General features: G+C 41.3%; 46 protein-coding genes, 1 tRNA gene and 3 pseudogenes. 10 read left to right on the forward strand and 40 right to left on the reverse strand.

Annotated elements, in window-relative coordinates; all coding sequences use genetic code 11:
• Nucleotides 1-169 (forward strand): annotated as a pseudogene (locus BFP75_RS00140) (IS1595 family transposase); the annotation flags it as partial.
• A gap of 4 nt (nt 170-173) precedes the next feature.
• Here the strand turns inward: BFP75_RS00140 and BFP75_RS00145 are convergent.
• From BFP75_RS00145 to BFP75_RS00280, 30 genes and pseudogenes are all read right to left on the reverse strand, one after another.
• Nucleotides 174-950 (reverse strand): di-heme oxidoredictase family protein, encoded by a 777-nt coding sequence (locus BFP75_RS00145; RefSeq protein ID WP_099542474.1) that lies wholly within the window; start codon nt 948-950, stop codon nt 174-176.
• 366 nt (nt 951-1316) lie between these two features.
• Nucleotides 1317-2159, reverse strand: coding sequence for a universal stress protein (locus tag BFP75_RS00150; RefSeq protein ID WP_099542476.1), 843 nt, complete (start codon nt 2157-2159; stop codon nt 1317-1319).
• A gap of 275 nt (nt 2160-2434) precedes the next feature.
• Nucleotides 2435-2611, reverse strand: a complete 177-nt coding sequence (locus BFP75_RS21615; RefSeq protein WP_162987829.1) for a hypothetical protein — start codon at nt 2609-2611, stop codon at nt 2435-2437.
• 14 nt (nt 2612-2625) lie between these two features.
• A complete protein-coding gene (locus BFP75_RS21620) occupies nt 2626-2769 on the reverse strand; it encodes a hypothetical protein (RefSeq protein WP_165357338.1) in 144 nt (47 codons plus the stop codon).
• 33 nt (nt 2770-2802) lie between these two features.
• Nucleotides 2803-3801, reverse strand: a complete 999-nt coding sequence (locus tag BFP75_RS00160) for a sodium:calcium antiporter (RefSeq protein WP_094998946.1) — start codon at nt 3799-3801, stop codon at nt 2803-2805.
• Nucleotides 3798-4709 carry a cation diffusion facilitator family transporter gene (locus BFP75_RS00165; protein WP_099542481.1) on the reverse strand — a complete coding sequence of 304 codons (912 nt, stop codon included), beginning with the start codon at nt 4707-4709 and terminating at the stop codon, nt 3798-3800. Before BFP75_RS00165 ends, BFP75_RS00160 begins: the two co-directional genes overlap by 4 nt.
• A 36-nt stretch (nt 4710-4745) precedes the next feature.
• Nucleotides 4746-5546, reverse strand: coding sequence for a cation transporter (locus BFP75_RS00170; protein WP_094998947.1), 801 nt, complete (start codon nt 5544-5546; stop codon nt 4746-4748).
• Between the two features lie 47 nt (nt 5547-5593).
• Nucleotides 5594-5800 carry a hypothetical protein gene (locus BFP75_RS00175; protein ID WP_094998948.1) on the reverse strand — a complete coding sequence of 69 codons (207 nt, stop codon included), beginning with the start codon at nt 5798-5800 and terminating at the stop codon, nt 5594-5596.
• Nucleotides 5801-5837: 37 nt separating this feature from the next.
• Nucleotides 5838-5966 (reverse strand): hypothetical protein, encoded by a 129-nt coding sequence (locus BFP75_RS22525; RefSeq protein WP_262497584.1) that lies wholly within the window; start codon nt 5964-5966, stop codon nt 5838-5840.
• Between the two features lie 125 nt (nt 5967-6091).
• The gene (locus BFP75_RS00180) at nt 6092-6526 is read right to left on the reverse strand and encodes a Fur family transcriptional regulator (RefSeq protein ID WP_094998949.1); all 435 of its coding nucleotides are present in this window, start codon (nt 6524-6526) and stop codon (nt 6092-6094) included.
• Nucleotides 6527-6563: 37 nt separating this feature from the next.
• Nucleotides 6564-8552 carry a heavy metal translocating P-type ATPase gene (locus BFP75_RS00185; protein ID WP_099542484.1) on the reverse strand — a complete coding sequence of 663 codons (1989 nt, stop codon included), beginning with the start codon at nt 8550-8552 and terminating at the stop codon, nt 6564-6566.
• Nucleotides 8553-8631: 79 nt separating this feature from the next.
• Complete coding sequence (locus tag BFP75_RS00190) at nt 8632-10566, reverse strand: heavy metal translocating P-type ATPase (protein WP_099542487.1); 1935 nt, start codon at nt 10564-10566, stop codon at nt 8632-8634.
• Complete coding sequence (locus BFP75_RS00195; RefSeq protein ID WP_099542489.1) at nt 10563-10925, reverse strand: STAS/SEC14 domain-containing protein; 363 nt, start codon at nt 10923-10925, stop codon at nt 10563-10565. Before BFP75_RS00195 ends, BFP75_RS00190 begins: the two co-directional genes overlap by 4 nt.
• A gap of 105 nt (nt 10926-11030) precedes the next feature.
• The gene (locus BFP75_RS00200; protein WP_027392785.1) at nt 11031-11477 is read right to left on the reverse strand and encodes an MgtC/SapB family protein; all 447 of its coding nucleotides are present in this window, start codon (nt 11475-11477) and stop codon (nt 11031-11033) included.
• Nucleotide 11478: 1 nt separating this feature from the next.
• Complete coding sequence (locus tag BFP75_RS00205) at nt 11479-12369, reverse strand: bestrophin family protein (protein ID WP_099542492.1); 891 nt, start codon at nt 12367-12369, stop codon at nt 11479-11481.
• Nucleotides 12370-12427: 58 nt separating this feature from the next.
• Nucleotides 12428-12754: a hypothetical protein gene (locus BFP75_RS00210; RefSeq protein WP_027392783.1), complete on the reverse strand. Its 327-nt coding sequence runs from the start codon at nt 12752-12754 to the stop codon at nt 12428-12430.
• A 14-nt stretch (nt 12755-12768) separates the two neighbouring features.
• A complete protein-coding gene (locus BFP75_RS00215) occupies nt 12769-13317 on the reverse strand; it encodes a hypothetical protein (protein ID WP_099542494.1) in 549 nt (182 codons plus the stop codon).
• A gap of 150 nt (nt 13318-13467) precedes the next feature.
• Nucleotides 13468-13740 carry a zinc ribbon domain-containing protein gene (locus tag BFP75_RS22660; protein WP_099542497.1) on the reverse strand — a complete coding sequence of 91 codons (273 nt, stop codon included), beginning with the start codon at nt 13738-13740 and terminating at the stop codon, nt 13468-13470.
• A gap of 50 nt (nt 13741-13790) precedes the next feature.
• Nucleotides 13791-14150 (reverse strand): STAS/SEC14 domain-containing protein, encoded by a 360-nt coding sequence (locus BFP75_RS00225; RefSeq protein ID WP_099542499.1) that lies wholly within the window; start codon nt 14148-14150, stop codon nt 13791-13793.
• Nucleotides 14151-14219: 69 nt separating this feature from the next.
• On the reverse strand, nt 14220-14990 hold the full coding sequence (locus BFP75_RS00230) for a helix-turn-helix domain-containing protein (RefSeq protein WP_099542502.1): 771 nt from the start codon (nt 14988-14990) through the stop codon (nt 14220-14222).
• Nucleotides 14991-15032: 42 nt separating this feature from the next.
• Complete coding sequence (locus BFP75_RS00235; protein WP_036383466.1) at nt 15033-15251, reverse strand: SHOCT domain-containing protein; 219 nt, start codon at nt 15249-15251, stop codon at nt 15033-15035.
• 27 nt (nt 15252-15278) lie between these two features.
• The gene (locus BFP75_RS00240) at nt 15279-15650 is read right to left on the reverse strand and encodes an STAS/SEC14 domain-containing protein (protein ID WP_099542505.1); all 372 of its coding nucleotides are present in this window, start codon (nt 15648-15650) and stop codon (nt 15279-15281) included.
• Nucleotides 15651-15684: 34 nt separating this feature from the next.
• Nucleotides 15685-16107, reverse strand: coding sequence for a Fur family transcriptional regulator (locus BFP75_RS00245; protein ID WP_036383462.1), 423 nt, complete (start codon nt 16105-16107; stop codon nt 15685-15687).
• Nucleotides 16108-16117: 10 nt separating this feature from the next.
• The gene (locus tag BFP75_RS00250) at nt 16118-16456 is read right to left on the reverse strand and encodes a P-II family nitrogen regulator (RefSeq protein ID WP_036383461.1); all 339 of its coding nucleotides are present in this window, start codon (nt 16454-16456) and stop codon (nt 16118-16120) included.
• Nucleotides 16457-16571: 115 nt separating this feature from the next.
• Entirely contained in the window at nt 16572-17834 is a 1263-nt protein-coding gene (locus BFP75_RS00255; protein ID WP_036383460.1) for an efflux RND transporter periplasmic adaptor subunit, read from the reverse strand.
• Nucleotides 17835-17852: 18 nt separating this feature from the next.
• On the reverse strand, nt 17853-22253 hold the full coding sequence (locus BFP75_RS00260) for a CusA/CzcA family heavy metal efflux RND transporter (protein ID WP_099542507.1): 4401 nt from the start codon (nt 22251-22253) through the stop codon (nt 17853-17855).
• A 119-nt stretch (nt 22254-22372) separates the two neighbouring features.
• The gene (locus BFP75_RS00265; RefSeq protein ID WP_240531646.1) at nt 22373-22768 is read right to left on the reverse strand and encodes a hypothetical protein; all 396 of its coding nucleotides are present in this window, start codon (nt 22766-22768) and stop codon (nt 22373-22375) included.
• A gap of 429 nt (nt 22769-23197) precedes the next feature.
• Nucleotides 23198-23371: pseudogene (locus tag BFP75_RS22665) on the reverse strand (DUF6035 family protein); the annotation flags it as partial.
• A 164-nt stretch (nt 23372-23535) separates the two neighbouring features.
• Nucleotides 23536-25023 (reverse strand): DUF6035 family protein, encoded by a 1488-nt coding sequence (locus BFP75_RS00275; RefSeq protein WP_099542515.1) that lies wholly within the window; start codon nt 25021-25023, stop codon nt 23536-23538.
• Between the two features lie 5 nt (nt 25024-25028).
• The gene (locus tag BFP75_RS00280) at nt 25029-25907 is read right to left on the reverse strand and encodes a HEPN domain-containing protein (RefSeq protein WP_099542517.1); all 879 of its coding nucleotides are present in this window, start codon (nt 25905-25907) and stop codon (nt 25029-25031) included.
• A gap of 281 nt (nt 25908-26188) precedes the next feature.
• Between BFP75_RS00280 and BFP75_RS00285 the strand changes: the two genes are divergently transcribed.
• A tRNA-Met gene (locus tag BFP75_RS00285) sits at nt 26189-26261 on the forward strand.
• 107 nt (nt 26262-26368) lie between these two features.
• Here the strand turns inward: BFP75_RS00285 and BFP75_RS00290 are convergent.
• Both BFP75_RS00290 and BFP75_RS00295 read right to left on the reverse strand, forming a co-directional pair.
• Nucleotides 26369-27100: an SOS response-associated peptidase gene (locus BFP75_RS00290; RefSeq protein ID WP_099542519.1), complete on the reverse strand. Its 732-nt coding sequence runs from the start codon at nt 27098-27100 to the stop codon at nt 26369-26371.
• An 11-nt stretch (nt 27101-27111) separates the two neighbouring features.
• Nucleotides 27112-30378, reverse strand: coding sequence for a WD40/YVTN/BNR-like repeat-containing protein (locus BFP75_RS00295; RefSeq protein ID WP_099542521.1), 3267 nt, complete (start codon nt 30376-30378; stop codon nt 27112-27114).
• A 241-nt stretch (nt 30379-30619) separates the two neighbouring features.
• On the opposite strand from BFP75_RS00295, the gene BFP75_RS00300 reads away from it, so the two are divergent.
• Together BFP75_RS00300 and BFP75_RS00305 are read left to right on the forward strand one after the other, a co-directional pair.
• Nucleotides 30620-31057 (forward strand): response regulator, encoded by a 438-nt coding sequence (locus BFP75_RS00300; RefSeq protein WP_165776509.1) that lies wholly within the window; start codon nt 30620-30622, stop codon nt 31055-31057.
• 109 nt (nt 31058-31166) lie between these two features.
• Complete coding sequence (locus BFP75_RS00305) at nt 31167-31661, forward strand: BLUF domain-containing protein (protein ID WP_123803277.1); 495 nt, start codon at nt 31167-31169, stop codon at nt 31659-31661.
• Nucleotides 31662-31682: 21 nt separating this feature from the next.
• On the opposite strand, the gene BFP75_RS00310 is transcribed toward BFP75_RS00305, so the two are convergent.
• The 5 genes from BFP75_RS00310 to BFP75_RS00330 all read right to left on the reverse strand — a co-directional run bounded on the left by BFP75_RS00310 (nt 31683) and on the right by BFP75_RS00330 (nt 35999).
• Complete coding sequence (locus BFP75_RS00310; protein ID WP_123803278.1) at nt 31683-32084, reverse strand: hypothetical protein; 402 nt, start codon at nt 32082-32084, stop codon at nt 31683-31685.
• 125 nt (nt 32085-32209) lie between these two features.
• A complete protein-coding gene (locus BFP75_RS00315) occupies nt 32210-33208 on the reverse strand; it encodes a helix-turn-helix domain-containing protein (protein ID WP_099542530.1) in 999 nt (332 codons plus the stop codon).
• Nucleotides 33209-33362: 154 nt separating this feature from the next.
• Entirely contained in the window at nt 33363-34916 is a 1554-nt protein-coding gene (locus BFP75_RS00320) for an ATP-binding protein (RefSeq protein WP_099542532.1), read from the reverse strand.
• An 80-nt stretch (nt 34917-34996) separates the two neighbouring features.
• A complete protein-coding gene (locus BFP75_RS00325) occupies nt 34997-35437 on the reverse strand; it encodes a response regulator (RefSeq protein WP_099542533.1) in 441 nt (146 codons plus the stop codon).
• Nucleotides 35438-35447: 10 nt separating this feature from the next.
• Nucleotides 35448-35999 carry a helix-turn-helix domain-containing protein gene (locus BFP75_RS00330; protein ID WP_099542535.1) on the reverse strand — a complete coding sequence of 184 codons (552 nt, stop codon included), beginning with the start codon at nt 35997-35999 and terminating at the stop codon, nt 35448-35450.
• A gap of 515 nt (nt 36000-36514) precedes the next feature.
• Here BFP75_RS00330 and BFP75_RS00335 point away from each other — a divergent pair.
• Nucleotides 36515-37228 (forward strand): VIT family protein, encoded by a 714-nt coding sequence (locus BFP75_RS00335; RefSeq protein ID WP_099542537.1) that lies wholly within the window; start codon nt 36515-36517, stop codon nt 37226-37228.
• A gap of 23 nt (nt 37229-37251) precedes the next feature.
• On the opposite strand, the gene BFP75_RS00340 is transcribed toward BFP75_RS00335, so the two are convergent.
• On the reverse strand, nt 37252-38028 hold the full coding sequence (locus BFP75_RS00340; RefSeq protein ID WP_099542540.1) for a sigma-70 family RNA polymerase sigma factor: 777 nt from the start codon (nt 38026-38028) through the stop codon (nt 37252-37254).
• 192 nt (nt 38029-38220) lie between these two features.
• Between BFP75_RS00340 and BFP75_RS22205 the strand changes: the two genes are divergently transcribed.
• From BFP75_RS22205 to BFP75_RS00350, 3 genes are all read left to right on the forward strand, one after another.
• Complete coding sequence (locus BFP75_RS22205) at nt 38221-38694, forward strand: universal stress protein (RefSeq protein WP_240531647.1); 474 nt, start codon at nt 38221-38223, stop codon at nt 38692-38694.
• A 15-nt stretch (nt 38695-38709) separates the two neighbouring features.
• Nucleotides 38710-39066 (forward strand): universal stress protein, encoded by a 357-nt coding sequence (locus tag BFP75_RS22210; protein WP_240531648.1) that lies wholly within the window; start codon nt 38710-38712, stop codon nt 39064-39066.
• Nucleotides 39067-39176: 110 nt separating this feature from the next.
• Entirely contained in the window at nt 39177-40022 is an 846-nt protein-coding gene (locus tag BFP75_RS00350) for a universal stress protein (protein WP_099542542.1), read from the forward strand.
• 23 nt (nt 40023-40045) lie between these two features.
• Here BFP75_RS00350 and trxA read toward each other — a convergent pair whose 3' ends face one another.
• Nucleotides 40046-40345 (reverse strand): thioredoxin, encoded by a 300-nt coding sequence (gene trxA, locus BFP75_RS00355; RefSeq protein WP_099542544.1) that lies wholly within the window; start codon nt 40343-40345, stop codon nt 40046-40048.
• Between the two features lie 404 nt (nt 40346-40749).
• Between trxA and BFP75_RS00360 the strand changes: the two genes are divergently transcribed.
• Nucleotides 40750-41586, forward strand: coding sequence for a universal stress protein (locus tag BFP75_RS00360; RefSeq protein WP_099542549.1), 837 nt, complete (start codon nt 40750-40752; stop codon nt 41584-41586).
• 4 nt (nt 41587-41590) lie between these two features.
• The gene (locus BFP75_RS00365) at nt 41591-42439 is read left to right on the forward strand and encodes a universal stress protein (protein WP_099542547.1); all 849 of its coding nucleotides are present in this window, start codon (nt 41591-41593) and stop codon (nt 42437-42439) included.
• Nucleotides 42440-42485: 46 nt separating this feature from the next.
• On the opposite strand, the pseudogene BFP75_RS00370 reads toward BFP75_RS00365, so the two are convergent.
• Nucleotides 42486-42657, reverse strand: a pseudogene (locus tag BFP75_RS00370) (IS66 family transposase); the annotation flags it as partial.

Genomic DNA, 42657 nt, shown 5'->3' on the forward strand with positions numbered 1-42657 from the left:
CAAGGCATGGCTTAGGGGGATGCACCACCACGTGGGGGACCTACAGGACTATCTCGACGAATATTGCTACAGGTTCAACCGCAGCTTCATGAAGGAGGGCATATTCGACAACCTGATGCTCAGGATGGTAAATACCCCGCCATGCTATATCAAAAATATTAGTGGTTAAATGCCTAAGTCAATAAGGTTTTAAGGTAGAAAACGACATCGTTCAAGGTTTGGGTACTAATTTCAGGATCCTCTTCAAGTCCACTGAACGGGTCAATGGGGTCATAAAGGGATGTAATCCCTATGTCCTGGTTATATGCGCTGACGCTTTGGTGCAACAAATCATAACTACCCGCTTTCTTTCCAAACCTGAAGATATAATTGTTTCCCTGGGGAACACTATTATTCCGAATCTTGGTGAATTCAGGAGGAATATTGTAGTGAGGTCTTCCACTAATACCGTCCTGATTTGCATCAGAAGGGTCTGCGAGAGCCAAAATATCCGCATCAGGGACAGCATCCAACAAACCCAATCCTGTTACCGCCGGAGCGACCAAAACTGAAAATGGGAAGCCGTCTGGCACGCTCTCCGGTTCAAAACCCGGGATGGCTTTATTTTGAATTTGGTTCCTGCCATCACCAAAAGATAACATCGAGGGTAAGTTCAAGTCATTGTTACCAAACCTGATAAGTTGATTGAAAGGATGACCCTTGCCATCCCCTGAATGGCAACTTGCACAGCTGGTGCCAACAAACAAGGGGCCAAGGCCTTTTTCAACGGTAAAAACATCATCGTTAAAAGCAATATCCCCGGCTAAAAAACGCTGTTGCTCACTTATGGTCAATCCGTCCAACGGCCCATCCAACAGCTCGAATTCCATAGGTTCTTCCGGACCCAAATTTTCACAGCCAAATAGAGCGATTAAGGACAGGCCAATAAAAAAATGAAAGATTTTAGACATTACTATAATAATATTTATGCTAATATAATTATATTTTTAGATAAGTCTAAATATAGATATAAAATTCTTCAATAAAGAAGTGGTTAAATCTTAAAGGCTTTGTTGATTTAATTATGCAAACCCCGTACTGTGGGAAATTATCGGTTGGCCAGAATGAAAATTTATATTTCGATATTTACTATGGGCTTATGCCCACTTCATCTTTTGCAATCGAACCGCATTGAATATTGCCAATAATGCTACCCCCACATCGGCAAATACCGCTTCCCACATCGTTGCAAGTCCACCTGCGCCGAGAATGAGCACGATAATTTCGCATAGTAAGCTATACCTAATATTTACTAGAGTATCACATAGGTAGAAAAGCTACTTAACTATCAGCAATGGGGCCTTGGAGGCATACAGCATTTTTTTTCTTAGCCCCTTTTTGAAAAGTGCCTCAAAAAATCCGTGTTCCCTGTAAAGCAAAACCAATAGGTCTATTGGGGTTTCAGTCAAAAATTCATCGATACCCTCTTCGGGTTTGTCTTCCTGGATAACTGTAAAGAACCATTGCTTAGGTACAAGAAGTTTGCCAAATCTTTCACGAATAAATGCTTTCTCCAGCACCCTTTCCTGTTTGTCCGCTATATGTACAAAGTGCAACTGTGCACTATAGTTTTCCAATAATCTGGACAACATTTCAAAATCTATTTTATTATCCGTACTATCCGTATCCACTGCGACCCCGATACGCCTATACGCAGTATAGCTGGCATCTTCAGGTACGGCCAGTACAGGACAAGGTGCCTTTTGTGTCACCTTTTCGGTAACGGTTCCAATAAAAATTTCATCAAATCCCGAAGCCGTACCCTTGGTACCCATAACGACAAGACTGGTATTCTTTTCCTTAGCCAGGCTAGAAATCACATCGACCGTTGCCCCGAAACCGACCATTGCTTGAAATTCCAACTTGTCCAGTTCAGGAAAGCCTCTTAGAAACTTATCCAATTTTTCTTTATTGATTTTTTCTTGTGATGCTGTGGTATCTGTTACATTGTGTGCCATAGTTGCCATCCCGATGGGCGTACCGGATGGATATGCCACTGAATAGGCGTGGACAAAAACCAGTTTTGATTTCAATTTTTGTGCTAGCCCAATTGCGTAGCTCACCGCATTTTTTGAAACCTGTGTAAAATCTACAGGTATTAAAATTCCGTCATCTTTCATATCATTTTGTTTTTATTGATTTGACTCCATTAATCTTTCTTTTTAGGTTTAATTATTCAATTGAAAAGTAGGTAAAAACCATATAGAATTGCATCTAGAAAGGCAATTGTCAGCACCGCAAGGAACATTGCCACAAAAACCAACAGGCAATACTCTTTCTCCTTTCTGGTTCTTACTTTCCTGTTTATTGAATTCCCCTTTTTTTCCTCTAGTCTCCGCTTTCTCCTTTCCCGTGACATATTATACTGTGCTTTACTAAAATCAACGCACCAATGCTATCCCCTAAGGTCATAAAACCATTCTTCTGCACGTTTGATTCCCTCCGTAATGGCCTTCTCACGAGAATACCCATTCTCCTTTACCAATTCTTGTGCAATTTTGAGGGCCTTCTTCCGAACTGACGGCTGTAGGCCATCAAGTTTTGTTTTGAAATCTTCAAATGTCCAGTCCATATTGTATACTTTTTTTAGAGCTTTCGCCCTTCCATCTCTGCTTTTACAATGCCGCGTTCAAGGGCTTCCTCCTTGGAGCATTGGTTTGTCGTATAGTATTCTTCAGCATACTTTACGGCCAATTTGTGGATGTTTTCATCCAGCATATTGAGCCTCATCGAGCAATCTTTAAAAAGTTCGTCTTTCATCTATCAAAAAAGTTTCAACACGTAAAAAACCATGACCAATAAATAAACTATATATGCCGCATCAAATACAAAAATCTGCCAACGAGAGAAACCGTGCAGTTCCTTGCTTTGGTGCACAAATAGTGTGTAAAGCAGCGGCATAAGCCCGACAAAGGCCATGTTGACCCAGAACAGTTCAAAGTCCTCAATGGGGGTGGTTACCAAAGCCAGCGGAAAAAATGCCACCGTCATCGTTACGGCATTGTCTGCAATAACACTGGTGGTGCCCGCTGTCACCTCGCCCCCTTTTACCACGCTCCAGGTCTTGAATATTTCCGGTGCCGTGGTCATTATGCCCGTGATGAAAAGGCCTCCCACGATTTCAGAAATATTTAGGGCAGAAACAATATTTTCGGTCGCCTTTACTATGAAAAAAGCGCCAACTGCTATCGCAAAGGCCCCGGCAATCGATAACCAGACCTGTTTTTTGTTCCATTCTACTTTTTTGCCCTTTTCCTTGCCTTTTATGATTGCGTGGGTCAAGAACGCAGCATAGGCCGCCAGCATAATCCACCCGTCCACATGTTGCAGGCCACGCCAGGGCTTTGGCAGAGTTAAAATGGCCACAAGGGCGATAATGCCCAGATAAGGAAGGGACAGTACGGAAACCGAACGTTTGTTCAACGCCAGAATGTTTTTATCAAGATGTTCTTGATGTTCCTTGTTGTTCTTGAATTGTTTCCTGGAAGCAAAATAAGCTATGGTCACCATCAAGGGAATGGAAATAATATTGGAACCCAATAAGTTGCCCAGGCCAATATCGGAAACGTCCCGTGCCGCACTGGTTATATTGATGGCAACTTCAGGACTGGCCGTTACAAGGGCAAGAAAAGCGGCTCCAGCGGATGCGGTAAGCCCCCATTGCTTGCGGAGCAACTTTAAAGGAGTCAACAATCGATCCGCCCCCCAGTGTGCTGCCCAGGCCGCTAGGCCCAAAACGAGTACCCATGGCCATATGTTCATAATTCTGTCATTTTAACATTTCTCTCTTTGCTAGGTTCGATATGGATGTGCACGTCAAGTATCTCGGAATATGACCTGAACAATCGCTCCTTCACTTTGTGGGCGATCGAGTGGCCCTCGGTCACAGTTAATTCCCCATCGATCCAAATATGCATATCGATATGAAAGGCCGTTCCCATCTTTCGGGAATGGCAGCGCTCTACCCTTACCACTTCAGGAACGGCTTCGGCCAGTCGGATAACCTCATTTCGAAATTCGGGCTCAACAGCTTCGTCCAGCAACTCCCTTACCGATGATCTAGCTATTTTATAGGCATTGAACAGAATAATGCCCGCTGCAATGAGTGCCGCGAAATCATCCGCTATCTCAAACCCTTCGCCACCGATCAATGCTATGGAAATACCTATAAAAGCGGCTATCGACGTAATGGCATCGCTCCTATGGTGCAATGCATCGGCCTTGACGGCCGAACTATTGATTTCATCACCTGTTTTCATGACATAGCGATACAACGCCTCTTTCGTGAGGACAACAAATACCAATATAAAGAGCGTGAAGGGTGCGGGAGTTTTGTGAGGTACCAGAATATGGTCGATGCTGTCCCTTATGATTATACCGCCTGCAATGGTTAAGGCTATGGCAATACCAACCGCCACCAGGGCCTCTATCTTACCGTGTCCGTAGGGATGGTTTTCATCCGGCGGCCTTGACGACCATCTCAACCCGGCCCACAATAGTGCGGATGTCAGCACGTCCGCCCCGGATTCGATCGCATCGGCAATAAGGGCATAAGAATGCCCGAACACCCCGCCCAAACCTTTAATCAATGCCAATAATGCACTGATCAAAATACCTACGAGGGTAGTTTTGAGTCCTATTCGGGATATGGCATTTGGATTCCTTTCCAAAATCTTTCTTTTGCTATTTCTTTTCTTCCCAATACGTTATTTGGACAATTTTAAAATTCTAATGGCTCCTCGCATCACAAAGGCAAATACAATACCGCCTATGACCAAATCGGGCCATTTACTGTCCAAAAAATAAACCAGCACCCCTGCCAGTATTACCCCGCCGTTCACAATAATGTCGTTTGAGGTAAAGATGGCACTTGCCTGCATATGCGCTTCCTTGCTTTTGGCCTTGTTTATCAACCATAGGGAAACGAGGTTGCCGATAAGGGCGAAAATGGAAACGATAATCATCCATTGGAACAAAGGGGTTTCGCTACTACTCAAAAACCTTCTCACGACTTCCGAAAATCCCAGAAGGGCCAACGCCATCTGAAAATAGCCACTGAACTTCGCCACTTTCTTTTTTCTAGAAATAGCGCCGCCTACGGCAAAAAGGCTCAATGCGTACACAATGGAATCGGCCAGCATATCCAGTGAATCGGCAATTAGACCCATCGAGGAAGAAATCCAACCCGTGGTCATTTCGATAACGAAAAACCCAAAATTGATGTACAAGACCCACCAGAGTATCTTCTTTTGTTTGGTCTCGTCCTCGGAAATAGGTGTTTCCGCCTTCTCCGTTCCCAAGAGTTTTTCTCCCAGCTTCAATTCGCCCAGTGCCTTGTTTACTTCTTGGGCATTCCCCTGATGGTACACTTCCAACCTTCTATTCGGAATGTCAAAGTCCAAATATTTGATTTGAGGGTTTGACTCCAGTTTCATCCTTATCATCTGTTCTTCGGAAGGGCAATCCATTTGACTTACCTTAAAAGTGCTTTTATTTATATCGGACATTTAAATAATCTGTATTAAATTCTACGGTTGGTGTTTTAAATCTTTACTTATTTGTGGGATTCCATATATTTTTCCAAAATCGATTTTAAGCTTTCCAAATAATCGACGAACGAATTATAAGTCGGTTTTGCTTCATCATCTACGGAAATCGTTATGGGATTCTCATCCAAATACCGATAGAGTTCGGGATATTCTTGTTCTATCCTTACTGTCAATTCGTTGATTTCTTGGGTTAGCTTCTGAATTTTCTTCATCATCTTATATTTTATATGGTATTACTTGCCCCAATATTTATATATGCAATGCCCTATCTTCGGTAGCGGCCAGAAAGGCTTCCTTAAAGGTTTCTGAAAATGTGGGATGCCCATGCGGCATCCGTGCGATATCCTCTGCCGCTGCCCTGAATTCCATTATCGCCAAAACACAAACCAATAATTGTTATATCATATTTTTCTATAGTTGTATTTTTTTTGGTTAAATAAGGTGGAAGAACCTTGAACTTGACTCTTAGGCGCAAGGGTTCAAAGTTCTGGAACTCCCACCTGTTATTTTTCCTTACATTTCACGCATATCCCTTTTAATACCAAGTTGACATCGTTTATTTTATAATCACTTGGTAAATTTTCTTCCGGTATTTTATTTGGCAAACAGATTGTTTTCTTACATTCGGTACAATGAAAATGCAGATGTAAATCCGTACCGTATTTACTTTTTGTATTTTCATCAGAAATCGCAAATTTTGCTACGCCCGTACCATCATTAATCTGATGAATTAGTCCTTTATCCTCAAAAATCTTAAGGTTGCGATAAAAGGTCGTTCTGTTTGCTGTTTTATTGGTTTCGCTCTTTTCGGCAAAGACCTTTTTTAAATCGGAAAAGGACACGGCACTTTGCTTCCTCCTCAGATACCTGTATATCTTGGACCTCATTTGAGTAGGGCGAATACCGTGATTTGACAATATTTTTTCCGTTTTGGTCATTTTAAGCTTGATTCAAAAGCAATCTCCTTTATTACATTTATTTCCTATAGGCGAGCAAGCTCAATGCATTGACCACCACTACCAACGTAGAGCCTTCGTGAACCGCCACGGCTATGCCGATACTTGCCCAGCTCATTATGGTCGCAGGGATTAAAAAGGCTACAACCCCCAAACTTACCCATAAGTTTTGCCTGATAATAGCTTTTGCTTTTCTGCTCAAACCAATGGCAAAGGGTAGGGTTTCCAGTTTATCGGCCATCAGCGCTATATCTGCTGTCTCTAAAGCCACGTCGCTTCCCGCTGCACCCATTGCAATACCAACGGTACTGTTTGCCATAGCAGGTGCATCATTAACACCATCGCCCACCATTGCCAGTTTATTTTCCTGTTCCGCAAGTTTTTTGATGGCCTCCACTTTTTCTTCGGGAAGCAGGCTTCCGCGTGCTTCGGTCAACCCGATTTCCTCGGCTACAGCGTCGGCCACTTTCTGGTTGTCGCCCGTAAGCATTATCATTTTCTTGATGCCTATTTCCTTTAGTTGGGCCAGGGTTTCCTTGGCTTTTTCCCGTGGGGTGTCCATCAGCCCGAGCATCCCTATAAATTCATCGCCCCTTTTTATTAGCATCGTGGTCTTTCCTTCCCCTTCAAGTGCTCTTACCTTTTCTGATACATCGCTGGGAACACCTTTATCAATATCCTCAAAAAGCTCAAGATTGCCTATGTAAATGGAATTCCCTTGATAGTTTGCCTTTATGCCCTTGCCCTGTACGGCCTCCAAATCATCGGCATCCGGAATCTTGGTGTCCTTCCCAAGCCGCTCCATCCCATCCCTTACAACTGCTTTTGCCAGGGGATGGTCGCTCAGTTCCTCAACCGCAATCGCGATTTCCAACAGTTCCTTTTTATCTATGTTGCCAAAACTTTCGACGTCGGTAAGCTTTGGTTTTCCTTCGGTAAGTGTTCCCGTTTTGTCAAAAGCGAGAGCGGTAAGTACCCCTAAGTCTTCCAAGGGGCGACCGCCTTTTATCAAAACGCCGCCACGCGCAGCCCTTGCAACGCCACTCAATACCGCAGAAGGTGTAGAGATGGCGAGCGCGCACGGACTTGCAGCCACAAGTACAGCCAAGGAACGATAGAGACTTTCGCTCCACGTTTCATCAATAACCAGAAAAGCAAAATTCAATAGTATGACCAATAAGATTACCGATGGCACGTAGTACCGCTCAAACTTGTCGGTCAATAATTGTGTGGGCGATTTTTGGTCCTGGGCCTCTTGAACCATAGTGACCAAGCGGTTGAGGGTAGAATCTTTTGCCTCTTTGATTACCTTTATTTCAAGGGTATTGTTGCCATTGATAGTTCCTGAAAATACACGGTTCTCGTCGGGAATATCGCTTTTTGCTGTATATTCCTTATCGGGATTTTCTATTGGTGTTTTGTCCACCGGAACGCTTTCCCCGGTAATGGGTGACTGGTCTATACTACTATTGCCCTTTACAATAACACCATCAGCAGATATTTTACTGTTGGGGCGTACCACGATAGTATCACCTATCTGTAACTCTTCTATACCGACTTCAACGGTATCGTCATCCTTCTTTAATAGTGCGGTTTTAGGCGCAAGGTCTGTTAATGCTGCAATGGATTTCTTGGCCTTGCCCATTGCATAGTTTTCCAGTGCGTGACCCAAACTAAACAAGAACAGCAATAAGGCACCTTCTGCCCATTCGCCCAAATAGGCGGCTCCTGCAGCTGCGACCAGCATCAGGAAATCGATTTCAAATCCGCCCTTGGAAATCTTGACGATGGCCTCCTTCAAGGTAAAATAGCCACCGAAAAAGTAGGCCGCAATATAGAGCCAAAAAGGAATGTTTTCTGAAACCCCGGTAAATTTCTCCAATAGGAAACCCGTAATTAGTGTGACCCCGCTTAAAATAGCAAAATAGAGTTCGGTGTTTTTGCCGAAGATGCCGCCGTGGTCGTGGTTGTGGCCATCGTCTTTGCTGTGTTTTTCCTTGTCTTTCATATTATTAATGGTTTTGTTATCGTTAATTAAGATTTAATCCAGTTTTGGGCTTGTAATTTGTTAAAGGTTAACATTTTTGCTATTTCCAATTCATTTTTTGCAAACGTATTGCATTGAGAATGGCAACGAACGAAACACCTACATCGGCAAACACAGCCTCCCACATCGTAGCCAAACCGATGGCACCCAAAATGAGAAAAATCCCTTTTACCCCAAAAGCAAGACCAATATTTTGCCATACGATACGGCGTGTTGAGCGTCCAATTTGGATTCCTCGGGCCATCCTGCTCGGCTGGTCGGTCTGGATGATAACGTCTGCGGTCTCTATGGCCACATCGCTGCCCAAACCACCCATTGCAATACCCACATCACTGGCTGCGAGCACGGGTGCATCGTTGATGCCGTCGCCCATAAATGCTACCGTGGATTCAGGTTGTTCCTTGAGCTTTTCGACCTCGTTGAGCTTATCTTCGGGTAGCAAGCCGCCTTTGGCCCAATCAATATTCAGTTCCTTGGCAACTTGTTGGGTTATGGAATCCTTGTCTCCAGAGAGCATTATGATTTTAGCTATTCCGGCCACCCGAATCTGTTGAATGGTGTGATGCGCGTCTTCCTTAAGTTCATCGGCAATGGTCACATAGCCTGCGAATTTTCCATCGATGGCGACCATCACTATAGATTCGACTATCACATCGGTTTCAGGTGGAACATCAACACTATTGGAAGTCATCAATGCTTTGTTGCCGACCAAGACCTGCTTATGGTTGACTGTGCCCTTTAATCCCTTACCGGCAACTTCAGAAACTTCGGATGCCTTAAAATCAGTACCGTCCGCTTTGTATTCCAGAATTGCCTTTGCAATGGGGTGGGTAGATTGTTCTTCCATCGCCATCAGGTATTTCATAAATTCCACTTCCGCAAAAGCGGATGTATTTATCACTTCCTTAATCTTAAAGACCCCTTTGGTAACGGTTCCGGTTTTGTCCATCACCACAGTATTCACTTTGGTCATTGCATCGAGAAAGGATGCACCTTTGAACAGGATTCCGTTGCGCGATGCCGCACCCAGACCGCCGAAATAGCCCAGTGGAATGGAAATGACCAAGGCACAAGGGCAGGAAATCACCAAGAAAATTAAAGCTCGGTATAGCCAATCCCTAAACACATATTCATCGACAAAAAAGTATGGTAACAAAGTGAGTCCGATAGCAAGGAAAACCACGATGGGCGTATAAATCCGTGCAAACTTCCTAATAAATAATTCGGTCTTTGATTTCCGGGCCGTGGCATTCTGTACCATCTCCAGAATACGGGCGATGGAACTGTCCTTGAATTTCTTGGTGGTTTCTACTTCGATGACACCGTCGAGATTGATGCTTCCCGCAAAGACTTTTTCGTTCTGTGTTATGGTGTCGGGTTTGCTTTCGCCAGTAATGGCAGCTGTATTGAGCGATGCTTTGTTTGATAGCAGTTTGCCATCCAATGGGATTTTTTCGCCCACCCGTACCTGTATCTTCTCGCCAATATTGACCGTTTCGGGATTGACGGAAACGAAGTCCCCATTACGATAGACCAATGCCTCGTCCGGTCGTGCATCCAGAAGTGCCCTAATGTTTCCTTTGGCACGGTTTACGGCAGCATTTTGGAACAGTTCGCCCACGGCATAGAACAACATCACGGCAACGCCCTCTGGATATTCGCCTATGGCAAATGCTCCCAAGGTTGCGATGGACATCAGGAAAAATTCTGTAAAGAAATCGCCATTTTTAATACTTTCCCATCCCTCCTTGATGACGGGAAAGCCAACAGGGATGTAAGCCACCGTGTACCACACAATCCTGACCCATCCCTTAAAGAAAGGAAAGGCATCGAAATAGTCAATGGCAATACCAACTATGAGCATCACAAAGCTGAAAATTGCCGGTAAATAGGTTTTGAGCTTTTTTTCGGTTGCTGAAATTACAGTGGACTGTTTCCCTTTTAGCTCCCGTAGCTGTAGTTTTTTCTTTTTCATCCTTTTGTTGAGACCCAGGTCATTGCCTGCTCTTTATTTTTAATATCAAAAAATTTAACTTCAGACTTTATGAAAAAATCAGTTGCCTTCGCGGCCCATTCCTGCCATTTTTTATTGCCCACAAAGGCCATCTTGCCATAATCTCCCAAGTGTGCCGAAACAATCTTTAGGTCTTCCCAAAAGCCTTTAAGGGTATAGCCTTCAAAATCTTCCATTCCAAAATAGAAGTCCACTTTATGGCCTTTTTCTATGATGTTGTGGATGAGCGGATGCATCTTTTCCATATCCTTTTCCGTAAGTTTTCCGCTGATTTTAGCGGCAATAAGATGTTCTTTTTCCAAGTTTATTATCTGTAACATATTTGTATATCTTTATATTCATCTATTTAAAATATTAGTGCGTTGTATGTGCAAATGATACGCTCTACACATCACACTAATTTTCTTATTTCAATTACACTTTGTTTATTCATTGTTACCCCTTGTTTCTTTACCGTACTTAGCCTTAAAAAATGGAAAATGATGCGAAACCAGCAATAGTATAATCAATAGTGTACTGGTTATACCAATTAAATACATCCCATATCCTATGGCAATGCCAACACCAGCACTGGCCCATATAGTAGCGGCCGTTGTTAACCCTGATATGGTATTCTTTGAACTGTCCCTAAAAATGATACCCGCTCCCAAAAAACCAATACCAGAGACAATATTGGCGACAATCCTGGTTTGGTCTGCCATCTCAGTATGTGTATTGATGATGGTTAAAAGTGCAGCTCCCAAACAAACGGAAGCATAGGTTCTTATACCTGCATCGTGACCGTGAATTTCACGGTCAAGCCCAATCAAGATGCCCAGTAACAAGGCAACCAATAATCTGGGAATCAGCGTTATTTCAGTTTGTAAATCCATATTATAGAATGTAAAACATTTCAGGTTTCTTTTTCTGTGGGATGTCCTCATCACCTGTCATCTGCTTTAGATTAATTTCTATAGTTTGGGCCAAATCGGTCATTGGTGTGTCCATTGGGTTGTTTTCAAAGGGATCCTGCATTAAAATTGATGTTTTCTCAATGGCTATAAAGATGATAGGGATAGCGATGGTAAGGCCAATTTCCACAGAGAGGTAATTATCGGACAAACCAAACGGAAGCATTGTGGCAAAAACATAAATGATGAGGTGGATCAACAGGCTATGTGCCTTGGGGAATACCGTGTTTTTAATCCTTTCGCATTTGCCCATTGAATCGCAAAGACGCGCAACAGTACTGTCAATTTGTACCTGTTGGAATTTATTGATTGCCTTATCGTTGCGGGCTTCTGATAAGGCTTCAGAATGTTTTAATAGAATAGCATTGGGAACATTTTGGTCATTAATGTCCTGAATTTTTAAATAGCCAGCTACCTTAGGGGAAAAGTCCACTTTCCTTAAGGACTCACCCAGTGCATAGCACCACACAATTTGTCGTAAAACTATTTCTTTAATCCTAAATTCATACTGACTATCCTGTCGGTCATAAAAGGTTATGCTCTGTCGTACCAAAGTACGAGAATCGTTGACAATGGCGCCCCAAATAATACGGGCTTCCCACCAGCGTTCATAGGCTTGATTGGTTCTGAAACCTAAAAGTAGTGCCACAGCAGTCCCGAAAACCCCTGTAACGGCTATAGGTATCGAAATTTTACTTAGAAAACCGAATTGGTCTAAAATACCCATAGTTATGGCATAAAACACAATAAATATAATGTCATATTTAATGTATTTAAGAAAGGACCAGATGGATATCCGTTTGTTTAAGAGCATTTTGTTTGTTTATTTTTATGTTTTAAAATTGTTTGCTTGTAATTTCCGTTTATACTTTTCATTCTTGTTTATGCTGGTGCTCAAACTTCTTTCCTATTTTTTGTATAATTGGATAGATGAAAATAGCAATGGCAGAAAGGAAGACGATTCCAGAATACATTGCATAAATCCCAGAAAAAAGTTTGCCGGCATTGGTATTTGCTTCGTCTAATGGTCCCATTCCCGTAAGAATCATTGCGGCATTTAAAAAACTATCTATCCAACTTAAGCCCAACAAAAAATGATACCCCATCATTCCTATACCCAAAGAGGCTGTAACGATTACCATCATTATTACCGTACTATTGAATATTTTATGATATAGCCTATCGTTCCAAGTTCCCATATTTTTTTATTAAATTACTGGTTGTCCATTTTCAAAACCATTTGTGCAAACTGCACCTCTATGGTATCATCTATACCTTTTATGATGGAATCCAAGCCTGTATCAGCCACCAAAACCTGTCCTCTGGCACTTATCAAACACGACATACTTACACCTTGTTCAATATGTGTAATGGTTGCTTTAAATTGTGATTTAAAGGCTTTTCCTTGATAAGTAACATCTATCAGCCAATTAAAGTCGATAGGGTCGTGCCGTTTTGACAAAAAATCAACAGAAGGCACCGTACCGGTAAACCGAAGCATTAAGGGGTCTTCCTCCCCTGCCAGCATAGCTTTAATTTCAGGGTTGTTGGTCGATAGCGTTTTAAGGTCAAGGACACCACTGACCACTTTGGAATCATAGTCGAGATATAATGCCAGTTTGTGACTTTCTGCCTTAAAGGTTACACTATCAAGCATTGCCATCATCTCAACGTGGCCTTCTTCGGTCCTGTAAATTTTTTGGGCACTACCATTAAAATAGCTAACCAACAAGACTATTAAAATAAAGTGTTTAACATTCATAATATCTATCTTTAATTGTATAATTTAAAAAAGCAGCTTCTACTTTTGCTTTTAATGCTATCAATCATTTTGCTTTAAAAAAGCATCATAAAAGCTGCCTGCTATTAATACAACTATTGAACTTCAATTCTTTACTGTATTGCACTATCATTATTTTCTTTCAGTGCCACAATTGGGGCAAAATTTTGCCTCGACCGGCACACTCTCGTTACAGTTGCTACACTTAAACTTGCCTAAAGGTGAACCGCACTTTTTACAAAAGGCTGCGCTCTCTTCATTTTTCTCACCACAGGCCGTGCAACGAATCATAACCTTTGCATCTGAACTATCTTCCCTATAGCCATAACCGCGCTTATTGTGATGTCCGCGGGAATGATGGCCTCCGTTTTGAAAGCCTCGAAATAAATGTTTTAAAAATCCCATATTAATATATCTTTTAGTTTATTCTTTGATTAACCAGCCAATACCTACCATCAGTCACTTTCAATCCATATTTTGGCTTCCTGTTTTTGGTCTGGACCAAAATATTTAATTTCGGCATTGCAAAATGGTTTCATAAATTGGGTGGCCCACTGTCGCCACTTTTTTTCGCCGACCAATGCTATTTTTTCATACTCCTTTTCGTGCTCAACATCTTTAGAGAAATCTTTCCATAGCCTATCTATATGCCAGCCTTGAAAATCGTTCATTTCGCAATACCACCGAACCTTTAAGCCCTTATCGAGAATACTATGGATAAGCGGATGTATTTTTTCAAAGTCGTACTGGTTGAGTTTACCGCTAGCCTTTGTGGTAACCACATTTTCGCTCTTTATGTCTGTAATCTGTAACATCTTTTAAAATTAATATTATTATTAGTGGATTGTATGTGCAAATATCCATTGGCTTTACACTTGCTTTTCTTAATTATAAAGCGCCTTCTTTTTTCCTAAGTGCAAGATGGCTTCGGGCAAATCGAGTTCGCGCGTTCCGTTGCCGGTTCTAATATAAAACCGTGACCTCCCGTCTTGACTTAGATAGACCGGTGTTTTGGCCGGGTCTATTTCTATGTAGCACACATCATTTTCTCCATATCTGTAAAAAGATACATTTACAGCCGTACATAAATGGGTGCCCAATTTTAGAGATATCAACTGCATCAGGTATTGTTCAAAACCATCTCTATCTGGTTTTTTCAAGGTTTCAAAATCCTGGTTTAGACCGAGGATGTTGCCGTTATCGTCTACTCCTATAAGCAAATTACCACCGTTGGTGTTCATAAAACCCGCTATGGTCTTGATAATTACAAATTCCAACTGTTTATTCACTTTGGATTGACGTAAATCCCATCGCAGACTTGATTTGAACTCCACCAAATCATTCTCGCCTTTTTTAATGAGTTCCAGCAGGGTTTGCCCATCCATCCGTTTCCTGTTCAGTTGAAAAATCTTTTTTCTGAAAAAGACCATCAAGGCAAGGCTGCTTCCCAATATTCCGAACAACAGGTTTTTAAGGACTTGGTCAACATCGGTAAAACCCCATACGGTTTCAAAAGCCTCGCCAAGATAGCTTGGCCAGTGACCGGAATCGCCCGACCGGTCAAAGAGAAAAAGGGATAGGCCCAAGGGTTGCAGTATAAAGACCCCAAAGGCAAAGCCTGCCAAAAGCCATATCCCTATTTTTCTTCTTTGCATAGATAACGGTGTTATGGTCGTTCGGTCAAAAGCAAAACACTGTTATTTTTTGTCCTTTAACAGGAACGTCTTGCGTTTCTCAAACTCCTCTTCGTCGATTTCGCCGCGGGCGTACCGCTCCCTCAGGGCTTCCATTGCCCTGTCCTTTCTGTTTTTCTGTCCCGGTGTGGGGTAGGGAATCAGGAATATCCAGAAGATGAGGATTATCCATAACCCCCACCATATCCAGTGCATTCCCCCAAAATACCAATCGTCCATCATAATTTTCTAGATTTAAAGATTCATGTTTCAGTTACTATTGCTATTGCTTGTTTGTTCGAGCCAGTTGTTGGCCATGTTTCCATCTTCAGGTCCGAAATATTTTATGTGGGCTTCACTAAACGGCAATAGCGATTCGGTAAACCGTTCTTGCCATGTTTTTTCGCCCACCAAGGCTATTTTCTTAAGCCGTGCTTCTTCGGGAAAGGAAATATCCAACCTCTCACCGCTGCTTTTCTTCACTCCTTTTTTGGGAGGCTCCATTTCCATATACCAAGCGGCCCGTTCATTGCTTTTCAAATGTTCATTCAGGGCCTTGACCAAGGTCGCCCCATCATCGGCATCCAGCTCTTGATCTGCGATGGTATATAAGATTTGGTCTTTTTTATAGATTGCTATCATCGTCGTATTCTTTTGATGTTATTGTCCTTAAAGGTTACTCCAAATTGCCATTGCATTTATTGCATACTCCCGTTACGACCAGGTTGATATCCTCCGCCATATATCCTTGGGGCAGGTTTACCTGCGGGATTTTACGGTCGGTCAAACAAACGGTCTCGTTGCACCGGGTGCAATGAAAATGCAGGTGCAGGTCGTTGCCCACCTCACATTCACAGTCTTCCTCACAGAGCGCATATTTCATAATGCCCGTACCGTCCTCTATTTGATGTACGATGCCTTTTTCCTCAAATGTTTTCATCGTCCGGAAAAGGGTACTCCTTTCCGACTTCTCGAAGAAACTCTCCAATTCGCCCAAACTGATGGCCACCTCGTTTTCCAGTAACTTTTTATAGGTCAACAGACGCATCGGGGTGGGTCGTATTCCCTTGCTCTCCAATTTTTTGACGATTTTTTCCATGTGCGATGGGTCAGAGGTCGTACCGTTTTAAGGATTCCCCCGTTTTGATCTGGAAGGCATCCTCAATATCCGATAAATAGATGATACCGTCCCCTGGGTCGGGCGTTTTACCGTTTTCCGTAATAATATCGATTGCCGATTGTGCTTCTTCATTTTGACATACCAGCTCCACTTTTACCACCGGACTATCGGTTACGTGAAAATCCAATGAGGGCTTCGCGCCTTTTGCTTTGAATGCTCCAGTACCCTCCGCCTGTGAAAGCGTCATACTTTTAAAACCTTTATCGCTAAGGGCTTCGATGACCCTTTGTATCCTGTTCGGTTTAACAAATGCTTTTATTTCTTTCATTTTTAAAATGTTTAAATTTTTAATCGATTTTGAACCGAGCCTGTTCTTTAATTTTTAACTAACTAAATTAAGTCGATAAACAAACTCGGAATCAAAATCCTTGATTTTTAGAGAATTAATGTCCGTGCTCCAATTCGCCTTTCACCATTTCTGAAGAAAGAGTATAGGCCCCATTTGTTACTATTTTGATATTTTCGGGTGTTCCTGCAGGCAGGTTAACTTCTACAAACCCCAGATCGTTGACCCCCGTGCTCACGGGGATGCGTTTATATTTCATTTTATTTTCAACAGGTTCTTCATCCTCATCCATGATGAAGATATAAGACTGTTCACCTTCCTGGACAATAGCTTCCTCGGGAACAGCAAAGCCTGATTTTTCTCCTTGTACAATTCTTCCCTCCACATACATTCCGGGCAAAAGGTCCTTGTCTTTATTCTCGATATCTGCCAATACCTCTATGGCCTTCGGATCGCTCTCAAACGTCTGCCCTATGGAACGCACGGTGGCCTTTAACAATTCATTAGGTTTTGAGGCTGTTGAAAAATAAATCTGTTGTCCCTCCTTGACCTGCTTGATGTCCTTTTCATATACTTTGAAATTGACATAGATTTTCGAATTATCGCTTATCGAGAACATTTTGGATTGTGGGGCCACATAATCGCCCAGGCTTACCATTACTTCGCCCACATAGCCACTAATGGGCGTAATAATGGGGATGGCAGAATAGATCTCCCCTTCGGCCACTTTGGAAGGGTCCAGTCCCAACAAGCGTAGTTTGGACTTTAGGCCGTTTACACTGGAAGTGGTGGAACGAAATTTGGATTGCGCCATTTGGAATTCCTTGCCAGAGGAAACCCCTTTGTCATAGAGGGTCTTTTTGCGCTCAAAATCCTGCTTTAAAAATACCAGTTCGTCATTCTTTTCCTGGTATTCCTGTTGCATGGCGATGATATCCGGGTGTTCTATATAGGCCAACACCTGTCCCTTGCGCACAATGTTGCCCGGTACTACCTTGATCGAGCTAACATTTCCACCAATAAAGGGACTAATGTTTGCCCTGTCCTGTGGGAAGAGTTCGAGTGTTCCTGTTACCTTAATGTTGTTCCCTAAATTACGTTCCTCCAGAGGTTTCGTTTCCAGACCGATGGTTTCGGCCTGTTGTTTTGTAAGTTCAACAACACCTTCTTCCCCTTCTTCCCCTTCGTGGCCACCTTCTTCTTCGTCGTGACCCTCTTCTCCGTGCGCATCTTCTCCAGGTGCTTCGGTTTTTGATACGCCTTCCGTTTCGTTATGCCCAAGCTCGGATTTTGGGGCATCGTTACAGCTCAGAAACATAAGTGTCAATAATACGGTACTAACTAATAGTATATTCTTCATTTTTCTTTCTTTTTAAGATTATAGATTGCCCAATTGATATTGTATCTCAATGGCCTGTTGGTTATATTGGTTGATGAAATCCAAATGGTTTATTTTGATGTTGATGGCACTGTTGAGGATGGTGATATAGCTAATGTAGTCTATCTCACCTTCCTTGTTTGCCAGTTCGGCAGTGGTCAACTGTTCCTCTGCCAGTGGCAGTGCCGCTTCTTCATAGTACCTCAACGACTTCAACGTTTTGTCCTGGGCTTTGTACAGTTGGGAGACCAGGCTCTCGGTGGTCGCCTTTTGTGTCAAATACTGGTTTTCGGCCACCATGGCATCTGCCTTGGCCGCCCTTACCCTATTTTTTTGCGGAAGGAACCACAAAGGGATGCTGATGCCCGCCTGATAGGCATTGAACCCCGTAACATCATTATACTTGAGATTGTCATAGCTCAGGCTGAACTTTGGCAGGAACTGGGATTTTTCGACCTTTACGTTCGCTTTGCCCACTGCTGCGTTCTGAAGGTCGAACTGCAGCAACGGGTTATTGCTTATATCCAAAGTGTCTACAACCGATATTGGGTTTATGATCCCATAAGGCCCATCCATCGTATCAATGGAACCATCGATTCCCAGATATTGCTTCAATGCCCTTTTGGCGATCTCGATATCATCATAGGACTGTTGCTTTAATACCTGTATTTGTTGGTACTCCGAGGTAGCCGAAATATAGGCGAGTTTTCCGGTCTCACCGCTATCGTACCTCAATTTGGCCGCACTTTCAAAATCGGCATAGATGCTGTCCAGCCTTTCGGCGAGTTTCAGGCGGGCCTTATTGTAGGCAATCTCGTAATAGGCCTGCATCACATCCCGTAACAGCTGCTGCTCACTAAGGTCATAGAATTTCTCGCCCAGCTTGGTGCGTTCCTTATAGAACCTGGATTTTGAAAACCCGGAGAGCAGGTCAATGTTGCCCTGTTGTACCCCGAAGGTACGCAGATTTCCCTGATTCAGGCCTTGGTCTTCCCTGCCGGCATATAGAAACGTGCTGCCCAGGTCAAAACTGGTGCCCTTCAAGGCCTGTTCCCTGTCTATGAACGCTTGTCCTTCCTTTAGGGTGGGATAATTTTCCCTTGCCATTACTATAGCTTCATCTAAAGTCAAGGTTTGAGCGATGGGATTGTTTTGGGCCGATAGGTTACCAGATGATAAAAATCCTCCAACCAACAATAAAACTGGAATGATGGCTTGACTTTTTTTGATATAACCCGTATCGTCACCATTATTTCTACGCTCCTTACGGGATTCCAACCAACTATAAAGTACCGGGACTACTACCAATGTTAAAAAGGTTGCCGTAATCAAGCCACCAATAACGACGGTTGCCAATGGTCGCTGCACTTCAGCACCTCCCGAGGTAGAAATCGCCATTGGGATAAAGCCCATAATGGCCGCCGTTGCCGTAAGCAATATAGGGCGCAAGCGCTCGTGGGTTGCCTCGTAGATCCTGTCTTTTAAATTTGTCATACCACTTTCTTTTAAATCATTGAATTTGTTGATCAGTACCAATCCGTTCAATACCGCCACACCAAAGAGTACGATAAATCCGACTCCTGCGGAAATACTGAATGGCATTCCCCGTATCCAAAGGGCAAACACGCCACCAATGGCTGCCAGGGGTACTGCCATATAAATCATTACCGACTGTGAGAACGAGCTCAAGGCAAAGTAGAGCAATATGAAAATTAGAAAGAGTGCAATAGGCACTACGATCATTAATCGGTCGGTCGCCCTTTGAAGGTTCTCAAAAGAACCACCATAGGTTATATAATAGCCCGGGGGCAGTTTCAACTGGGCATCGAGCTTTTGCTGAACCTCCTCGACCATGGACTTGACATCCCTGCCCCGAACGTTTACCCCCACATATATTCGCCGGTAGGTATTGTCCCTGGAAATCTGCATGGGCCCGGGTTTATAGCTGATGTCCGCCAATTCCTTTAGGGGCACTTGGTTACCACTGGGCAGGTCTATGTACAGATTTTTAAGGTTGTTGATATCCTTTCGATAGGCCTCGGCCAGACGGATGACCACTTCAAAGCGCTTTTCGCCCTCGAATATGACACTTGCCGATTCCCCTGCGAAGGCGGCGCTCACATAATCGTTGAGCTTGTCAATGGTAACACCGTATTGCGCCATCTTTGCCCGGTTATAGACAACGGTCATCTGTGGCAGGCCACTGGTCGCTTCCGCCCGTACATCACCAGCGCCATCTACGGTTTGTATGATTGCCGCCATTTCCTGTGCCTTTTCGGCCAGAACATCCAGGTCCTCACCATAGATCTTGATGGCAACATCTTCCCGCACACCCGTCAACAGTTCATTGAAACGGAGCTCTACGGGTTGGGTAAACACAAAGTTAACACCAGGGATAACCGAAATCTTTTCCTTCATCTTTTCGATGAGTTCTGCCTTGCTCTCCGCACTGGTCCATTTGCTCTTATCCTTTTCAAGGATGATGTAACTATCGGCAATGTCCATGGGCATGGGGTCGGTAGGGATTTCGGCCACCCCGATCCTCGAGATCATGGTCTTCACTTCGGGAAATTCATTTATCAAGTTCTGAAGTTTTTTTGAAGCTTCAATGGATTCGGTAAGGCTACTGCCCGGTTTTATCAAGGCCTGCATCGCAATATCGCCTTCGTCAAGTTTGGGGATAAACTCCCCGCCCATAGTGCTAAAGATAAAGCCGGCAATCATTAATAGTGCCACTGCACCTAAAATTACTCCGGCCTTAAAACGCAATGCAAACGAAAGCAATGGCTTATACGCTTTGTTCAACCCTGCCATGATTTTATCACTGAACCTATCGATACTATTTTCAAATTTGGCGAACCAATGGTCCTGGTTTTTTGCAGGTTTCAGGAACAAGGCCGAAACCATAGGTACGTAGGTAAGGCATAGGATAATCGCCCCAAGTACGGCAAAACCAAAGGTAAATGCCATTGGACGGAACATCTTTCCTTCAACTCCAGTAAGGAAAAGGATCGGTGTAAATACGATAAGAATGATAAGCTGACCGAAAAAGGCAGAGTTCATCATCGTACTTCCCGATTCGTATGCCATTTCGTCCATTTCGGCCTGACCTATCGCTGCTTTTGATTTTTTCATCCGTTGATGGATATGCAGTACCATACCTTCCACAATGATTACCGCGCCATCCACGATGATACCAAAATCGATGGCACCAAGGGACATTAAATTTGCCCAAACGCCAAATTGTTTCATCAAGATAAATGCAAACAGTAATGATAACGGGATTACCGAAGCGGTAATCAATCCGCCACGTAAACTCCCCAAGAGCAGTACAAGCACAAAGATCACAATCAATGAACCTTCAATCAAGTTCTTCTCTACCGTACTTGTGGTCCTGGCTATAAGTTCGGCACGGCTTAAGAACGGTTCAATATCAACGCCCTCGGGAAGCGATTTCTGTATCTCGTCAATTCGTTTTTCTACATTATTGATCACATTACTGGGGCTTTCTCCCTTTAACATCAAAATCTGACCTCCCACAGATTCATGCCCATCTTGTGTAAACGCCCCATAACGTACCTGATTCCCATAGCCCACTTTCTCAGCGATATCACGTACCAGAACAGGTGTTCCATTTTGGGTGGTAACCACCGTATTTTCCAAATCTTCAAGGCTACGGGCCAAACCCTCGCCACGGATAAAGTTGGCCTGATGGTTTTTTTCAATATAGGCACCACCTGTATTTGCATTGTTCACTTTAAGGGCTTCAAAAACCTGCCCCATGGTAATGCCAAAACTTTTAAGTTTATCGGGATTGATGGCCACTTCGTACTGCTTTACATAGCCCCCAAAAGCATTGACCTCGACCACACCGGGCACTAATGCCATTTGGCGTTTGACGATCCAATCCTGAATGGTACGAAGTTCCATGGCATCGTATTTATCTTCGTATCCTTCTTTTACCTTTAAGGTGTATTGGAATATTTCGCCCAGACCCGTAGTAATGGGTGCCATAAAAGGCGTACCAAAACCTTCGGGAATTTCCCCTGCGACTTCGGTCAATTTTTCTTGCACCAATTGCCGAGGAAGATAGGTACCCGCTTCGTCCTCAAAGACGATGGTAACCACGGACAATCCAAAACGGGATACCGAACGCAGCTCGAAAACGTCAGGCAGGTTTGCCATTGCCAATTCTACAGGATAGGTAACAAATTGCTCAATATCTTCAGTACCTAAATTTGGGGCTACTGTAATAACCTGTACTTGGTTGTTGGTAATATCGGGGACAGAACCCAGATTTATAGTGGCCATAGACCAAATGCCCGTACCCACAAGCGCTACTATAAATAGGCCAATAATAAACTTGTTATTAATGGAAAATGAAATGATTTTGTTAATCATAGAAAAAGTATTAATTCAGTTTAAACCTCGCAATGCAAATAGATGCAATGCGTTTATAATGTGATGTTTACTTTGAAAAGCATCACGATAGGATATAGCTATCCTTTAAAAAAACTGAATTATACTTTAGGGGGTTGGAATAGGGATTCCAGATATCTGGAGGTGAAGTTTACTTTATGTAAATTAAATTGTTCTTTCCCTTCAAACTTTAATTGATTGATTAAAGCCGGATTGTTGTTCGCAATAATTAATACTAAGGGGTGACAACATTGATGATGGCTATGTATAGGTGCATTCTCCTTATCAGAGTCATTGTGGTGCCTTTCTGCTTTTGCTTCCTTACCAAAGTAATCCTCAACTACATAATCGAGGAAAGAGTCTCCATAAACCTTATGGTCCTGGTAATGGGTTACGATGCTTGAAATTTCTTTAATGGGTCCACAAAAGTCCATATCAAGACTAATTCCCTGAAAAAAGAATAATAGCGACATTGATATGGAAAAAAGTGTTTTCATAAACTTTAACAAAGATACAAATTAATCGATGCACAGGTTGTGCAAAAACTTAAAAGCAGGGATAAAAGGTTTCATGAAGCACTAAAAATTAGTTATTCTGCAAATCCATAAATCTTTTCAGGGCGAAATATAGAAGAATAAAGGCTTTCCATACGATAGGTCATATATATTGTAAGCTACAAGACATAAAATTGAGTGCCAAGAAATATATTTACAATATGATTGCCAAAAATTTCACATTGCAAATATAACAAGGATTACGTGCGACTGGGTTGCAAAATAGCTTCAAAAAATAGGGTAAGGTCTCAAACAGTCATTGAAATTAATAAAAACTGGAAAGGCTGGAAATTGGCAATTCGCATTTATGCATCAAAACACATGAAATAATCCTCTGGTGCTAATTCAACTACCATACAGATTCATCATGTTTCAATTCAGGATATCAGGATATAAGGTATTTAGCAAGAGCAGGCAATCAACCTTCTGTTTTGGATTCGTAGCATGGAACTTTGCCAACTTTTTTTGAAAGGTTTTCTTCTTGTCCAAAAGCATCAATTTTTCCCAAATACCATAGTTCTTAAAGGCTTTTTCGATATAACTCCAATAGTCTGTATAACTGAAGTCGTTTAAACTTTGTCAAATTGGCTAAAAAATTGCAGCATTGCACACATATTTCGTCTTTTTCTTGCTCCGTAGCCCTGCTATGCAGCTCAAAAAAGCCTTCATCTGGGCACAATGCTTTCAATTTTCGCTTCAATCCAAAAAGTTTAAACGACTTCACTATGTATAGCATTGTTTGCAAAGGCTACCCATTGTTTTTTTTGATATCGGTAGCCAATAATCTTATCCCTTTTTGCACTTTCAATTATGCATACAAGGGGTTTATGTTCGAAAAGCTCATCGATTAAATAACAACCATTTAGCTCATTTGCCAAATGAAAAATTATTAATGTCGATTCGTATTCAATAGGGTCTGTTTCAATTTGGGCCAATATTGCTTCGTCCTCTTTCTTTAAGTTATATCCTTTTCGGATAAGTCTTCTTAAAAGCCACATCTTATGCTCAATAGCTATGTTTTCAAACATAGTCGCAAGAAGCGTTTTGTCGTCTTTGGATTTTTCGTTTAAGTCGATTTCCAAATATGAACTATCAATCATGTGTTCCAAGAAACCCATATGACCCTTTTTTGCTATTGAAAACCAATGGTGAATTCTTGGTTGACCATCTTTAGGTTTAAACGCATCGGATTTATTTAATATCGATAGTTCAAATTCGTCTAAATTTTCCATTTGTTCTTCGATGGAAGAAAAATTATACCCTTTATTTTTCCATAAGAATCGCAGGTCATCGATTATAGAGTTTGCTTTTTCTTCAGCCACTACCTGCTTTCGACGCTCTTGATTTTTGACTTCCTCTTCTCTTTCCCTTTGAAGACGTTTGGCATGTTCTTTCTCTCTAACCTTGAGCTTTTTCCCATAGTCAAAATAATAAATCTGATAGGATTCAACATTGAACTTGAGTTGTCCAAGACTGACGGATTTTTCTATCCATTTGCTGAGCAACTTATTATCCTCCGTTAGAAATGGATATTTGTACGTACACAGCAATCTAAAAGGTTCTGAAGCTTCATCCAGTTTGAAGAAGTTTTGAAAATCCGTAAGATATTTGATATCGCGTTCCATTTGTCGCTGGCCATGAACGTCAAAATCATCCAATATCCAAATCAGAAAAACTCCTTTCCGTTTGTAAAAATCATGTCGGTCATAGATGTAGCGCAAGGATAAATCGGATAGCTGTATTTCGAAAACGAGTTCTTTTTCCAAATATTTACAATACACATCGGGCCTACGTTTTTCATTTCCATCGTAAATAAAGGTATCATCTACGCAGATAGAATGAACACCATCTAAATTGGAAAGTTTCTTGGCTATTTTGTTTTTAAGTGCTTTATGCCTTGGACTTTCTTTTCCACGATAAAGCTGTGCCAATTGTTCCGTTTCCTCCTGCGACAGGTCGGTCTCCTTTAAGTAACAGAACGCCGCATTTGGTTGATGCTTGAAATGTAATCTGTCATACTTACTACCGGAAACGTTCAATTTTTGGTCACACTCGCAACAGTAGAGTTCCACTTCATCCCTATGATACTGCCTGCGAAGCTCAAATGAATTTTTAGCGGTGTCAAAGACGTCATCAGCTTCAAGAATCTCCCCAGAGGTTTTGTCAAAAGCTACTTTTATACTTCTTTGAAACGACATCTCTATTATTGGGCAATTGTAAGGTTCGAAAACAAGTTTTGTAACTCATGTTTATTCCCATTCATTTTCTCCAATCGAAGTATCGCCTCCTTTAAACATTCCATAAAACCCAATTGTTTCTGTACAATTGGTAGTTCTTTAGTATAGATATCCTCAGGATTGACTCCGTTTTTGGGATATCTTGTCCGCGAACTATGTTGAATGGTCAGTAAGGCGCAAAAGTAAAATGTATGGTCTATAAATATAGAATCAAATTGAATTGGTATCAGGTGATGCATTAAATTTTGAAAATACATTTGCGACTTTTTTTTATCCGCAAGTATATTCAAAATTTCCCTTTTTGTTTCCAAAGCTTCCTTCGTACCTAATTCCCCAAAGTATCTTGCCATGGCTTGCATTTGTGACCTAAGTATTGAATTGCTATTTTCCGGAAATGCATATTCAATGGTTTCTAAGCCCGTTAGGATTTCTAAAAAGCCATCGAGATCTTCCAATGTAAAATTAACCAAGTCGCAATTTTTCAATCTGTCTATACTGCAAATGGCCGCTGAAATTGATTTATGGTGTTTGGCAAAGCTCTTATTGGAAAGCGGCTCCAGATCTTTCGGCATTGGATAGCTTTCAAGAAGCTCTATTACGGCCTTCATTTTTTCTTCTTTTTGCACCATAATCTTTCTTGGGATTTTAAATTGATCGTGGAATGTCTCCTCGATTTCCTTTTCGGTAAAATCGCCAGAGAAAAGAGCCGCAGCTTTATTGGCTTTCTCGCTTGCCTGTTGGAACAGAAAATATGAGTTTCTATACTTTCCGTTTCGGTGTAGCAAGATGGCAGATTCCAAATCATTAAGAGCGATATTTAGCCATGTATTGATTATTGTTTGCATAAGAGGTGTACGTGTAATCTGAATGATATCTATAAATATATTGATATTTCTTTCAGTTAATAATCTATAAGCCAGTATGTCAATGTACTTTCTTAAATTTACTTCTCATAGATAAATTTGTCTAAGGAAGCTTAATATATTTATTCATGAAAAATCTACATAAATCCTTTGAAACAAGACTTTTTTATAATACTTTTACCGTATATAAAACCGCATACAGCGTATGCATTTTATAAAATCAAGCGATTGTTAACTCGCTGTTAATCAAAGAGTTATGAAACCGCGGGATAGAGCAGTAGGTAGCTCGTCGGGCTCATAACCCGAAGGTCACTGGTTCGAGTCCAGTTCCCGCTACTAACAAACAAAGGGCTTTCAAGAGATTGAAGGCCCTTTTTTTTATGGGCTTTATCCATATCCAAAACTGGACGAGAAATTTATCCTGAATGCTGTCAAAGTGTATATTAATATGCTATCTCCAATTCTTGATAGGTAACGGGCGAAGTGATATCCGGTCTTTGGCCCAAATTGCCTCTATAGATGTCCTTACTGACCGGCCAAGTCTCCAATTCCTCATCGGGCAGATCATCTTCAATGACGTTCATAATTTGGGCCTCCTTTAATGTATGATCCAACCAAACCTCTATGTCCATTTCCTGGAGAATTACCGGTCGCCTGTTCTTTTTATTATGGATTTTTTTGAACAATGGCGTTGCGGTTTTTGTAAGTATGGAGAAAGTAACAGTTCCGTCGGAGATAGTAGTGTAAATACCCGCCAGACTGAGCGGGCTATCGTCTTTCCGCTTAAAATAAAAAGGGATCTTAAAATTATTCCTTGCTGTGTGGGGTTCAAAAAAACCCTTTAAAGGAACTATACACTTCTTGAAGCCCTTGTAATTGGGGGAATCGAACAATTTTTCCGATTTTGCATTCAATCCCGACCCGTATTTAATAGTTTCCTTATAATATTCCGCTGGTTCCACATGGAATTTGTAAGGCGGTATGATTCCCCACAAGGCATAGGTTAGTATGTTCGGGTTTTCCTCCGTAAGTATCCATGATCGGTTGTGCGCGAATCCATTGTTAAAATAACGGTTGAATTCATTTTCAGGTTCGGCATACACATAGCTGTGATCCAACCGGTAATAGTTCTCTACCAATTTTACATCGCCAAATTCTTCCGTTGAAAAGCACATGCTTTTATTACTTATAACTTTCTATTGGGGGTGTAAGGTGCTTTTAATTCTTCCAAGGTTTTTTCAAAGGTTTCCATTGAATTGTTAAATGCTTCCAACTCTTTTTCGAAGGTTTTAAAATCCTTTTCGGCGATTTCAATGTTCCCCATCTGCGTTTTTGTCGGTTCCTGTGTTGTTTCCCAATGTGCCCCGGCTACCTGCCCTACCCTAGACCTAATGGAAGGTGGCGTGGACTCGTCCAATGATTGTTTTATAGGGTCGCCATACAAGGTTTTTCGCAAGGAACTTAGCTTCAGCCTTAATTCATTTAATTTGCTGAAATGGCTCTCGTTGGCCAGGGGTGTTTTAAGCAGGGCCTCCTTCATATATCTGATTTGCTCATTGTATTCTCTCATTTTTTCACCGGCGTTGGATATTTGCCTGGAAAGCTCCGCGGTCCGATTCTGAAAAAGTTGGATATCCCTGTAATCTACATTTTCCTTCTGGTCGTGTACGGGTATTACGTTAAAATTTTGGGGCGCACCTTGTGGTTGCAATTTTCCATTTAACAATACATACATTTGAACACTATAAGTGCCTGGCGATACCAAAGGTCCTTGGTCTTCCCCTGCCCAAGGCGGCCTAAAGTCGGGAACGGATAAATCAATTGGGTTGGGTGCGGAACGCCGTAAATCCCAGTGGGTACGTTGAAGGCCTTTAGTGCCCTTGCCTTGTAACCATCTTACAGGTTGTTTATCTTTGTGGGATATCAGAAAAAGTACTTTAGCTTCCTCCTGTCCTCTTTCTTCTTCCAGTACTTCCCAACCTGGAAAGGGCACCGACATATTCTTCAATCTCAGCTCCTTTTCTTTTTCGGTGCGCACTGTCTTGTCCGTCTTAGGCATATCTTTTATCCAATAGGAAAATGTAGCCCCAAAAGGGGGATTATCCGTCGCAAAACTGGTGGAGCCCAAGGTTGGCATACCCTTTGCCTGCATGGGTACATTTGGAACATACCACCAAGCGTCCCGTACAGGAAAGAGTTGATTGGATCTATCGGATAACCTTGCTCCTATACCTCTCAGGGGACTATAATCGTCCAGTACAAAAAATCCCCTTCCAAAAGATGCTCCCACTAGGTCATTGTCCTTTGGGTGTAATTCTATATCCCTGAACGGAATGGTGGGCAAACCGGATTTTAACGGAATCCAATTGACCCCTTTATTCGGTGAAAAATAGATGCCATATTCCGTTCCTATAAATAATAGGTCTGGATCTATAAAGTCCTGTTTTATGACCCACACTATGGTTTTGTCCGGTAGGTTACCAACTATCGATTTCCATGTCCTTCCTCGATCATTACTCATAAACAGATATGGGGTGAAATTTCCGAATTTATGGGCATCGGCACTTACGAATACGACATTGGGACTATGAACCGAAGCCTCTATATCGTTGATAAACGAAAGTTCAGGAACCTTGGGCAAGGCCCCACTTTTCCTCCAGTTCTGGCCGCCGTCTTCGCTCACATGAATGAATCCGTCATCAGACCCTGTGTATAATAAGCCTTCCTGTTTTGGGGATTCTGCAATGGAGGTCAACGTAGCGTATTTGGACATGGCTCCATTATCATAAAGGGCATCCACACTCCAAACCCTTCCGATCATATCCAATTCATACCGTACTCTATTGGTCGTTAAGTCCTCGCTTATCGGTTGCCATGAATTTCCTTTGTCATCACTGCGCCACAATCGTTGCGAACCATAATATAGCCTGTTGTTATCGTGTGGACTGATCAATAAGGGACTGTCCCAGTTCCATCTGTCAGCAATACCATCGGTTGACTGCGGCTGAATATCCATTCCCTCTTCCGTTTCCCTGTTATGCCGATACAAATTGCCTTCCTGTATCTCCATGTAGACAGTATTGGGGTCATTTGGGTCAAAGGCATTGTCATAACCATCTGCACCCAAGGGCACATACCAATCCTGATTTCGTACCCCTTCTGTATTCATGGTTCTGGAAGGGCCTATTAATGTGCCCAAATCCTGGGCACCTCCCACAATATTGTAAAAAGGTTGGGCATTGTCCAATGAAAGCTTGTAAAATTGGGAGATGGGAAGATTTGGGAAATGCCTCCAAGTAGTACCTTCGTCAAAGGTTTCGTACAAACCCCCGTCCGTTCCTGCGAGCAAGTGCTTGCCATTGTTAGGGTCGATCCAAAGGGCATGGTTGTCGCTATGCTTCTCGCGACCGGTTCCCAAAACCTTAAAACTATCACCGCCATCCCTGGTTACCCTAATGAATACGTCCATTTGATAAACCAAGTCGGGATTGGATGGTGAAACCTCTATTTCCTGATAGTAGTGCGGGCCCGTTCCGCCGGATATATAATCATTCCGTTTTGTCCAGCTTTCGCCCTTGTCCATGGACCTGTAAAATCCCTTTTCTTTATCATCCGCCTCAATAGTCGCATAGACCAAATCTGGGTTCGCCTTGGTCACGGCCAGTCCTATTTTACCCATATCCCCTTTTGGAAGACCAGAGGTTTTTTGGGACCAAGTTTCACCATTGTCCATAGATTTGTAGATTCCGGACTTGGGCCCTCCTGAAAGCAATGCCCAAACATGCCTTCTTCGTTGATAGGCCGCGGCATATACAACATCCGGGTTTTCCGGATCGAACTCAATATCGGTAACACCCGTATGCTCGTCAATTTTAAGAACCTGGCTCCAAGTAATACCTCCATCAGTTGTTTTATAAACACCACGATCACCTCCGGAAGACCATAAAGGACCTTCGGCCGCCACCAACACCACGTTACTGTTTCTTGGATCAACCAAAATTTTCCCTATGTGTTCAGAATTTTTCAATCCCATAGATTTCCAAGTAGCACCTCCATCATTGGATTTATAGATACCATCACCCCAGCCAACATGTCTGCCACTAACATTTTCGCCGGTTCCAACCCAAACGGTCTTGGTATTGTACGGGTCAATAGCCACACAGCCTATGGAATAGGAAGGTTGTTCCTCAAAAACCGGACTCCAGGTAATCCCCCTATTTTCCGTCTTCCATACACCCCCGGAACCCACGGCAACAAACCATGTACTTTGGTCTTCTGGATTCACGGCAATATCCGCAATTCTACCTCCCATGAGTGCCGGTCCAATGGGGCGAAATTCCAAACCCTTAAGGTCCTTTGATAAACTGGAAAAATTCGTGTCCTGGGAACGGACCAGATTTAGATTTAACAGAAGTAAAATGAAGATTGCTTCAATGGAATATTTAATATGCATGGCTGAATCTTTAGTTTGTTTGGTTTGATAGATTGTACATTAGTAAAAATAATGAACCCCAATGAGCATTCAAGTGTTTGCAAAGAATTTTTGAACATAATTTACTTCCGTTCCATTTTAAATTGAAAAAATACCAATTGCTTTTGAGTTAGTAATTGATCGTTTTGTTTTAGAAAGGAATGGTGGCAGGTTGTAATTTGCACCCAATCAATAACTATTTTTTGGAAGAATGAACAGGACCATGCAAAGAATATATTTGGCGGATGACGATAGCGACGATCGCGCGTTTTTTTCCGATGCCTTGAGCGAAATTCCAATTGCCACGACCATTGAGGAATTTAATAATGGGGTCGATCTGATGTCCGTTTTATTGAACGGGGAAAACAAATTGCCCGATGCCATCTTCCTGGACTTAAAAATGCCGATGATGGACGGTTTTGAATGTTTGTCCGATATAAGGGATTTGGATAGTCTATTGGAAGTCCCGGTAATTATTTACTCCACATCCTTCCATCAAAAAGATGTAGACCGACTAAAAGATATGGGAGCGACCCTCTATTTGAAAAAACCTTCTTCCTTCAATCAACTTAAGACCTTATTGCATAAATGCCTTTCCTATATAGCAAAGAATCCTTCTGAAAAAAACACTCAGGAACAACAGTTTCTAATATCCATTTAAGGAACTCGCGTACGAAGGCCAATAATGCCAGATTCCTTCAGAAGAACCATCTCACACAAGCACCTAGGCATCCATTTTATTGGATTTTCGGGTCAAAAAAAATGCATCGGTGTCCTCATCCCTATCTAAAAATAAACTATTTTGGGACCCTACAACTTCGGATACGATGCATGAACTGACCTATACCTCTTTGGCCGACAAAAACATAAGTACAAAGAATTTGAACGACATTTTACATACCGCAAATGAATTCAACGGAGCCAATGCTATTACAGGGTGTTTGGTATCTCACAACGGACAGTTTGTACAGACGTTACATGGAGAAAAAAGGGTGATTTTTGACCTCATGGACAGAATTAAAATGGACCAGCGGCATTCCAATATAAACTTGGTCTGGGAAGGCCCTGCGGCAAAAGAAGTCTTTCCTGGATGGAATATGGCCTTTTTTTCACCGGACGATTATACAAACCCTTCTAAAGGCCTTCTCGATTTTGAAAAAAAATTGATTACCCTCTCTTCCTTTTACAAGGCGGACTCTGCTTCTGTAAGGATATTTTGGTCGATCGTGAAGGACTTATGCCTCCACCAAGCCAATCAGACCTAATAAGCTAACCAGGACCAAAATCTATATCGCCCTTTTTAGGTACGTCGAAGCATCCTTGCACCCGAACAATCCTATAGGTGCTATGGCAGCCATTAAGGCCTTAATTTCCCTTTCCTCGTTTTCATTGAAAACTTCCATGGAGTTCAATATCATGGAATGTACCTGCCCTTGCCTTTGTTCTTTAAAATCAGGGTTTTCTTCCTGAAAAAGAGCAGCCTTTAATCGGTTGTTTCTGGATGTGGCTTGATCCAATTGCGAAATAAGGTCCTTGACTTCATCCAAGGGATTCTTTGAAATAATCCGGTCAAATTCGTCGTGAATACCTTGCTTCCAAAAATGCAATGTTTGCAATCTGGAATCGATATCCTTTTCTATTTCCAAATGGAGTTTTGGTGTTCTATTCTTTATTGTCTCTTTCCTCATTGGATTCCTAATTATTAATTGAAGGTAGTGGTTCAATTCCATAAAAATTACCGCTAAAATTTCGATTAGGTGCTTAAATCACATCCCAATGGATTGTAGGCAATTCCCCTGTATACGTGTATAAATTAGGCCGAAAGCCTTTCTCCCCGTGCCTTCATGAGGTAAATCTTTGGTGAATGTTTGAATCTTTTACTGAAAATTTTGGAAAAATAGCTTCTGCTGGAAAAACCAATGGTATATACTATTTCTGATACATTAAGGTCAGTTTCCTGTATTAACCTTTCGGCTAGGTCCAAGCGTTGGTTCTTGATGCAACTCGCCACGGTCGATCCCGTAAGCACTTTGAATCCCGACTGCAATTTTGCGGCGGACAAGCCATACTTTCTAACAAAATAATCGATGGAATAGGGATATTCCGGTTTTTCCTTGATTTCTTCTATGGCATCCTCTACACGCAACATTTCACGTTTTGTCAATGCCGCTTCATGGAGTGTCTTTTTGGAACTATCATTTTTATAGTGCAAAATCTCAAGTGCCAAGGTGAAATGTACTATGCCCTCAATCAACAATTTTCTTACCACCCCTGTTTGCGAAATAGCCTTTATTTGAAGTAAATGTTCCTTGATCTTAAGATTCACCGTTCCCACATATTCGTACTTCTTTTTCTTTAAAAATTGGGTGAACAACTGATGCTTTAATCTTTTGGTCTCCTCCTTTGTAGATTCATGGGCGTCATTGGAGATTTGGATTACGGAGAAATGCACCTTTTTTCCGGGTGCTACAGTAATTTTGACATCCTCTTCTGCCCCTCCTAGAATGACAGTTCTTAAGGAATCTACCTCAATGGCCGTTTTGCTCATTGGAAGTTTCAACGTAAAACTCCCCTCCAAACAATAGATAAAGAACAAACTGTCCTTAGTCGAATTTTTAAGGTTCAATTTTATTTCCTCCGTAGCTTTTAAGTCAAATTGACTATATCCAATGCCCGATTCCAGTTCAACGGAATGGACGCGTCCTTTCCCCTTGTTGTTATCGAACATAAGTATACGTTCCGTATCGAATACGGAGATACTCCCCCCCAGATTATCGTTTAGCTGATTTAATTTTGCATGTGTAGCATTCATGGTCGACTGTTTTAGATGGTTGAAACAAGTGATTTCTGAACACTTGCTTTTTGATTGTACAAAGATCTAAATCAGCCATTCAAGTATGTTATAACATTTTTACTATCTATTACAACATCTCACTTTTAGCCCTGAAGTTTCAAGAGGTTGGGAGCTACTTTGACAAGGACGGAAGGTACACGGTGAAAACCGCTCCTTCATTTATTTTGCTTGTTCCCAGTATGGCACCGTTGTGAGCCTCCACTATCTTCTTACAAATGGCCAGGCCCAATCCCGTTCCTGAATACTCGTTTTTACCATGAAGTCTTTGGAAGATCCCAAAAATCCTTTCCCCGTATTGGTCATCAAAACCTATTCCATTGTCTATAAATTCCAATTTATGGTACTTGCCGTCGGGGAGGTTGGAAATTGGATGGATAGCGTCCACCCTGGTCTTGCTATGCTTGATGTGTACCACAGGTACTGTATCCCCTGCAATGTATTTTAGTGAATTGCCAATAAGGTTTAGGAACAGTTGTTCCATTTGAAATTGCACACCATTTATTTCAGGAAGTTTGTCCGCCTTTATTTTGGCCTTTGTCTCACATATCCTTTCGCCCAAATCTTCCAAAACATCTGTCAATATTTCATTAAGGTCTACTTTAATATGTTTATCCTCAACATCCTCTATTCTGGAATACGACAATAGATTGGATATAAGGTTTCTCATCCGCTCTGTGGAGGAAATGACCTTATCCAGATAGTTTTTTGATTTTGGCCCAAGACTTTCCTTTTCCTCGTCATACAATCTGCTGAGGAACATCTGAATCTTTCGCAAGGGTTCCTGAAGGTCATGGCTAGCTATACGGTTAAAGGCTTCAAGGTCTGCATTACTTTTTTTTAGTTCGGCATTCTTTGCCTGCAATATGGATTCCTGCTCAATCTGTTTGGTAACGTCCTTAAAAACGCCAACCACATGCCAACCGTTATCGGAGAGATAGTATTCTCCAATAGTGTTCACATATTTTACCTCTCCCGTTGTTGTAACGACCTTAAAAGTTATATCTATCCGCTCCTTCTTACTTTTACTATCGTTTATTACCTGCCTGACCCATGCAATGTCCTTTTCATGCACAAAGCTTAGGATAGCTTCAAAGGTAGGTTCAAAGTCGGACGCCCTGGTATAGCCCAATAACTTATAGACATTATCGGATAGGCTAAGGGTTCCTTTTTTAAGATTCCACCTAAAGCTTCCAATATTGGCTACATACTCTGCATCCAGCAACAATTTATTCTGTATCTGCAGCTGCCGTTCATATTGTTTTTCCTTGGTAATATCCTTTAAAAAATTGACCACACCATTTTCTAATTTAACCAGTCTACCACCGAACCATACTACCAATCCTTCAAAATCAAATTTGGCAGTATAATTGGTCGTTTCTCCAGTAGAGAAGCATTTTTTAGCCATGTCAAAAACCCCATTATCGATAACCTGTGGGTCATAATCCAACCATCGCAAACCAATCATTTCATTTATTTTCAAATGTGTGATTTCCTCTATTCGGTTATTAACATACTTAATGATAAAATCCTCTATGTCACCAGTATCATTGAAATGTGGTTCCAAGTAGGCAATAACATTATTGCTACAATCTAATATTTTCTCCCTAAATAAGTTGGAGAATTCCAGCTCTGAAATTCGGTTCCTCAGTTCGATTCTGTCCGGCATATAATTGGGAGATTAAATGGGTTACTTGAACTATTTCCATCTAAATGAGTTTTCATGGACACTATATAAATTATGGGTGTTTAAATTCTTAATAGAAAGTTTTCTTTCTTAAAATCGTCCATGTGATAGGCCCAATTCATTTTTATTACCTGCGTCAACGACTTTTTAAGGTCCTCAAAGCTGGAAGGTTTCTTGATATAGATATTGGCACCCTTTAAAAAAGTCTGCTCAATATCCTTATCAGAGGACGAGGTGGAATAAATCGCTATGGGCAATTCCTTTAGGTGTTGCTGTTTTCGAATTTCCGTCAAACACTCGAAACCGTTCATAATGGGCATATTAAGGTCCAAAAAAATCAGATTGGGCAAATTTTCGATTTGCTGCATCAAATAATCAAGACAACTTTTACCATTGTTCAGTTGTTTTAGTTCCGTATTTAGTTTAACTCCAACGAGAGCTTCGGCAAAAAACTCCCTATCATCCTCATCGTCGTCTACCAGTAAAATTTTCATTTTCGTCATATGATATTCATTAATTAAAGGTGTTTATAGTGTTCTTTTTGATTTTCAAATATTGGGTAGTGGTCAACCCGGTTACTTTTTTAAATTGACTAGACAGATGTGGGACACTACTAAAATTTAAACGGTATGCGATATCTGATAATGTCCTATTTTCTTCTGCCAAAAGCTCTTTTACTCTATCTATCCTTATTAGGATATAGAAATTTTCAATGGTGGTAAAGGTTTTGGAGGTAAAGTGGTTGGACAGGTAGGAATAGCTATACCCAAGTTCTTCCGATAGCATTGTTGATATGGGCACATTTTTGTCATAATCGCCTTGAACATACTTTTTGATCAAGGATTTTATCTGCACGAGTAAGTCCAATTTATCCTCTTGGCCCATGATGATTCCATAGGTAGCCAGGATTTTGGCGATTTCCTTCAATCTTTCGCTACTCACATCTTCAGATAGTTTTACATAATTATCCTGTATGAATTCTACCTCAAGTCCCAACACTTCTACGGTTCTTTTGACCACTTCAAAAAGGACCTTTTCAATATCATATGTAAGTTCTAGCTTCACTTCCTTGACTCCAATTAGATAAACCTCTAAAATATTTACATTTCTCGAACGCCGATAACGAAATACAGTTTTTCTTTAACGTTTTTTGGCCCCAAGGAACGTATTCGGAAAAAATGGAATTTCCTTTTATATATACGCCAAGAATAGTATCCTAGGACGACTACATGTTGGGATTAACAAATCTTTGGGAATTAACCCTTTGAATAATTTATGGGTAATTTAATACAGTGATTCACTAAAATCCTTATTGATTGTTTCCTAAATATCCATAATTTTCCAATCCATATCATGAAATTTTTTATTTTGAAATGTCAAGGAATTTCCCATTTTCAAAAAAAAGCATGATCATTTAACGGAAAACGATACATTGGTGGGACAGTAAAAGGCCGATTACTTTCTCACGAGAGACGAATAAAGTCCCATACGGTTTTATGACCTGCCCATTAAACCCTTTAAATTCATACTTTTAACAAGAAACAGCTAACATAAAGACCCATTATCCAAAACTAAAATGTATGGCAGAGAACAACGAACTGGACGATTATCTGGACAACCATTACATTCACCGAAGTAATTGGTTGCGGGCAGCGGTCTTGGGAGCCAATGACGGCATACTTTCCACCGCAAGTATCGCCATTGGTGTTGCGGCAGCCAGTGATATTAGGGAACCGGTCATTTTGGCCACTTTGGCCGGACTTGTAGCAGGGGCCTTATCCATGGCAGCTGGTGAATATGTCTCCGTAAGTTCTCAAACCGATGTAGAAAAGGCCGATATAAAAAGGGAGCTGGAGGAACTGATCGAAACCCCAGAATTAGAGTTAAAACGCTTGGCCCAAATATACGAAGATCGGGGTTTAAAGAAAGGAACCGCATTGAGCGTAGCCAAGGAACTAACCGCACATGATGCTTTGGGTGCCCATGTACGGGACGAATTGGGAATCAATGAAATAAGTGCCGCAAATCCCCTACAAGCGGCCTTGGCATCCGGTGGCGCATTTACCATAGGCGGAGTATTGCCCTTTTTGGTGACACTTTTTTTGCCCCTGAAAGGAATGGAATATTACTTATATGGATTTGCCATATTTTTCCTGGTCATTCTAGGAGCCATGGCCGCCAAGGCAGGGGGCTCTAGCATCCTAAAAGCGATAGGCCGTATCACCTTTTGGGGTACAGTGGCCATGGGGCTAACGGCCTTGGTAGGACACTTTTTTGGGGTAAACATGGCCTAGGTTTCAAAAAAAACGGGATTGATTTAATTACTGTCTATTAAAAAACGTTTAACAAAACTATCCTTTAACAATTTCCTGGCCCTCGACAAAAGTGTTTCCACTTCATCTAAGGTGACCTCCCTAATATGTGCAATTTCAGCGGTAGTAAAACCTTGGTCCGCATATAATTGAAATACGGTCCTCATAGGCTGGGACATTTGGTTCAAAACCATATGTAAGTGTCTTTCCACACGTTCTTGCTCCAGACTCTTATCCAGTTTTTCAGCAAGCTCCTTTTCCTCTTCGGTTATGAAGACATGCTTTAAAACATAATCGTTCTTGGTCAACGAACGATCGTCCAATTCTTCCAAAAGTAACAAATCCCCATCGCCATCCGTGCTATACTCCTCTTCCATGGAATCCCATTCCTGTTTGGAATAGGTATCGATGTTCTCGAAAAACATGTGATCGAATTCCTCTTCGGTCAAACGATCGTCCAACAGGTTATCCACTTTTTTATAAAGAAAAGGGCGAAGGTCATATTCATTTTTCACTAATTCCCAATTATCGTATACTTCAATAAACAATTGGTCCGTAAAGTCATTGGGGCTGAACATTCCCTTATTCAATGTGCCGGCAAGTATTGCGGTCTTCAACCTTTTGGCAACATAATGTTGAACCTGTGGCATCAAACGCAATAATTCCTTATTAAAAGCCTCACGGTTCTCTTGGTTTCTAAAATTAACCAGATTGTTATAGGTCTCTTGAACCACCCAAAGTACGGTTCCCATATTTGCTGTGTTTTCTTTTGTTCCATCCATGGCTAATTTGTTTTATATATTGATTTATTACATGGAATGTACCTTGAAACAAAAACAAAAAACATGATTTATATCATTAAAAATCAAATATTTAAAGTCTATCTTAAGTACATGCCGATGTAGGTCGCATGATAAATGTCATACTTTGCATAAAGAAAACCCTTTACTTTTAAAAGTGTTAAATCAAGAGCTATGAAAAATATTCTTATTCCAACCGATTTTTCTGCCAATGCCGATAATGCCATCGCGTTTGCATTGGATCTCCTCAAATGTGACCGCACCAATTTTTATTTGATGCATGCCTATGCCGATGAACTCTATCAGAAAACCTATAGTACGGAAGACGGCAATTTCAGTGCGGAGAAGAAAAAAATGGCTCAGGCTTCGGAAGAAAAACTTGTTGAAATAATTTCAAGGGTTAAAAGGGAAAAGCACAACCCAAAGCATCGCTTTGAGTCCATTTCTGTATTTGAATCCCTGGTAGACGGGGTCAACGATTTTGTCAACCTTAAGGACATTGACTTGGTACTAATGGGAACCAAAGGTCAGACAGCGGACAAGAACATCACTTTTGGAAGCCATACCGTTCAAGTCTTTAAATATGTAAAGTGCCCGGTTTTGGCCATTCCCAGTGATTATACATTTTCGCAGCCCAAAAAGATATAGTTCCCATCGGATTATATGGTTCCCTACAAACGAAGGGAACTAAAACTATTGGATACGTTGGCCGGCCGATTTAAGTCCGAAGTCCATTCGCTCTACATTTCAGATTTTGAGGATTTGAGCCATAGACAAACTGACAATCAATTGTTCCTCAAGGGATCGCTGCCCAAGGCCAAACTTAACTTTATAAGAAGGAAAGTTAAGAACAGGGGAATTGCCATTATGGATTATGCCCAAGAACAGGGTATGGACCTGTTGGTCATGGTAAATTCCAGGCACTCTTTTTTGGAGGATATGCTATACCGTTCCACCGTGGACCAAATAGCCCTTAACCCAGTTATACCGTTTTTAGTTTTACAAAACCTACCTCGTTAACCGTAACATTTTAGCCATGAAACCCTCATCGAGGGATTTGTTATGATATGTTGAATGCCTCTACAAAAGTAAATGTTGAAGAATAAAGCTATTGACCTAAATTTAAACGTATGAAAAAAATAATTCTACCTACAGATTTTTCTGAAAATGCCTGGAACGCCATCTTTACCGCCCTAAAGATCTACGCCGATGTCAAGTGCCATTTTTATATCGTGAACGCCTATGAACCAGGTGTTTTAAAACCTTTGGGCACTGAAAATCACAAAAGATTGGACGTGATTTACGATTCCCTTTCGCAGCACTCAGAAAAGGAATTGGCAGAAATACACACCTATCTAGATAAAAACCATACCAACCTACAACACAGTTTTGAGACGGTTTCCATGGAAAGTACCTTTGAGGAAGCCATGGAAAAATTAGCTTCCGAAAAGGATGCGGACCTTATCATAATGGGTACCCAGGGAGCAACAGTAGCCAAACAGGTGTTCATGGGCAGCAATACGGTAAAAGTGCTAAAAAAATTACCAAATATTCCCATTTTGGCCGTTCCGGATTCCTTCAATTTTCAAAAGTTGAAAACTGTCCTTTTCTCTACAGATTATATGAAAGGGTATGACAAATTTGAATTGGACAGTCTGTTGGAACTCGTGAATATTTGGAATGCGAACATCGAAATAATACATGTAACGGAAGAGTTCACCCTGAACGAAACACAGCAAACCAACAAAGATATTTTGGAGGAACGGCTTTCAGGTTTGGAGTTTACATTTACCGATCTTCCCTTCAACTCCAGTACGGCATACACTATAGGACAGTATACCAACAACAGGACTTCCGATATTTTAGGCATTACAAGGCACCATCATACCTTTTGGGAAAAGATCATTGGGGAACCGGTAGTGAGGAAACTAGCATTTCATTCCGAAATCCCATTGCTATTCCTCCAGGAAAAATAGGCTTTTTGTAGGGGGGTCAATTGTTAGGAATGTTGCTTGATTATTTCAATGATATCGTTCTTTTGAAGTACTCCGGATTGCCGCCATAACTGCTTGCCATTTTTGAAGAGCATCATGGTGGGAACGCCCCTAACATTGTATTTTGCAGCCAATTTTTGGTTTTTGTCCACATCTATCTTCACGATTTTTAGACGGTCCCCCATCGCATCCTTCACCTGCTTAAGGATGGGAGCCAACATTTTGCAAGGCCCACACCAATCGGCATAAAAATCCACCAGAACGGGAATTTCAGAATCTACTATATTCTTAAACGAGCTCTTCATCAGTTTTTAGTTTTTGTTTTGAAAAGACACCTATAACATACTTCGCAATCCTAAATCCACATGAAAAAATTTAGGTACCGATGCTTCAATTTTAATCGTTTTAATATCCAAGTTACTAAATTCAAAAGAATGAATACATGATAAATATCATGGATTTTGGGCATAAGAATGTGTACCTTCTCTACATAAATTCAAAGGCTATGAAATGAGCCATAGCATGTCTTGATAGCCACCAAGATGTCCCGATAGCTATAGGGATGGCGAAAACGAAGTTTCATGAATACCGTTGAAAAGCAAATAGTAAATAATGAACTAAATCGAAGATTCATGAACACCCATGGTAAACAAAATGAAATGATGTGAATAATTACATCTGACCTATGAAAAACAATAAAAATAAACAGATGACACGTATTCTTTTACCAACGGATTTTTCGGATAATTCATTTAAGGCGATTTCGTATGGATTGTCGCTCTTTAAGGAAGAACCCTGTACCTTTTATCTCTTGAACACCTATATGCCCCCGGTATACCATACAGAGTACCTTTTGGGAAGCCCGGGACAAATTGGTCTTGGGGATATGATACGGGAGGAATCCAAGAAAAACCTGAAAGAGTTAAAGGAAAAGCTGGAAACTGAGTTCAAAAATCCGCTGCACACCTTCATTACGCACTCTGCATTTAACATGCTCACCGAGGAAGTAAGTCACATGACGGAGGCAGAGGAAATTGACTTGGTCATTATGGGAACGCAAGGTGCCACAGGAGCGGAGGAAATATTGTTTGGAACCAATACGGTACATACTATTAGAAAAAGCAAGTGTCCGGTCTTGGCAATTCCCCAAGGATATGATTACAAACCGCCAAAATCAATTCTCTTTCCTACTGATTATGAGGTTTCCTATTCAGAAAAGAAGATTTCCGCCCTCTTGCAAATTACCAAGAAACAGGATGCCACAGTACATGTTATGCATGTTTTTACCCAATTGGAACTGGATTCCGATCAATTAACAAATCAGAATACACTAAAGGGAATTTTAGGCAAAAACGGCATATTTCATGAGGTGGAAAATGACGAGATCATAACCGCTATCAACAAATTTCAGGAGCATATAACGGTTGATATGTTGGTCATGATACAAAACAAGCATACGTTCATGGAACGACTGTTTATTGAACCTACTATCAAAAAAATTGGCTTTCATGTAAAGGTTCCTTTTATGGTCATTCCACAACCTTGACCTTATGAAGACCCTTAAAATACTTGTGGCCACTGATTTTTCCGATGAGGCTTATAATGCCCTTTTCTACGCTACCAAGCTGTTGGCAAACCAGCCTTGCTTATTTTATATCCTACATGTTTTCAAAAAACCGACAGGCATTCTACCGAAGCCAAATCACTTAATCGATGAAACGTTCAGCCTCTTGGAAAAAGATTCCACGGAGAATTTGAAAAAGACTTTCCATAAAATCCACTTGGACGATAAGAATGTTTTGCACGAATTTAAAACGCTATCCAAGCAAGGATTTCTAAGCAAGACCATTCATGAAACCATAGGAACTTTTAATATCGATATAGTGTTCATGGGCAATAAGGGAACTACCGGGGCCAAAGAAATTTTCATGGGAAGTAATACGGTACAAACCATCAGGGATTTGAAAAAATGTCCTCTCATGGCCGTTCCCAAGGAAATAGAGTTCAAATTACCAAAAAAAATAGCCTTCATTACAGACTTTAAAAAGGGCTGCAATCTAAAAACCATAAAACCTCTTTTGCAATTGGTAAAAATCCTTGATGCATCGGTACATATTATGCACATCATCGAAGAGGAGTTTTTGTCTCCCTTGCAAGCATCCAACAAAAAGTTGTTGCACATTTCCTTTAAGGATTTCAACCCTAATTTCACATCAATTATTGAGTTTACGGATAAAGCACAGGTTATTGACACTTTTGTAAAAAACAGGGAGGTAGATATTTTCTCTTTGATACACACCAAAAAGAGTTTTATAGAACAGCTGCTTAAAAAACCGGTACTTTTGGATTTAAGTATGTATTCAACAGTACCCTTTCTTATACTACCGCATAGGGAATGACAATTATCATACTTTAAATACCTTCTATACCCTAATTTGTAACTAATCAGTCTACTTGAAATTCAAATTTAGCGATTAGGTTCAATGCTTGAATCACGTTCATTCCGTTTTTGATGGTGGTATCGATTACGGATCGGATTTTGGCAAAATTCTGAGCATTTCTGGGGTTTTTGAACTGGCCCGATATTTTTTGTTTTACCTTGACATTTCGAATCGCT

This window comes from Maribacter sp. 4G9 (assembly GCF_002742265.1).
In the GTDB taxonomy this organism is placed as follows: Bacteria; Bacteroidota; Bacteroidia; order Flavobacteriales; family Flavobacteriaceae; genus Maribacter.

Coding starts and splice junctions, on each gene's coding strand:
- BFP75_RS00145 (WP_099542474.1), bottom strand. CDS start 950: ATGTCTAAAATCTTTCATTTTTTTATTGGCCTGTCCTTAATCGCTCTA.
- BFP75_RS00150 (WP_099542476.1), bottom strand. CDS start 2,159: ATGAAAGATGACGGAATTTTAATACCTGTAGATTTTACACAGGTTTCA.
- BFP75_RS21615 (WP_162987829.1), bottom strand. CDS start 2,611: ATGGACTGGACATTTGAAGATTTCAAAACAAAACTTGATGGCCTACAG.
- BFP75_RS21620 (WP_165357338.1), bottom strand. CDS start 2,769: ATGAGGCTCAATATGCTGGATGAAAACATCCACAAATTGGCCGTAAAG.
- BFP75_RS00160 (WP_094998946.1), bottom strand. CDS start 3,801: ATGAACATATGGCCATGGGTACTCGTTTTGGGCCTAGCGGCCTGGGCA.
- BFP75_RS00170 (WP_094998947.1), bottom strand. CDS start 5,546: ATGTCCGATATAAATAAAAGCACTTTTAAGGTAAGTCAAATGGATTGC.
- BFP75_RS00175 (WP_094998948.1), bottom strand. CDS start 5,800: ATGAAGAAAATTCAGAAGCTAACCCAAGAAATCAACGAATTGACAGTA.
- BFP75_RS00180 (WP_094998949.1), bottom strand. CDS start 6,526: ATGACCAAAACGGAAAAAATATTGTCAAATCACGGTATTCGCCCTACT.
- BFP75_RS00185 (WP_099542484.1), bottom strand. CDS start 8,552: ATGAAAGACAAGGAAAAACACAGCAAAGACGATGGCCACAACCACGAC.
- BFP75_RS00190 (WP_099542487.1), bottom strand. CDS start 10,566: ATGAAAAAGAAAAAACTACAGCTACGGGAGCTAAAAGGGAAACAGTCC.
- BFP75_RS00195 (WP_099542489.1), bottom strand. CDS start 10,925: ATGTTACAGATAATAAACTTGGAAAAAGAACATCTTATTGCCGCTAAA.
- BFP75_RS00200 (WP_027392785.1), bottom strand. CDS start 11,477: ATGGATTTACAAACTGAAATAACGCTGATTCCCAGATTATTGGTTGCC.
- BFP75_RS00205 (WP_099542492.1), bottom strand. CDS start 12,369: ATGCTCTTAAACAAACGGATATCCATCTGGTCCTTTCTTAAATACATT.
- BFP75_RS00210 (WP_027392783.1), bottom strand. CDS start 12,754: ATGGGAACTTGGAACGATAGGCTATATCATAAAATATTCAATAGTACG.
- BFP75_RS00215 (WP_099542494.1), bottom strand. CDS start 13,317: ATGAATGTTAAACACTTTATTTTAATAGTCTTGTTGGTTAGCTATTTT.
- BFP75_RS22660 (WP_099542497.1), bottom strand. CDS start 13,740: ATGGGATTTTTAAAACATTTATTTCGAGGCTTTCAAAACGGAGGCCAT.
- BFP75_RS00225 (WP_099542499.1), bottom strand. CDS start 14,150: ATGTTACAGATTACAGACATAAAGAGCGAAAATGTGGTTACCACAAAG.
- BFP75_RS00230 (WP_099542502.1), bottom strand. CDS start 14,990: ATGCAAAGAAGAAAAATAGGGATATGGCTTTTGGCAGGCTTTGCCTTT.
- BFP75_RS00235 (WP_036383466.1), bottom strand. CDS start 15,251: ATGATGGACGATTGGTATTTTGGGGGAATGCACTGGATATGGTGGGGG.
- BFP75_RS00240 (WP_099542505.1), bottom strand. CDS start 15,650: ATGATAGCAATCTATAAAAAAGACCAAATCTTATATACCATCGCAGAT.
- BFP75_RS00245 (WP_036383462.1), bottom strand. CDS start 16,107: ATGGAAAAAATCGTCAAAAAATTGGAGAGCAAGGGAATACGACCCACC.
- BFP75_RS00250 (WP_036383461.1), bottom strand. CDS start 16,456: ATGAAAGAAATAAAAGCATTTGTTAAACCGAACAGGATACAAAGGGTC.
- BFP75_RS00255 (WP_036383460.1), bottom strand. CDS start 17,834: ATGAAGAATATACTATTAGTTAGTACCGTATTATTGACACTTATGTTT.
- BFP75_RS00260 (WP_099542507.1), bottom strand. CDS start 22,253: ATGATTAACAAAATCATTTCATTTTCCATTAATAACAAGTTTATTATT.
- BFP75_RS00265 (WP_240531646.1), bottom strand. CDS start 22,768: ATGAAAACACTTTTTTCCATATCAATGTCGCTATTATTCTTTTTTCAG.
- BFP75_RS00275 (WP_099542515.1), bottom strand. CDS start 25,023: ATGTCGTTTCAAAGAAGTATAAAAGTAGCTTTTGACAAAACCTCTGGG.
- BFP75_RS00280 (WP_099542517.1), bottom strand. CDS start 25,907: ATGCAAACAATAATCAATACATGGCTAAATATCGCTCTTAATGATTTG.
- BFP75_RS00290 (WP_099542519.1), bottom strand. CDS start 27,100: ATGTGCTTTTCAACGGAAGAATTTGGCGATGTAAAATTGGTAGAGAAC.
- BFP75_RS00295 (WP_099542521.1), bottom strand. CDS start 30,378: ATGCATATTAAATATTCCATTGAAGCAATCTTCATTTTACTTCTGTTA.
- BFP75_RS00300 (WP_165776509.1), top strand. CDS start 30,620: ATGCAAAGAATATATTTGGCGGATGACGATAGCGACGATCGCGCGTTT.
- BFP75_RS00310 (WP_123803278.1), bottom strand. CDS start 32,084: ATGAGGAAAGAGACAATAAAGAATAGAACACCAAAACTCCATTTGGAA.
- BFP75_RS00315 (WP_099542530.1), bottom strand. CDS start 33,208: ATGAATGCTACACATGCAAAATTAAATCAGCTAAACGATAATCTGGGG.
- BFP75_RS00320 (WP_099542532.1), bottom strand. CDS start 34,916: ATGCCGGACAGAATCGAACTGAGGAACCGAATTTCAGAGCTGGAATTC.
- BFP75_RS00325 (WP_099542533.1), bottom strand. CDS start 35,437: ATGACGAAAATGAAAATTTTACTGGTAGACGACGATGAGGATGATAGG.
- BFP75_RS00335 (WP_099542537.1), top strand. CDS start 36,515: ATGGCAGAGAACAACGAACTGGACGATTATCTGGACAACCATTACATT.
- BFP75_RS00340 (WP_099542540.1), bottom strand. CDS start 38,028: ATGGATGGAACAAAAGAAAACACAGCAAATATGGGAACCGTACTTTGG.
- BFP75_RS22205 (WP_240531647.1), top strand. CDS start 38,221: ATGAAAAATATTCTTATTCCAACCGATTTTTCTGCCAATGCCGATAAT.
- BFP75_RS22210 (WP_240531648.1), top strand. CDS start 38,710: ATGGTTCCCTACAAACGAAGGGAACTAAAACTATTGGATACGTTGGCC.
- BFP75_RS00350 (WP_099542542.1), top strand. CDS start 39,177: ATGAAAAAAATAATTCTACCTACAGATTTTTCTGAAAATGCCTGGAAC.
- trxA (WP_099542544.1), bottom strand. CDS start 40,345: ATGAAGAGCTCGTTTAAGAATATAGTAGATTCTGAAATTCCCGTTCTG.
- BFP75_RS00360 (WP_099542549.1), top strand. CDS start 40,750: ATGACACGTATTCTTTTACCAACGGATTTTTCGGATAATTCATTTAAG.
- BFP75_RS00365 (WP_099542547.1), top strand. CDS start 41,591: ATGAAGACCCTTAAAATACTTGTGGCCACTGATTTTTCCGATGAGGCT.